Consider the following 46,779-nt stretch of genomic DNA (forward strand, 5'->3'; position numbering starts at 1 on the left):
GGAGCGGAATGCCGCGCAGAATGCCAACCTCGCCCGGAAGCGGGCATCGAGCCAGAACTACAACCGCAGCCGCAGCAAGGACTGGGACCCCAGGGGCTGAAGAGGGGCCACCGCGTCACCCGTTGACGCGGTGGCCTCCGGTCCGGTCTGTCAGGTGGTGACTCCTCGCCGGGTCACCCTGGAATCAGGAGGTCACCCATGCACGAGCTGGTCATCAGTGCCCATGCCGCCCAGCGCTACCGGGAACGCTTTGCGGGAAATCTGAGCTGGTCCGCCACTCAGCAGCGCCTGCGCCGATTGCTGCGCCGGGCCCGGTTTCACGGCGTGAGACCCGGCCAGGCGAGGCTCTACGCCCTGGGCGACATGCGCTTCGTCGTGGAAGACGGCGTGCTGGTGACGGTCTACCGCCTGCACTACCGCGACGTGCCTCCCGTGGAGGACCTGTGGTGCCTGGCGAGCTGAGTGCGGGGCCGCAAATGTGCGGGCGCGGTCAGAGTGCAGCCTCTAGGGTAGGGGCGTGACCCGCCTGCTCCTGCATCATCCGGCGTCCAGCGTGCTGCTGACGGGCCTGGGGGAACGGTTTCACCCTGGGCTGCTGCCCGTCGTGCCCAACGTGCAGGCGGGCCGGGACGTTCGCGGGAGCCTGCGGGGCGCGGGCCGGGCCATCACCCTGACGCAGTGGGCACGCGAGGCCCTGCAGGAAGCCGGGTGGAGGCCCCTGCGCCCCGGTGAACGGGAGGCGTTTTTCCGGAATGCCCTGTCGGGTCTTTCCCTCGACTACCTGGGGCCTCTGATGGACCGGCCTGGGACCCTCACGCGCCTGAGCAAGCTCGTCGGAGAGTTGCTGCGCGACCACCTCGACCCGGCGGCGGTGCAGGCGGTGGCGGCAGACGCGCGGCAGCGGGACGTGGCCACCGTGTACGCCGCCTACGTCCGGCGGGCGCAGGCCGAGCGGCGCTTCGACCTGCCGGGCACGGAATTCTTCGCGAGCCGCCTGCCGTCGCTGCGCCCACGCGCGGCGGCCGTCCACGGCTTCGTGTACTTCGATGCGTCCCAGGTCGCGTTCCTGGGCCGCGCCCTGGCGGGCGGTTCGCTGGTGACCCTGCCCCTGGAGCGCGGTGTGCCTGCCCTGCGCCGCACCGAGGAGACCTTCCAGGCCCTGCAGGGGGCGGGCTTCCAGCCCCAGGCCATCACTGGCCTCCCGAGCCGCAACGGGGACCGTCTGGTGCAGGCCTACTTGACCCGTGCGCCTGTCCCCGGTGGTGTGACCAAGGCCGAGTTCGCGGAGATCGAGGCGGAGGTCCGCGCCTGCCTGGGGCAGGTCCGGGCCTGGCTGGCCCAGGGCAGCCGACCCGAGCAGGTGGCGATCGTGGTCCGGCACGAAGCGACGTACCTGCCCACCCTGGCGGACGTCGCGCGGGAGTACGCGCTGCCGCTGGTCAGTGGGTTGCAGGTGCCGTTGCTGGAGACGCCCCTAGGCGGGGCGGTGCAGGCGTGGGTCGACGCCCACACGCGGAGCTGGATCTATGGGGCCGTGCAGCGACTGCTGACCCTGCCGCTGCTACGGCTCCCCTTCGACGCCCTGCGGCAGGCCAGACGCCTGCGGCCCGCCTGTCCCCCCGGTCTGGAGGCCTGGGGCGACCTCGGCTGGCTGGCTCTGCCCCCAGAGACCAGCTGGCGGGCGGGCATAGGGGTCTTGCAGCGGCTGATCACCGAGTTCGGGGTCGGTGACCGGTGCAAGCAGGACCCGGCACTCAACGTGGCACTGCGCATCCTGGTGGACCGCCTGGCGGCCGAGGCCCGCCGTGACGAGGGCTGCTCGCGTGAGGAACTGCTTGGGCTGGTGACGCACGTGCTGCGAACGGCCACGGTTCCCACCCTGCTGGGGCGCAGCGGCGTGCGGGTGGCCACCCCCCTCGCGGCGCTGGGGCGGCGCTTTGACCACGTCTGGGTGCTGGGCCTCTCGGACGGCCTGTTCCCGGTGCGCCCCGGTGACGACCCCCTGCTCGACAGCGCGGTGAGGGCCGCGTGGCGGGACGCGGGCGTCCAGGTGCCCGACGTGACCAGCCTCGCCACCGTGCAGGAGGCGCAGTTCCTGGGATCGGTGGCCGGGGCCGGCCTCGACATCGTCCTGAGCCGTCCCCGGCGGGACGCGGGCGGGCGGGAGTTGCGCGCGAGTCCGTACTGGCTGCGGCTGGGCGTCGCCCCGGAGCCCGCCGCCCTGCCCCTGCCCTATGGCTCCGAGGCGGAACGTGCCCTCGCGGCGGCCCTGGGGGGAGAGTTGAGCCGGGCCGTCCGTGAGCGACAGGCCACCGAGCTGGCGCGGGCAGGTGGCCTCGTCGGGGCCTATCAGGGCCAACTCACTGAAGGCATCGACGTGAACGCGCGGCGCTGGAGTCCCTCGCAACTGCACGCGGTCGGGGCCTGCCGATTCCGCTGGTTCACGCAGAAGCTGCTGGGCCTGGAGGAGGGTGTGGACCCGGAGGCCGATGAGGACCGCCGCGTCACCGGCACCCTGCTGCACGCGGCGCTGGAGGGGGCCCTGCAGGGCTGGCAACCGGGAGACGCCCCCGAGGTGCTCGCGGAGCGTGCCGAGGCGGCCCTGCACCGCTCGGAGCGCGAGCTGCGCCGCCTTGGCACCCTGCGCCCCGGTCCCCTCTGGCCCACCCAGTTCGAGGAGGTGCGCCGCACCGCGTTGAAAGCCCTTCGGAGTGACGCTTTTCTGCCCCCGGGCTGGCAGCCCCTTTTCCGAGAAGAACTGCGGGAATTCACGCTGGAGGTCGGCTCCCACGTCTTTCAGTTCCGCGGCATCGTGGACCGGGTGGACGAGACCCCGGACGGGCTGACCGTCACGGACTACAAGACGGGGTCGTACATCAGCCAGGTGGTGCAGGGCGGCGTGATGAACCTGGAAGTGCAGCTCCCGCTGTACCTGCACGCCACGGGCGCGGTGAGCGGGCGGTACCTCAGCGTGGAGGGGGGCAAGGTGCTCAAGCAGGCGGGCCGCGCGGCGGAGGGCGGCCGGAGCAAATACGACTGGAATGAGCATCAGGCCCAGGTGCAGGCGTTCCTGGGGGAACTGGGAGACGCGTTGGCAGCCGGGAACGTCGCCCCCAGTCCGGACACCCGGCGGGAGGCGTGCACCTACTGCGGCGTGCGGGCGGTGTGCCGTGTCGCAGGCGGGGCCGTGGAGGTGAGCGCGTGACCACCCTCCAGGCGAACACGTTCACGGACGCCCAGGCCCGGGCCATTTTCAGCGGGGGCAGCGTCGCGATCTCGGCGGGGGCGGGCAGTGGCAAGACGCGCGTGCTCGCCGAGCGCATCCTGCACTTCCTCGCCCGCGGCGTGCGGCCCGCGCAGATCGTGGCGGTCACCTTCACGGAGGCCGCCGCCGCCGAGCTGCGCGAGCGCGTGACGGCGGTGGTCGAGCGCCGCGCCGAGGCCGAAGGTGGGCCGTGGCCGGACCTGGTCACCGAACTCGCCCTGATGCCGGTGGGCACCATCCACAGCCTGTGTGGGCGCGTCGCGCGCGAGCATCCGGTGGAAAGCGGGGCGGGGCTGGGCTTTACCGTCCTTGACGAACTCGAGGCCCGGGCCTGGCTCGATGAGCACCTGAGCCCGGTGCTCGCCGAGTTGCAGGAGGATGAACGGGAAACGCTGCTGGCCGTCCCGGGGAAGGTCCGCCGCACGGTGTTGGAGGCACTTCTCGATGACCCGTCCTCTGCGCGGGAGGCGCTGCGGGTGGCGGCGGCGGCCCGGAGGCTGGACCCCCTGGAGCGGGCGCGGCGGGCCTGGGAGGCCGCGTTGCCGCAGTGGCAGATGGCGGTGATGGCCCTGGAAGGGGTCTCTGGGCCTCACGGAGACGTGCTGGAGGAGATGCGGACCCAGACCGTGACGCTGGGCCGTGACGCGCCTCTCCTGGGGCAGGACCTGCTCGCCGTGCGGGCGGTGCTGCGGGAGCACTCCGGACGCATCGGAAAGGGCTGGACGGCAGGCGCGAAGAAGGAGGTGAACGCGGCGCTCGGCGTGATCAAGGGACTGGCGACGCGGGACGACCTCGCGGGCATCCCCGGCGAGGCCACCGCCGCACACGACCGGGCGGTTCTCGCGCTGGAGCGGATTTTTAACCACGTGTCCCAGCGCTTCGCGGCCCTCAAGGCGGAGGCCGAGGTCGCCACCTTCGCGGACCTGGAAACCTTCGCGGACGCGGCCCTCGGGCACTCGCACGTGCGGGCCTACTACGCCCGGCGCTGGACGCACCTCCTGATCGACGAGGCGCAGGACACCAATCCGGTGCAGTGGCGCATCCTCTCGGCCCTGGCGGGGGAGGGCGTGAACCTCACGGTGGTGGGCGACGAGAAGCAGTCCATCTACGCCTTTCGCCGGGCAGACGTGCAGGTGTTCCGCGCGGCGCAGGATGAAGTGCAGGCCCGCGCGGGCGAGGTCATTCCGATGGGGACGTCCTTCCGCACGCACGCGGCGCTGGTGGAGACCCTCAACGCCTTCTTCTCCTCGCTGATGGCCGGACCGGACGGGGCGCGGCCCACCGCCGCGCGGTTCGAGCCGCTGTCCGCGCACCGGACCCCCTCCCCCCTGGGGCAAGACCTGCCCTGCGTGGAGGTGTACGACATCCAGGCGGAGGACATCGGAACGGCGCGGGCGGCGGAAGCCCGGCTCCTCGCCGCGCGGATTCAGGACCTGCTGTACGCGGGAACGCCCGTGTACGACCGCGCCCTGGGGGGAACGCGCCCCCTGAAGCTTGGCGACGTGGCTGTGCTGTTCCGGGCGCGCACCCACCTGGGGACCTACGAGCAGGCCCTGGCGGCCGCGGGGATTCCCTACGTGGTCCACGGTGGGCGCGGCCTGTATGACCGCCCCGAGGTGCAGGACGCCGCCGGGCTGCTGCGGGTGGTGGCCGACCCCACGGCGGACATTCCGCTGGCGGCCTTCCTGCGCGGGCCCCACGTGTGCCTGACCGACCAGGCACTGCTCGACCTCGCCCGGCTGCGCGAACCCGGCGAGAGCCTCTGGGACGCCGCGAGGAGATCGCCAGACCCGGACGCTGGGCAGGCCGTGACCTGGATCCAGGGCTGGCGCGAGGCGAGCGTGACCCTCAGCGCCTCGCAACTCCTGATGGAGGCTGACCGGGTCACCGGCGCGGCGCTGGTGCACGCGGCGATGCCGGACGGGGCGCGGCGCACGGCGAACCTGCGGCGTTTCCACGCCCTGCTGCGGTCCTGGGCGCAATCGGGCGTGCGGGACGTGGTGCGGGTCGCCGGGCACCTCGCGGAGCTGGAGCGCCTCGGCGCGCAGGAGGCCGAGGCCGTGAGTCCCTCGCCCGACGCGGTCCAGCTCATGACCATTCACGGGTCCAAGGGCCTGGAATTTCCGGTGGTGATCGTGGCCGACGTGCTCAACCAGGGAGGCGGCCCGCCGCCCCGGGTGCGCTTCGACGCGGCGGCGGGTGTGGCCCTGAAGTTGCCCGGTGTGGAGGAGGACCTCCCGGACTGGGAGGCGCTGGAAGCGCTCGCCGAAGAACGTGAACTCAGCGAGAACGAGCGGGTGGCCTACGTCGCGTTCACCCGCGCCGCCGACCTGCTGATCCTGCTGGCCCCCGGGAACCTCGGCGCAGCAGCCCGGCGGCGCCTTGAGGCCTTCGTGGCCCACCTTCCGGCGCAGGGCGTGGCCCTGAGCTACGCGGAAGCTTCGGACGTCCGTGCTCCGCGTCCGCTGCCTTTGCTGGCGGTGTCCGGCCCCCTGAGGCTGGACGTCGCGACGGGGCCGGGCGTGATCCTGCCGGGCACCCTCCCTGTGACCAGCCTGGGCACCTACCTGCATTGCCCGCGCCTGTTCGCCTACCGCCACCTTGAGGGGCGTGAACCGTTGGTGGCTCTGTGGAGCGAGCGGGAAGCCGCCGAGCGCAGCAACCCGGAAGGCCGCCTGGCCGGACGCCAGATCGGCGACGCGGTGCACCGGGCCCTGGAACACGGCTGGGACCGTCAAGTGATGCGAGAGCGCTTTCCCTATTTCGCCCCGGCTGACTTCCAGACGGTTGTGACCCTGGCGGAGGCCATGGCAGGCGAGGCGTTCTCTAGTCTGCGCGGCCGTCCTTTCGAACGCGAGAAGGCCATCCAGGTGCCGCTCGGTGGCCTGACGTTCGAGGGGATCGTCGACGCCTTCGACCCAGAGGGCGCCCTGGTGCTGGACTACAAGACCGACCGCCGGATGCTGCCCGAACATCACCTGCCGCAGCTGGCCCTCTACGCGCACCATCTGGGGGCGCGGGAGGCGGCCCTGGCCTACCTGCGCCACGGGACCCTGCACACCTTCACGGCGGATGACCTGGAGCGCGGCCTCGCCGTCGTCCGAGATACCGCCCGGCGGCTCACGGCTCTGGACTTCGCCCCGACCCCCTCCGCGTCCGCCTGCGGCTTCTGCGCCTTCCGGGGCGTGTGCGACGCCGCCTTCAAGGAGACACCATGACCGACCTGAACAGCAATGAGCCCAGCGCCCAGCCCGAAGTCGTCCCGACGCCCTACGCCGCGGCGGTGCTGGACTTCCTGACCGAAGAGGGCTTCCGGCCCCACCTCGACGAGGACAGCGACGTCTTTTTCAAGTACGAGGGGATGACGTACATGGTGCTGACGGCCAGCAACGAGCCCACCGTGTTGACCCTGGTGCTGCCGTATTTCTGGCCTTTGGAGGACGCCGCCGAGCGGACCCGCGCCCTGGAAGCGGCGATGTTCGCCCACCGTCACGTCCGCATCGGGCGCGTGACCGTGCTGGAGGGCAACGTGTCGGCCAGCGTGAACGCCTACCTGCCGGACGAGGACAGCTTCCGCGCCGTCCTGCTCAGCAGCCTCGACGGGCTGAAGTACCTCTTCCTGAAGTTCCGCGAGCACATGCACGCCCAGCTGGAGAACTGACCCATGACCGCGACCACCAAGACCGAGCGCATCCTCGACCTGCTCGATTGCCTGGGCGAGGGCGAGTGCAGCGCCCGTGACCTGGTGCGCCGACTGGGCCTGCCGGAGAACCAGCTGCGCAGCGTGCAGCGCGACCTGCGAACGCTGATCGACCGGGGATTGCTGGAGGTGTCGCCCGCGGGCCGCTACCGCCGTCCGGTCCGCGTGACCAGCCTCAACCCGGTGGAGGCCCTGGCGGTCTATTCGGCGACGCGGATGCTCTACCACCACGCCGCCGAGTACAACGAGCACTACCTCAGGGCGATGGAGAAACTCTCGCGGCAGCTCCCCGAACGCGCCCGCCGGGTGGCCACCCTCGCCAGTGAGGCATACCGCGGCAAGCCCAACGGCGGGGCCTCCCGCACCTTCGAGCTCGTCGCGCAGGCCTGGCTGGAGGGCCGGGTGCTGCGCTTCGCGTATCACTCGCCACAGCGGGTGACCCCGGTCGAGCTCGCGATCTACTTCATCGAGCTCAGTCCGCAGAACCGTCAGGCCTACGCGATCGGGGTCAACCGCCTCAGGGAAGGCGGGCGGCCCTTCGTGTACCGGCTCTCCCGGATGCGGGACGCCACCCTGCTGGCGGATGAATGCGAGATTCCGGAGGACTTCCATCCGCTGAAGTTTCTGTCGAATGCCTGGGGGATCATGACCGGAGAGCCGGTGCGGGTCGAACTCTTCTTCTCCCCGCAGGTGCGCGAGCGGATAGGGGAGACCCACCTCGGGGAGAACGCGGAGGTCCGGGTGCTGGCCAGCGGTCACACCCGCGTGGTCCTGACAGTGGGCGGCTGGAAGGAACTGATTCCCTGGGTGCTGGGCTGGGGCGGCGAGGTGGAGGTGCTGGAGCCGCCGGAGTTGCGGGGGGCGGTGGCGCGGGCACACGGGGCGGGAGCGGCGGTGTATGGCTAAGGCTGACCGTGTCAGCGATTGACGTGAACCTGGCGCACGCTGAGCGTATGGCGTCTTGCAGGATGCATAGGCCAGTGATGACTGCATGGAACGGTGATTCAGCCCCTTCAGGGTCTGGCTCCCTATTCTGCGGACGCATGCGCATGACTCCTCCCCCGTACACCGCCCTGACCAATGCCCAGTTCCTGCTTGCGGAAAGCTCCCTCGTGGCCCAGGCACTGATAGAGGGCACAGGTTGGTCCGACCTGCGCCTCGCCGCCCAGGAAGGCCGGCTGTTCGGGCCGGGCAAGGCCAGCAGTCAACTCACGGTGCTGACCACCTTAAGAGGCCGCTTCCAGGATATTCCCGGCGAGGTGCTGCCAGAACTGGCTGCTGGCACCCTCGAGACGAGGCGTCTGCTCATGCTCGGGCTGATCACGCGGCAAAAACCGTTGCTGCGTGATTTTGTCGAACAGGTGCTGCTTCACCAGTGGCGGCGTCTGGACCCCAGGGTGACCGATGCGGATGCCCGCGCCTTCCTGACCCACCAGGCGGAGCAGCGACCGGAAGTGGCCGCGTGGTCACCCGCGACTGTGCAAAAGACGCGGGGGAACCTGACGCGCTTCTTGGTCGACGCGGGCCTTCTGAAAGAGCGCGGTCAAGGTGAGTTTGAGATCCTGCCGCAGTACCTCTCCCCCCAGGTCAGGGCCGCCGTGCGTGACCTTGACCCCCAACTCTCTGCGCTGCTGGAGAACCTGAAATGAGCCTGGAAGCCCGTCTGAATGCCCTGAGTGCCGCGCTGCTCGACCCCAAGTTGCTGCGGGGCCGCGGGCTGGGCAACGAGATCGGGTTTTACATCTTCGATTACCCACCGGAGCGTGACCCCGATGTGGCGCGGGCCTTGCCCCAGGTGGTGAGGACTGTGGAATCCGAGGGCGTGCAGGTGGCTGTCGTGAACCTCTACCGCACGGTGCTGGGGCTCCTGGAGGCGCGCGGATACCTGGATAAGGCCCTGGCCCTGGAAGAGGCGCGCGGCCCGGCGGCCCTCCACAGCGCCCTGAAGCCGTTGCTCACCCCGGAGAAGGTCGCCGACGCCGTGGCGCAGGAGGCCCAGGGGGCGGGGCTGGTGCTGCTCACCCAGGTGGGGGCGGCCTACCCACTGTTGCGGTCCCACAGCATCCTCAACAACCTGCACGAGCGGCTCGACCAGGTGCCGGTCGTGATGTTCTTCCCCGGCACCTACGACGGCCAGCAGCTTCGGCTGTTCGGGCTGTTCAAGGACGACAACTACTACCGTGCCTTCCGGCTGCTGCCGGAGGCCAAGCAAGGAGCCAGCGCATGAGCAGCCCGACCCCCGGCACGGCCCATCTCCGCATCGCGGACCTCTTCGACCGGCCTATTGGGCGCGGCATCAACGGCGTCATCAAGGCCGGGCAGCAGGACGACCGCAACGTCGAGCAGGAACTCGACGAGTATGTCGTCACCCGCGAACTCGACGGGCAGTTCCGGCGCTTTTTCGAGCATTACGCGGATTCGCTGGAAAAACCCACCGACCGGGTCGGCGTGTGGATCAGCGGGTTTTTCGGTAGCGGCAAATCCCACTTCCTGAAGATCCTGTCGTACCTGCTCGCCAACCGGGAGGTGATGGGTCGCCGTGCCCTGAGCTTCTTTGACGAATCCAAGCTGCCTGACGCGGTGCTGCGTGCCTGGGTCGACAAGGCCGCCCGCGCTGCCGAGCACACCGACGTGATCCTCTTCAACATCGACGCCAAGGCGGATGCGAGCAGCAAGGCGAACAAGGAAGCGGTCGCCCGGGTCATGCAAAAGGCCTTTGACGAGCACCTGGGCTACCTCGCCAGCAGCCCGGAGATGGCCGCTCTGGAACGGATGCTCGACAAGCGCGGCAAGTACGGCGAGTTCAAGGTGGCTTTCGAGGGGGCTGCCGGGGCGCCGTGGACCGAGGTCCGTGACGGCTGGGCCTTTCACCAGCCAGACATCATTCAGGCCCTGACCCAGGCGGCCGGGATGACCCCGGACGAGGGCCAGCGCTGGCTGGAGAGCCTGAGCGTACAGCGTGACCCCAGCGCCGAGGAGTTCGCCCGCGAGGTCCGCGATTATCTTGACCGCCGCGGCAAGGGGCACCGGGTGCTGTTCCTGGTCGACGAGGTGGGACAGTACGTGGGCGACAACAGCAGCCTGATGCTCAACCTGCAGTCGGTGGCCGAGGAACTGGGAACCCGGGCGCCGGGCCGCGCGTGGATCCTGGTGACCTCGCAAGAAGACATCGACCGCGTCCTCCAGGGCAAGGGGAAGAGCAACGACTTCTCCAAGATCCAGGGCCGCTTCACCACCCGCATCAGCCTCTCGAGCGCGAACACCGATGAGGTGATTCGCCTGAGGTTGCTCAAGAAGACGGCTGATGGTGCGCGTGCCCTGGAAGCCCTCTACGACACGTCCCAGGCCGCTCTGAAGAACCTGATCACCTTCAACAACGACGCGACCCTGCTGGGGTACAAGGACGCCGAGAGCTTCGTGGCGAACTACCCCTTTATTCCCTACCAGTTCAAACTGCTGCAAGAAGCCTTCACGGCCATCCGCCAGACCGGGCATTCTGGCAAGCATCTCTCGGAGGGCGAGCGCAGCATGCTCAACGCCTTTCAGGACGCGGCGCAGACCTACGGCGGGCAGCCCCTGGGATCGCTGGTGCCCTTCTGGGCGTTTTACAGCGCGGTCGAAGGGTTTCTCGACTCCAACGTGCGGCGGGTGATCGACCAGGCCAAGGACAACCCGGCGCTGGAAGCTCAGGACACCGAGGTGCTCAAGACGCTGTTCATGCTCAAGCATGTCAAGGAGATCAAGACCAACCTCGACAACCTGACCACGCTGAGCCTGCGCCAGGTCGACGAGGACCGCCTGGCCCTGCGGGGCCGCATTCAGGCGTCCCTGGCCCGGCTGGAAAAACAGACCCTGATTGCCCGCAGCGGCGACCTGTGGACCTTCCTGACCAACGAGGAGCAGGACGTGGGCCGCGAGATCAAGAGCATCGACGTGGCCGAGGGGGAACTGAACGCCGAGCTGCAAAAGCGGGTGTGGCAGTCGGTGTTCACGGCCACGTCCCTGAAGTACGACACCTACCACCAGTACCCGTTCAACCGCAAGCTCGACGACCGGCCCTTCGGAGCCGCGGCGCATGACATCGGCGTGCAGATCGTCACGCCCTTTGCCGAGCGCTTCGAGGCCCTGGCCGAGGAGCATGTGGCGGCCGTGCAGTCCGGCACGGTACTGCCCGGAGGGAGCATCGAGGCGCTGGTGATTCTCCCCGACGACCGCCTGCTGTTCGAGGAACTCACCGAGATGGTCCGGACTGACCGGTACGTGGCCCGCAAGTCCGGGCAAGACAGCACGCCCTCGATGCGGCAGATCGTCAGCGCCCGTGCGGAAGAGAACAACGCCCGCAAGGCCCGCATCGAGACCAACCTGCGTCAGGCCATCGCGGGGGCGCGTGTGTATGTGCTGGGCAGCCGCCTGGAGAGCCCCGGTGGGAGTGCAGCCGAGGTCTTGCAAGGAGCGCTGCGCGCCCTGGTGAACAACGGCTACCCCAAGCGTTCCTTCCTGCAAAAGCCGCACCTGACCGAAGGCGACGTGGCCCGTGCTTTCATCACGCCGGACGACAGCCAGAACCTCGACGGGCAGGATCCCAATCACCTCGCGCTGGGCGAGATGGAGCGGTGGTTGAGCGAACAGGGCCTGCGAAACGTCCGCGTGACCGTGCGGACCCTCCTCGACCAGTTCACCCGCCGCCCCTACGGCTGGACGGACGCCGAGGTGCTGGGCATCCTCGCCACGCTGGTCGCCCGTGGCCAGGTGGACCTGCACCGCGCCCAGAAGCTCGTTGATCCCGGCGAGCCGGGTCTGGCCGGGCGGTTGCTGAAAAAGGCCGGACAGGAAGACACGGTGGTGCGCCTGAGTGACGCCATCGACCCGAAGGCCCTGGGCATCGCCCGCAGGCTCGCGCGGGACTACCTGACCCAGGTGGACCGGCCCAGCACGGCCGACGCGCCCAAGCTCGCGGCCGCCTACCGGGAGCAACTGGCACAGGACCGCGAGGCCCTCCTGCGCTACCAGGACCGGGCCGGGCAGGGGTACCCCTTTGGCCCCGCGCTGACCGCCCCGCTTGCCGCCGTGGACGCCCTTCTGGCGACCTCCGGCACGGCGGCCCTGTTCGCGGAGATCGGGACGTGGGAGGAAGCGCTGGAGGACTGGACCGACCTCCGGGCGAAGCTCCAGAGCTTCTACGGCGGAGCGCAGGTCAAGATTTTTGATGAGGTCCGGCGCGACCTGGCCGATCTGGAATCCGACCTGCCCCGCGTGACCGTGCCCGAGCTGCAAGACCGGATCGGGAAGGCCCGCGACATGCTCGCCCTGCCTGACCCCGTGAAGGTCATTCCGCAACTCTCTGGCCTGCTGAAACCCGTCAAGGCCCACGTCGAAGAGTTGCTGGCCGAGTCCAAGATCAGGGTGCAGGCCGTGCTGGAAGACGAGGTGGCCCGGCTGCAGGCCATCGCCGGGGAACTGGGCCCTGAGGCCACCCGCAAGCTCACCGGGCCGATTCTGGAGGTGCGCGGTCGCCTGGAGGCCGCCCGGACCATCGACGCCGTCGAATCGACCCAGATCGCGGTGCAGAACGCGGCCACGCGGACCGAACAGGACATTCTGCGGGCCATCAACGAGCGTGCCCGGCAGGTGACGCCGCAACCGGCTGGAGATCAACCCGGTGGGGGCGAGACGGCACAGCCGACCCTCAAGCCCATCCGCACCCTGAAGGTCCGCAGCATCACCGCCGCGCCCTACCTGGAATCCACCCAGGACATCGACGCCTTCCTGGAGGTCCTGAGAACCCAGCTTGAACAGGCGCTCCAGAACGGCGAAAGGATTCGAATCGAATGAACAGGACTTCCGTCAAGAACTTCGCCCAGTGGGGCCGCCGCCACCTGCACGACCTCGTCCGCGCCCGCCTCGCCCTGTTCGGCGTGACCGACAAGGGCATCGAGACCCCGGCCCGGATTCAAGGTGGCCTGATCATCGGCGGGCAGACGCTGACGCTGAGCGCCACAGACATCGGCCAGTACGACGCCCTGATCCGGCACTATCAGGACCTCTCCGGCACGCCGAAGGACCGGTTCCTGGGGCTGGTGGACGAGATCGCGTACACGTGGTTCAACCGTCTCGCTGCGCTGCGGTACATGGAGGTTCACGGGTACGCCGAGCGTGCCCTGTCCAGCGATACGCCGGGGCAGACCGACCCCAACCTGCTGCGCGACGCCGTGACCCTGGCCGATGGGGGAGACCTGGGCGAGCACGTCACGCCCGACGTGGTGGCCGAGTGGCAGCGCCTGTACGAACCCCGCGAGGTCTACCGCCGCCTGCTCGTGGCCTATGCGGGCACTTTCGCCCACACGCTGCCCTTCCTGTTTGGGCGCGACCGGGCGTGGCTGGACCTGTTCCTGCCCGACACGCTGCTGAATCAGGATTCCATCGTGCGGCGCATGGTGGCCGATATCCCCGAAGAGGACTGGGGCGACATCGAGATCGTGGGCTGGCTGTACCAGTTCTACATTTCCGAGCGTAAGGACGAGGTGTTCGCGCAGAAAGGGAAGTACACGCCCCGCGACATCCCCGCCGCCACGCAGCTGTTTACGCCCCACTGGATCGTGCGCTACATGGTCGAGAACAGCCTGGGCCGCGTGTGGCTGGAGGCACACCCTGACAGCACCCTGCGCGAGCACATGCCGTACTACCTGGAGAGCGAGAACCCGGCCCCGCCGCCCAACCCTGACCTGACGCCCGAGAGCCTCAGCGTGATGGACCCGGCGTGCGGCAGCGGGCACATCCTGGTGTACGCCTTCGACCTGCTGGCGCACATCTACCGCGAGCAGGGCCACAGCGACCGCGAGATTCCCGCGCTGATTCTGGAACACAACCTGCACGGCCTGGACATTGACGAGCGGGCCGCGCAACTGGCGAGCTTCGCGGTGGTGATGAAGGCCCGCGAGCTGAACAGCCGCCTGTTCCGCCGGGACATGCCTACCCTGAACATCCTGCAAGTCAAGGCCACGCGGGGGCTGCGGCTGCCGAACGCGGGCAGCCGGGACATGCTGGGCAACTACAGCGCCCTGAGCGGCGGCCTGACCGAGCAAGGCGCCTTTAACCCCAACGACTGGCAGCCGCTGGTGGACGCTTTTGCCGATGCCGACCACCTGGGCAGCCTGATTACCCCGCCCGAGTTCGACGCCGGGCGGCTCCGGGCGCAACTGCACTGGCTGGAGGAACGCGGTGGGCTGGACGCCGGGGCGCTGGACGACCTGCGCCACCTGCTGAGGCAGGCCGAGTTGCTGGGCTGGAAGTACGACGCGGTGGTGGCGAACCCGCCGTACGTTGCCAATACTGCCTTGTCTAATACGCCCAAGAGCTTTATTGAAAATGTTTATATAGAAGTAAAACAGGACATCTTTGCGGTGTTTATTTACCGTGCCCTTGAGATGACTAAAATAACCGGTCACACGGGCTTTATGACGCCCTTCGTGTGGATGTTTATTTCTAGCTACGAAAACCTACGCCTAAAACTAATTAGTGCCCATACCTTAACATCTTTGATCCAGTTAGAATATTCAGGCTTCGAAGGTGCCACCGTGCCAGTATGTACTTTTACGATCCGAAAGCTGCATATCCGCGAGAGCACAGGAGAATTTGTGCGCCTATCCTCGTTTAAGGGACCAAATCAACAGGAGCCAAAAGCACTAGAGGCTATACAAAATCCTAAATGCCCTTGGAGGTATAGACCACAAATACAGAACTTCAAGCTTATCCCTGGATATCCTATTGCTTATTGGGCAAATAAAGGGATTATAAATCTATTTAGACTGTCAAGGGTTAGTGATCATGCTGAACTTAGCGTAGGAATGCAAACAAGCAATAATGATAAATACCTTAGACTTTGGCATGAAGTGAAGAAGGATAGCATTTTATGGAATAGATATAATAAAGGGGGAGATTACAGAAGATGGTATGGCAATCTTGAATGGTTAGTCAGGAGTGAAATGATACCGAGAGGAGGACGCTTACATTTTGCCTTGGAAAATCCAACCATAAGCTGGAGCAGAATATCATCTTCCAGACCTAGCTTTAGATACTACAACAAAGGTGTATTATTCGACAGCGCCTCTCCTGTGGCAATGACTAAAAATGAAAATACAATGAAGGCATTGCTAAGTCTTTTAAATTCTAGGTTTTCCGAGACGGCTCTGGAATTTATTAGCCCAACTTTAAATTTCCAAACCGGTGATATGGGAAAAATTCCCGCAGACCTGGATGCCGAAAGAAGCTTACAGGACATAGACAGGCTTATCCAAATCTCCAAAACCGACTGGGACAACTTTGAAACCTCTTGGGATTTCCAAACCCACCCACTCCTGCGCCACTCCACCGCATCCTTACCCGAGGCGTTCTCCCACTGGGAGGCCCAGAGCGAGGCGGCCTTCCGCGAACTGCAACGGCTGGAAGAGGAGAACAACCGCTACTGGATCGACGCCTACGGGCTGGGGGACGAGCTGACGCCCGAGGTGCCCGACGACCAGATCACCATTCGCCGCGCCGACCTGGGCCGCGACGTGAGAAGCCTGCTGTCCTACGCGGTGGGCTGCATGATGGGCCGCTACTCGCTGGACGAGCCGGGCCTGATCCACGCGGGGCAACCCTTCGACCCGTCACGCCACACCCGCTTCCCCGCCGACCGCGACGGCATCCTGCCCGTGCCCCTGGGCGGCCACTTCGAGGACGACGTGACGGCCCGCTTTGCCGAGTTCCTGCGGGTGGCCTTTGCGCCCGAGCGGGTGGCCGAGAACATGGAGTGGGTGGCGGCGTCCCTGGGCGGCCAGAGGGCCGGGGAGACGGCAGAGGCCCGCATCCGCCGCTACTTCGCCACCGAGTTCATGTCCGACCACATCCAGACCTACAAGAAACGGCCCATCTACTGGCTGTTCACGTCGGGCAAGAAACGCGGCTTCGGGGCGCTGGTGTACCTGCACCGCTACGGCCCGGACACGCTGGCGCGGCTGCGAACCGACTACCTGATGCCCCTGCAACGCAAGCTGGACGCCGACCTGGAACGGGTGGGGAGTGAGCGCGACGCGGCGGGCAGCACAGCCGCGAAGAAGGCCGCCGAGAAGCGCCTGAAGGAGATCAGCGAGCAGATCGCGGAAGTCCACAAGTACGACGAGTCCCTGCGCCACGCCGCCGACCTGAAGATCCCCCTCGACCTCGACGACGGCGTGGCCTACAACTACTGGCTGATGAGCGCGGCGGGCCTGGAGTACCTGACCGGGAAACCCCTCAAGGGCCTGCAGGACCTCGTGTACACGGGCACCGACCTGAAGCTGGCCGACCTGGAACGCAAGAGCCAGTGGAAGCGCGACCTGCTGGCGCAGGAGCGGGGGGAGGAGATCGGAGCATGAGCGAGAGCACAGGTCTGCTGAATGGACGGTGGCGGGGCAAGAAGCTCCGGCAGTACGGTTTTCTGGGCCTCACGAATCTGCACGAGTTCTGCCAGCAGTACGGGATCGACCTGAGCGAGGTGGACATCTACGAGGAAGAGCCGAAGCCTCCCCGCGCTCCCGCCGTGGAAAAGGCTCAGGAGGACGCACCGCCGCTGGGTGATCCCCCCTACGGCGTCTGGCTGAACTGGCCGGGCATATTTTCCACGGGTGGAACGGGCACGGCCCTGTCCTTCCCGTCTCTGGAGGCGGCGCAGGCGTGGATAGAGCAGGAGGATCTGAATCCGGAGGCGGTGCAGGTGCGCTCGCTCGGGGAAGGGTGAGGCGGAGAGATGACTGGACGCCTTCAGAGACTCCCCAACCCAGTTCATGCAGCCGCACACCAGGCAGACCTGGGGCCATCCGGCCCGACAGAGACAATGTTCTTGTTAACGACCAATGGCATCAATCAGGGCAACGGCTCAACCCTTGACGCCGAGGAAGGACACTTATGACCAGTTTGAAATTTAGTGACGTGATCGATGTTCCCGACGGACCTGATTTTGATGTCCTGAGAGATCAACAGGTAGGTTTCAACTTTCAAGAACGCAGCCGGATTCTTAAACGCAGCTCTTTTCTTCGGTGGCAACCACGGCCTCTGGAGAAAAGGTCTCTCGGTCTCCGCTCAATGTGGGTGAGAAACACTCCAGAGGAGGTACTGGCAGCCTTTCTACAACTCGCCCCGCGTGCAGGTGATCTCAGGCTCTGGGCGTATGACCACCACGAATTTACCTATGAACCCCTCAAGTCCTTTGACGAGGTCATCAAGCAGCCTGACTTCAGGACTCCCTTCATTCCGCTGGAAGAGGCTGAAAAGCTGCGGGCGCATTTCAAGGTCACGCGGGATCAGGCCCTGGAGGTCATAGGGGCCGCCGTTCAGGGAAGGTACCCCAGTTACCGCATTCCCGACGTTCACCGCATCGATCTTTTCAAGGACCTGCTGCCGGAGGACTTCTTCGCCACTGGGCAGGTTCGTGAAAACCGTCTGCGTCTACTGCTAGCGAGAGCCAGAGCCACCCCTGCCGAACTCCTCCAGGAACTCCTCGAGGACGAGGATCAGGAAGTGGAGCTCGCGGCGGTCATCAACCCGAACAGCCGACCCAGTGCCCAGCAGATGCTGGAGGCTTATCACAGGACCTCGACTGAGGACAGCGGCCTCCCCGACTCCCCGCTGGGAATGCTCAGCGGGGAAAACTCGCAGTTCTTCGGGCTCTTGAGCCGTCCGGACTTCCCTTTCGAACAGCTCCTTGGCGCTCCTGTACCAGAAGGCGGCAAGTTGCGTGTCCTGGCAGACTCTGACCTCCCGCCAGTGCGTATGTACGTGGCAAGCATGAAAACTGCCCCGCTGGAGGTCAAGCTGTCCCTTGCGCGGCGTGAGGGCGACACGCCGGAACAGAGCGACATCAAAACAGCTCTGGCCTACGCGTCCGTTGGTCAACCGGAAGTTCTACGGGTCCTGATGCAGGATCAGGATGAGTCTGTCAGAAGAGTCAGTACGGGTGCCTTTATCCACCACACGTTGACCCACATCGATACCCTGTCGTCTTACGGAGCAACGATGAGCTGGCAGCAAGACTTGGCCGACCCCATTTTCATGCTGTACAGAGAAATCCCTGATATCGACAGTGTTTCGACTCGAGGGTACACCTTGAATTTTCAGGCCACACCCTATGGTTTTCACGTGCTTCCAGATGGACAGGCCAAGGTCTACCTGAACAACAGCTACAAAGGCCACGAGACGGAAGACGAGGATGAGGATCTGCTCTGGACCGTCTCCCAATCGTACGACAGCGATGAATGGGACAGCATGATGGTTCGTGCCCTGGAAAAGAATGACTCGCACACCGTGGTGACCACCTTCCCATTGACTGAAGCGTTGACGCAAGGAGACCTGAACTCGAGTGGGACGCAGTTCGACGAGCGAATCATCACTGCTCTGATCACGCACGGCCTGCTGGACGAAGCCGTCACCGAATGGCTGGATCACGTGTTCAATTTTGACGTCTGGTCATTGGTCCTTCGTCCGTTCCGTGTGATGGGCACGTACCAACCTCAAACACGAGAACGGTTCGAAACTGCGCTGGCCGTCCCGGCCTACTTCAAGGCGGTGGAATGCGGACTTAAATACGGCTTCGGGCGTGGTGACTGGGACAAGCTGGACACCGAGGCCGGGGAACTGTTGGCCGCGAGTGATTTTGCCAGGCGGCATGGACAGGCCACGCTGGCGGATGCGGTGGCGGACCTTGCTCGACGATGACCGGACACAACTGGGGCGCGAAGCTCCGGGACACCGGGGGTTCACCTCCAGGCGGAACGCTGCCCCTGCGCTCTGGAATTCTCCTGGTCCCCATGCGCCTGGAGTGCCCCTTTGAAGCCTGACCGCGTTCGCCTCTCCCTGCAGACGCTGTTCGCAGACGACCGCCGCTGGGCGCACCATGGCCGCCGCCTGGTCTTCTGGTACGACCCGGAAGGGGAGTTCCGCGAGGAGATTTCCTCGCTTCACTTGGACGGCGTGGACGTGCTCACCCTGGGTGAGACCCCCTTTGCCCTCAAGCGCCGGTTGATCGTGCAGGACCCGGACACGCCCTTCTTGCTGTACGCCCCATTTCCCGAACCGCCTGCCGCCGAGAACTGGTTGCTCGACCTGCAATGCACGGGCGTCCTCTTCCGCGCGGACCGGGCTGCGATGGTCTTCGCCGATCTGGGATACCGTGACCGGTCGCTGGAAGCCGTGGTGAGGGCTTACCCCCGTTTATTCGGGAGCAAGAAACGCATCGCGGACCTTCAGGGCCTGATGCTGCCCCCCGACGTGGACGAGCGCAGCTTGCTGACCGGGATGCTGGCGGCGGCGGTAGGGGAGAAGGTCGCAGACGGCTCGCTGATCCTGCGCCGGGTACTGCTGGGCGGCCTGGACGAGGACACCAACCCCGCGTGGTCCGAACTCGCAAAACTGGGATTGACCGACGCCTTCTGGACTCTGGCCGCGCAGGTCACACTCTTCCGTGCCGAGGCCCCCACCCTGCGTCGCCTGTTTCTGGCCCTGCTCGTCTCGCACCTCACGCAGCAACTGGGGGGCACGGTCCCGCCCGCACTGGCCAGCATGGTCCTCCCAAACACGGCCCGCGCCTACGCCCTGGTGTCGGCGTGGCAGCGCGACGTCCGGGACGCGCCGCGTCTGATCGACCTCACCGTGGAGGTCGAGGCCGATCTCGGCATCGAGGCCTGGGCCGAGGGACAGGAGCCGGAAGCCTACGTGCAGGTGGACACCTTCCCCGTGCTCGACCGGGTGGCGTTGCGGGCGCTGGTGCGTGCCCTGCAGTCCCCCGGCACCAACCTCGGGACGGTGCTGACGGTCGCCCGGACCCGCCTGACGCTGCCCCACGCCACGAGGTACAGCGCTGAATACGGGGCCGTGATCGCGGCTGCGGGCCTGTTCGAGCAGCGCCGAGCCTTCAGTGGGGCTTTCCCCACCGATGCGGCCACCCTGCTGGAGCGCTATACGTCCGGCTTGCACGTCTTCGACCGGCTGTACCGCCACTACGTCACGGCCCTGGACGCCGCGTCGGGCGACCTGCTGCGTGACCTGACTGGGGCGGTCGAGGACGTCTACGTCCACTGGTTCCTGGAAGGACTCGGGAGCGCCTGGACCGACGCCTTCGACGTGGGCCTGCCGGGGCGCATGGGCGGAACCCGCGGTCAGTGGCTGTTCTTTGGGCGGCATGTCCTGCCCCTGCTGCAGAAGAACGAGCGCGACCGGGTGGTGGTGATCATCAGTGACGCGCTGCGCTACGAGGTCGCGACCGAGTTGCGTGAGCGCATCACCACGGACCTGCGCGGCGAACCCGAACTGGGCAGCCTGCTCGCGGCCCTGCCCAGCCAGACCCGCTGGGGCATGGCGGCCCTGCTGCCCGGGCAGACCCTGACCTGGGACGCCGCGGGCGAGCGGGTTCTGCGCGACGGTCAGCCCACCCGCGCCGAGGACCGCGCCGCGCACCTGGCCCGCACGGGGTATCCCAGCGCGGCGCTCAAGCTCGACCACCTGATGTCCCTGAGCGTGGAAGAAGGCCGCACCCTGTTCGAGGGCAAGCGCCTGATCTACCTCTACCACGACGCCATTGACGCCGTGGGAGACAAGCCCGCCAGCGAGCGGGACGTCTTCGCGGCCTGCGAGGTGGCCCTGGATGAACTCACACGCGCGGTCAAGCGGCTCGCCAACAGCCTGAACACCTCCACCGTCATCGTCACGGCGGACCACGGCTTCCTGTATCAGCGTCAGGCGATTGCGGAGGCCGATAAGCTCGCGCTCCCGCCAAAGGGAGCTGGCATCAGTGCGGACCGCCGCAGCGTGGTAGGCCCGGACCTGCCCCCCGCCGACGGCACGCTACGGGTGTCGCTGGAGGCCTACCAGCCCATGACCGCTCCGGTCACGGCGCTGTTCCCGCGCGGCACCCTGCGTTACCGGATCGCCGGGGGCGGGGCGCAGTACGTGCACGGCGGCGCGAGCTTGCAGGAGATGGTCGTTCCCGTCCTGACCTACCGGCACAAGCGTGCCTCGGCCGGACAACCCCAGGCCAGCCGCAAGGTGGGCGTGGCGGTGGTCGCCCGCTCCCAGCGGGTCACCAATACCCTCTTCAGCGTGCCCCTGGTGCAGACCGACGCGGTGGCCGAGCGGGTGCGCTCCCGGACCGTCACCGTCCGGCTGGTCGACGACCAGGGCCGGGACGTCACCGACGTGCGGCGCCTGACTTTCGAGAGTCCCAGCCCCCACCCGTCCGAGCGCGAGCAGGTCGCCCGGCTCTCGGTGACCCTGCCCAATCCCGACGCGGCGGCCACCTACTTCCTGCTGGTCACGGACGGGGAAGATGGCCTGGAGCTGGTGCGCGAGCCGTGGACCATCTCCATCGCCTTTCAGAACGACTTCGGAGAGTTCTAGTGAACGACCTCACGACGCAGGATCTCAACGCCAAACTCAATGCCACCTACCCCGGCAAGGTGGTGCGCAAGGACCTCACCGCCCGGATCAAGGAGGGCGCGAACGTCCCCATCTACGTGCTGGAGTACCTGCTGGGCATGTACTGCGCGACCGATGATGAGGCGACCATCGAGGAGGGCGTCTCGCGGGTCAAGAAGATTCTCGCGGAGAACTATGTCCGGCCCGACGAGGCCGAGAAGGTCAAGAGCCGGGTGCGGGAGCTGGGCCGCTACACCGTGATCGACCGTGTCACGGCCAAGCTCAACGAGAAAGCGGACCGCTACGAACTCGAACTGATGAACCTGGGTGTCACGGGTGTGGAGGTCGACGCCGGGATCATCCGGCAGAACGAGAAACTCCTCGCGGGCGGCATCTGGTGCATTCTCGGCCTCGAGTACGATGCCAGCCACAAGCCCACGCCCTTTTTGCTGGGCAGCCTCAAGCCGATTCAGATGCCGGCCACCGACATGGACGAGCTGCGCGCGGGACGTGCGGCCTTCACGCGCGCCGAGTGGCTCGACGCCCTGCTGCGCTCGGTGGGGATGGAACCGACCGTCTTTGCTGAGAGCGTCAAGTGGCACCTGCTCGCCCGGATGGTGCCGCTCGTCGAGAACAACTACAACGCGGTCGAACTTGGCCCGCGCTCCACCGGCAAGAGCCACGTCTACAAGGAAATCAGCCCCAACAGCATCCTGATCAGCGGCGGGCAGACGACCGTGGCCAACCTCTTCTACAACATGGCCCGGCGGCAGGTGGGGCTGGTGGGTCTGTGGGATGTCGTCGCCTTCGACGAGGTGGCAGGCATTCACTTCAAGGACAACGACGGCGTCCAGATCATGAAGGACTACATGAACTCCGGGTCCTTCGCGCGGGGCAAGGCCGAGATCTCGGCCACCGCCAGCATGGTCTTTGTCGGGAACATCAACCAGAGCGTCGAGAGCCTCGTGAAGACCTCCCATCTGCTCGCGCCGTTTCCCCCGGCGATGATCGACACGGCCTTTTTCGACCGCGTTCACGCCTATATCCCCGGCTGGGAAATCCCCAAGTTCCGCCCCGAGAGCTTCACCACCCAGTACGGTTTCATCGTGGACTACCTCGCGGAGTGGGTGCGGGAGCTGCGCAAGGTGTCCTTTGCAGACGCCATTGATCAGCACTTCCGGTTGGGCAACAACCTCAACCAGCGCGACGTGCGGGCGGTTCGCAAGACCACCTCGGGCCTGCTCAAGCTCCTGCATCCGGACGGTCTGTACGGCAAGGAGGACGTCCGCGACGCCCTGGTCTACGCGCTGGGGGTCCGGCGCCGGGTCAAGGAGCAGCTCAAGAAGATCGGTGGGATGGAGTTTTACGACGTGCACTTCAGCTACCTCGATCTCGAGACCCTGGAAGAGCACTTCGTCACCCTGCCCGAGCAGTCGAGCGGGGCGTTGATTCCGGAAGGCCCCCTGGTCGCCGGACATGCCCACGCCGTCAGCCCGGCCGAGGGGGGCATGCTGGGGCTCTACCGGGTCGAGCTTCAGACCACGCCGGGGGGCGGACGCCTGGTGCGGACCGGCACGGCGAGTGCTTCTGCTGTGCGCGACGCCGTGAACATTGCCTTCAACTACTTCAAGGCGAATTCCAGCCGGGTCAGTGGCAGTATCCACCCCGACGGCTCGGACTACCTGCTGCACCTCGTGGACGTGCAGGGCAACGGGGCACCGGAACACATCAGCCTGGCCCTCCTGATCTCATTGTGCTCCGCCGCGCTGGGAAAGCCTCTCCAGCCGCAGCTCGTCCTGCTGGGGCAGATGACCCTGGGGGGCACCATCAGCCCGGTGGAGAACCTCGCCGCGAGCCTTCAGTTGGCCTTGGACGCGGGGGGAAAGCGGGTGCTGCTTCCCATGAGCTCCGCGGCCGACCTGGCGACGGTGCCCCCGGAACTCTTCTCCAAGTTTCAGGTGACCTTTTACAGCGACCCGGTCGACGCGGTGTTCAAGGCGCTGGGCGTGCAGTGAACCCAAGCGGTCCGCGAGCTGGCAGCGTTGCCTGAAGGCAGCAGCAGAACTCCAGACCGCAAATGTGATGGCAGAGTCAGAACATGAGCGATAGCTTAAGCGCACGTGCTCTGCTCACCCATTTCGGTCTCTCAGAGAGGCGTTTGACCTTGCGAACCTATCCGCTGTTTCTGCTTTCCTGCGCGCTGCTGAGCGGCGCCGCGGCTCAATCAACATCTGACACGGCGACCGCTGTCAGGGTCGACAAAACCTTCCTGGCCGCCGAGGCCGAGCGGCTGTCGTCGGCCATCGCCGAGGCGGTCACCGCGGCGGGGGGCGACCTGGACCGCCAGCATGTTCACCTCGTCTTCGCCTTCAGCACGGGCCACTTTGCCAAGGACCCCCGGATGGCTGAGGCCGCGCGGGTCGTGGCCTCGGACGTCGCCGAACAGACCGTGGTCAACGGAGATCGGTTGAGCGCCTATGCCTGGGAGATCTGAAAGATGTCAGAATCTGCAAGCTTTCCAGGGCGCCTTCGCGTAAGAACCAGGGTCCGGCGGATAGCACTCCTCTCCTTCCCTCGATTAGGCTGCCGCCCGTCCGCGTGGGGGAAGCATCCGGCCCCGCAGCAGCACGTTATGGGCAGCGTTGGCGTGCGCATCCAGGTTCACCCCGCACGCCGGGCAGCGGAAGCGGTCGCCCGCCCTCAACCCATACACGACCCGGCCCTGGTGCTCGAAGCAGGGAGCGCACAGGGTGCTGGTGTGATGCGGCGCCACACGCCGGAAATCGACGCCAGAAGCGAACAGATACTGGCTGAGCGCCGAAAAGTGATGGTCATGAATCGCCCGGTCGCGCCCGCTGTGAATCCAGTGGGTGGACATCCCCATGTGGTTGATGCGCTCGGCATAGACGGTGTGGGCGTGAAAGTTAAGCCACGCCACGATCCCCTCCCCGTCGAGTCGCCCTGAGGCATAGATCAGGTCGCGCAGCAGCGAGTGGGTGTCCGCACTCAGCCGCGGCAGCTGACCCACATGGCGCAGCGACGTCGGTCGGAAGTACCGGGTCGCGCCGGTGTCGGTGTGGGCCACGGTGAGCGGATCAATCCCCAGGTCCAGCCCCACCGCAGAGCGCCTGGCCAGCCCTGGCGGCGGAACGTACCGGACGGTGTAGCTCAACCCCAGCATGTAATGCCCGTTGGACAGCCGCGACACAAAACTGCGGTCTGCCAGCCAGTGCGTGAGGTAGGTCGTCGGGGGAACGGCCAGGACAGGACGCGGCAAAGGGACGCGGCCCTGACGCACCGTCGCCTCCAGCGCGTGGGCGAATCCCCCTGGATCCCAGTCGTCATGGGAACGGAGGAGCCGGGACAGCTCACCCGTGCCAGCGTACTGGGTGAAGTGGGGCGAGGCAGCGACCATGGCGCAGTACGCGTGGCTGGGCTGGTGATGCAGCGCCGCCTGCAGCGGCACGCCAGCGATGGAGCACTGGTGATCAGACTGTACGGTCAGCGGGGAATCCACCCGCCAGACCTGGGCCCCTGGGAAACCGGAAAGTCGGCCCAGGTACGGCTGGAGGGCCCCAGCCTGAACCAGCGGGCCGATTCTTGAGTAACTGGAGTGCCGGATCTGGACCCAGTGGAGATCGGGGTCGTTGCGTGCCATAGGAATCACCTGTGTGGAAAAGCCCCCACCGCAGGGCGATGGGGGAGCGTGAAGCGGAGAGAAGTTGAGAACGTGCCTTAAGGCGCGTCAGTTGCGGTCACAGTGTGGGGAACGGCACCTCCTGTACCTGTGGTGCACCGCCCCACCGGGGCGGTGATGGTCCTGTTAGCCCACCGGAGGTCAGGCGCTGCCACGTACGGGGCAACAAAAAACCGCGTCCGGCGTGGACGCGGCCTGTCGACAACAAGCGCTGGTGATGCACCCTGTGTGGGCAAGGCTCCTGGCCCCTTTGGTCAATGCCAATCGTTGCCCTCGTCATATCCGCTCTCCAGACGCAGCAACCGCTCACGCCGCGCGAGGTCCACCACGTCCTCCTCCGACAGCGGCGGCTCCTCCTCCACCCCCCCCTCCTCCACAGGCGGGAAGTGCAGCAGGGCGTACTCCTGCATCGCCTCCCGGTCCTCGAACTCGCGCACCTCATGGGTATCCATCACGGTCTGCCCCCGCAGGGCACGGGCGCGGTCCAGTCGCTCCTCCCGCGAGAGGTCCCGCAGGTTCTCTACAGGCGGCAACCCCAGCGCGAAGAGGAAGTCCGCTTCCGGCGCGGAGAAGGGAATGTTCTCGGGCGCAGGCTCCTCCAGCTCGTCCGCCATGCTGTAGTGCCGCTGCAAATCACGCGCCGCGTTCGTCAGGTGCTGCCGGGTGAGGACCTCGAGTTCCGGAGCGCTGGCGTCCACGTGGATGGCGCCCGGCTCAGCCGTCGTGACGCGCACGTGCTCGCCGCTCCACAGGTGCGCGATGGTCCCGATTTCCCTAGCGGCCCGCGCGAAGTGGGGCGTGTCGATCAGGCGGTCGAGCGAGAGGACGCCCTGGACGTCGAGGAGGGGGTAGTTCCCGTGAAGAGTGTGCGTGCGGTAGACCCCGGTGAGCCCGTACTCCTCCATGATTTGCGTGATGACCTGGCGCTCGTTCATATTTTGACCTCATCACCACCGGGCTCGGGCTGTCAAGGAGGGGAGAGGCAAACGAACCTGTGCAAGAACAAGGTCTGCAGCGCAGGTCGTCGGCGATAAGGGTGACCCTCACGCGTACGGCCGACTGCTGGCCTTTCTGGAGCAGGATCACGGTGAAAACGCCCGCCTCGTGCCGGTCACACACAAGCGCTGCCCAGCCTTCCGGAAGCGCCCGCCGCGCCCCTCCAGGGGGGCGCCGTGCCCGTCAGGGCACGCACCACGAGGCCCCATGAAAAAAGGCCCCACGAGGGGGCCGGTCGGGTGGGAGCGGCGTTCAGTGCCGCAGCCGCCGGGCGGAGCGGTCGGCCTGGAGGAGAAGCCGTGTCCGGTGCGGGAGGGTCACCTGACCGAGGCCACCGCACGTGCCACACGGCACCTCGTCCTGCGCCACTTCGAGATCCCACTCCTCCGGGCCGGGACCGCACTTCACCCAGGTGGAAGCGTCCACGAGCTGCGACCCCTCGTGGCAATGCGGGCACTTCGGAGAGCTGGTGGAGGCAAGGTCAGCCATGCCCTTCCTCCGCCCGCTTCCGGGCGAGGGTCCTTCCCCGCCCCATGAACAAAGGCCCCACGAGGGGGCCATTTCCTTACAGGGCGGCGAGTTCCTGGCGCAGGCGGGGCAGCCCTGCTTGCGCTTCGGCGAACATCGGGGGCGTGAGACCCGCCGCGAGCGCCGCTTCGTACAACGCGATCTCGCCGCGGATCTGCTGCGCTTCCTCCGCCCGGGCACCGTAGCACTCCCCGCACAGGTCCCCGCCTTCCGGCAGCGCCTCCCGGCAGTCCTGGCAGCGGGCCGTCACCACCGGGGAGCGCAGGAGCGCCGCCGTCGCGAGCTGCCTCACGCGTACACCCAGCGGCGGAAGCGGCGCAGCGGGGGAGCAAGCAGGAAGGGCGCGACGAACAAGCCCGCGAGCAGGGCTTCGCGGTGGGCGATGATGTCCTGGTTCAGCGCTTGCACGAGTTCGGTCATGCCCTCTCTTCGCCCGAAGGGCGAGGGTCTGTCCGCACCCGGCGCGTCGACGGCGAAGCCCCATGAAAAAAGGCCCCGCGAGGGGGCCAGGTGGGGAGGCAGCTTAGCCCGGGAGGGTCTGCCCTGCCGGAACGACCGGGTACCCGAACCAGTTGCTCCCCCACCGACCCGTGCCCCAGCGCGACACCGGGCCGATCAGGAAGGTCGCGCCGGGAATGGGCCGATCCGCGAGGGCCGCCGTGACGATGCGCTCCTTCGCCTGGCGGTACAGCTCCTCGTGCGAGGTGCCCACCACCGCGCGGGGGTCCCACGCCTCCTCCCGGCCATCCACGTAGAAGCGTTCATGCCCGCTCGCGTACAGGACGTACACGTAGCAGCCGTCCATGTCGTCGCAGCGCAGGGGGCGCACCCGGCCCTGGTGGTGCGGGGCACGGTCAGGCTGATCGAGGGTCGCGGCGGGCCACAGGTGCACCTGAGAGGGTTCGCCGTACACGGTCCCGGATTCGGTGGGAAGCATGCCCTGACCCCCGCCCAGCGCAGCGTCCGGGCGAGGGTCCAGAGCATGCCACCACGCTCAGCCGCCCGGCAGCAGCCGCTGCACTTTCCCGATGCAGGACCCGCCCCACGGCCGCGCTTCCAGGGCGCTCTGCCACGCCACCTCCCGCCCATTCTCCCGCCCGATCAGGCACGTCAGCGCGTCATGCTGGTACGCCCGAATGGTGGGCGCGATCGTGCTCAGGAACTCATCGGCGTCCCTCGGGGTCATCAGCGAGAAGGTGTACACCCCGTCGTACGTGTGCAACTCCAGCAGGACCGGGGGCGGCAGGGGAAGGTCCAGCGAGAGGTTGCGCTCGAACGCCCACAGCATTTCCTTCCGCGCTCCGGACTGCACGAGGTACTCGTACGCTTCCCGGCGCGTGAGGCCCGACTCGTAGGTGTCCGGCAGGATGCTCTCCTCCCCCCCGCGGGTCCGGGTCTCGTACGCCACGTACCCCCGCCCCCGGTCGTGATGCACGCACAGGGTGGTGAACTCGTCCAGCAGAAGCAGGGGGTTCGGCTGGGTCAGCGTGAAGCTCGGCGTCAGCAGGCTGTGCAGGAGGTGGACCAGATTCTTGAGCATGAGGGTGTTCCGTCCTTCAGGGCGAGGGTCTACGCAGGTCCTTCACGCCAAGCGTAAGAGCAGGCCGGGTTGGCACGAGGAAAGGGGGAGAGGCCGGACGTGCGGCCCCTCCCCCTGGAGAGTGAATCAGAACGGCAGGTCGGCCTCCTCCGCCGGGAAGTCGTCGACACCCTGGTCAATGTCGAGACCACCGGAGCGGGCGGCAGGTGCGGCCGTCGCGGCAGCGCGTTCCCGTTGGGGCTGAGCGGCGCGGGCGGGTGTGCGGGCGTTGCCTTCACCGCTGGTCGCGCTGCGGGCGAGCGCCACCACCAGGCTGGCCTCCACCTTCTTCTGACGCCGCTTGTTCCCGTCACGGTCACTCCACGACTCGTCGATGAGTGCGCCCTGCACGAACACCGCGTCCCCCTTCCTCAGGTTCGCCACGGCCTCGGCCTGCTCGCGCCACACCGTCACGGTCACCCAGTGGGTCTTCTCCTGCGGTTGGTTCTGGCGGTCGCGGTAGCGCTCGTTGACCGCCATGCGCAGGTCGGCCACCGCGTCCCCGGCGGGCGTGTACCGCACTTCCACGTCCGCGCTGAGGTTCCCGGTGAACTCCACCTGGCTCATCCCGCCCGCCAGCCGCACGTTCCCGCCCGCGTCCGTCACGAGGCTGGGTTCGCCCGCGATCTGGCGCACGCTGCCCGTGACCTTGGTGCGGAGCATGCTGCGCTTCTCGCCTTCCGGGGTCGACCACGTGGAGTAATCCAGTTGGCCTTCCACCATCAGCGCGGTGCCCTGCTCGTACCCACGGGCGACGATGGCTTCCGCGACCTTGCCGAGCGCCTGCACGTTCTCGTAGAAGGGGATGGTGTGGCTCTTGCCGTCCGCGCCGATGACGCTGCGCTCTCCGGCGATGGTCATGTCGAGCACGGCGGTCCCAGAGGGCGTGTAGCGAAGTTCGGGGGTACGGGCGAGGGCACCAATCAGCAGGACGAGGTTCCGGTTCATGTTTACGCTCCTTCGGGGTTCTTGCGTCCCCGTGTTGAGATGTTTCTGTTTCGCCCGGCGCTCTTCCGGGCGAGGGATGCTCGGTGACTCGGACGCAGAGAGAAGGTCAGGCGCGGTGAGCCGTGATGCGGGGCGGAGTCGGGCGGGGCTGGGTGCGGAGCAGGCCCTGAATCAACCCGATCAGTTGGTGAACCTGGGGGTCGCGGGCGGTGGGTGCGGCGTCCTGAAGGACCTGCAGGGCGAGTTCGGTGGTCTGGCTGGGCGTGAGGTTTCCGCAGGAGAGCAGTAGGTCGATGGCGAGCTGGCGTTCGAGGTTGGGTGCGTGAAGGTCCAGCAGTTCCACGAGCGCGAGGGTGTGGGTGAGCAGGGGTTGCAGGTCAGGTCTGCCGAGGATGGGGGGGACGGTGTGGAGGGTCACGGGCGTCTCCAGGTCTGGTACTTGGTGTCGCGTTTGTCTTCGCGGGTGGGGGTTTTGGGGGATCGCTTCCTGGCCTTGTGGCTGATGTGCTTGGTGGGCTTCATGCGGCCCGCTCCACCCGCACGCGAGCGGGTGAGGGACCCCGCCGTGACGTGGGCGGGCTGGTGATGCCGCCCCTGGCGTGCGGCCAGGAAGCGGAAGCGAGCGCCGGGCGAACAGCGGTCACGGGCCGCATGAAAAAAGGCCCACCCGAGAGGGCAGGCCAGTGGGGAGAGAAAGGGGAGGAAGACCCTGGGGGTTGGGCAGAAGACGCGGGTTCAGTAGGGGCGAGCGGGGTCGGTGAAGCGCAACTCGTGGAACTCCGGCAGGCCGTTCGCGGGGTTCGGGCGAATCATCAGGACCTCGCGCAGAAGCTGGAAGGGCGCGGTGTCGGCGGGGGTCGCGTGGGCGGGCAGGGCGCGGTGAGTGAGCACCTTCTGCCGGGCGTACGCCGCGATCCGTCGCAGCGGGGCGATGTGCGGGTGGGGCGTGAGGGTCCCGGTGTGGAGTCCGTCCTTGCCGATCCAGTCCATCTCCCGGAGGAGGGCGTAGGCGGCGTGGTTGAAGGTGAGGTGGCCTTCGAGCAGCCACCAGGCGGGGCACGCTTCTTGCAGGGCCCAGGCTTGCAGGGCGGCGTCGAGGGTGGGGCGGTGCCCGGTGCGCTGGGCGTGTTCGGCTCGGGTGCGGGGCATGGTCCGGTGGGCGAGGGGGTCGCCGGGGAGCTGGCGCAGGAGGGTGCGGACGCGGCGGAGGTCGGCGGTGGCGCGGGTCTCTTCGGCGAGGGAGAGGGGCGTGCCGTCCGGGTGCTTCAGGGTGCGCAGGAGCTGACGGAGGGTGTGGTGTTCGTGGTGCAGGTCGGTGGTGTGGGGGGCCATCGGGGTCTCTCCTTCGGGGGCCTGGCTGGGGGCCGGGTGGCGTGAGAAGCGGCGGAGGGTGAGGCGCGGTCAGTCCCTTCTTCAGGGGCCTCGTTCTCTCCGCCGCGGCGCGGCCAGGGTCCAGAGTCGTGGGGGGCCTTAGAAGAGGAGGCCGATCAGGAAGGCCCACAGCGCGAGGGTGTAGGCCAGGGCGGCGGCGACCAGGAAGGGGGAGAGGTGGAGGCGGAGTTTGGGGTCGAGGCGGGGGGCGAAGCGGTGAAGCGCGAGGGTGATCGCGGTCGCCAGCGCCACGTGGACGAACGCTCCGAAGGGGGGAAAGCTGCCGTCCGGAGTGAGGAAGCCGAGGAAGAAGGCGGGGGGGACGAGCGGGAGGCTGANGGCGAGGGTGAGCGCGGTCGCGAGCGCCACGTGGACGAACGCTCCGAAGGGGGGAAAGCTGCCGTCCGGAGTGAGGAAGCCGAGGAAGAAGGCGGGGGGGACGAGCGGGAGGCTGACGAGGTGGAGGATGAGGCGGGCGGCGGTCGGGAGGGGGCGGTAGGTGGGGTGGGGGGAGGTGGTCATGGGGCGCTCCTTACCAGTGGCGGATGGCGTTGCCGACGTTCTTGCGGGCGTCGTCTTCGAGCGCCTGGAGGAAGCCGTCGGGGGGTCTGATGCCGTGTTCGGTGAGTTTGGCCGCGAGTTCTTCGGTGGTGAGTCCGGCCATGAGGCGGCCACGTTCAGGGGAGAAGAGGGTGCGGTCGTAGAGGCTGGAGTAGAGGAGCGCGTCTTCTTCTTCGGGGGCGTTTTCGCGTTCGATGTTGAGGTAGTGGTGGCCCAGGGGGCGGTCCCATCCGGCGTCGACGAGCAGCTGCTGGCCGTTCACGTGGGTGCGGAAGAAGTGCTTGCTCATGCGGCTGGGTCTGCCGCTTGCGGCCAGGGGCATTCCGGGTTGGGTGGATGAGAGCGGATGAGTGCGTCTGGTTTATCTTTTGAAGCAGTTTGGATTCCAGAACTGAATTTTGGGGCGATGTAAGGGGTTGGCGGGCGCTGGGCAGGGGCGNNNGGCTGGGTCTGCCGCTTGCGGCCAGGGGCATTCCGGGTTGGGTGGATGAGAGCGGATGAGTGCGTCTGGTTTATCTTTTGAAGCAGTTTGGATTCCAGAACTGAATTTTGGGGCGATGTAAGGGGTTGGCGGGCGCTGGGCAGGGGCGGAGGGTGGGTTGGGGGGCGAGTTACATTGGTATGAACGTTTTGTTTCTGAAATTTATGTAACGCCGTTTTCGGGGGTCGAGCCGCCCGACCTCCCGGTGCATGAGACGCCCAGTGAGACAGCGGTGAGGGAAGCACGGCCAGATGAGAGGCGTGGGGCAAGATCGAATAACTGACGAAGTCGGCTTTCGACATGACGAAGTAAGATCGTAACAAGATCATTTAATGCCCACGAACAGACAAAAGTACGCAGTATGCTGAAGGTCGTNAGGCGATGTAAGGGGTTGGCGGGCGCTGGGCGGGGGCTGAGGGTGGGTTGGGGGGCGGGTTACATTGGTATGAACGTTTTGTTTCTGAAATTTATGTAACGCCGTTTTCGGGGGTCGAGCCGCCCGACCTCCCGGTGCATGAGACGCCCAGTGAGACAGCGGTGAGGGAAGCACGGCCAGATGAGAGGCGTGGGGCAAGATCGAATAACTGACGAAGTCGGCTTTCGACATGACGAAGTAAGATCGTAACAAGATCATTTAATGCCCACGAACAGACAAAAGTACGCAGTATGCTGAAGGTCGTTGATCTCCCTTCAAGAGAGAAACTGCAACCACCCCGCATCTGAACGTTCCCACCTCTGCCCATTCAAGCCGCCACCGAAGCCCATCACTCAACGCGACCTTCCTGCCCAACTCGCTTGTCAAAGGAGCCCCACCATGACCCAGGATTTACCGCCACTGACCCTCGACGTGCTGATGGAAGTGACGGGTAAGAGCCGCCGCAACATGCAGGAAATCGTGCGGCAGTACCTCCTCATCACGGGCGATCAGGCCCAGTACTACAAGCGCCGCAACTTCCTGGAGATGCGTCTCACGGAGCGGCAGCGCGACCTGATTCTCGAGGGAATGCAACTCGCCGACGAACTCCGGATCAGTTACGCGGATGCCTTTCGTCAACTTGCAAGCAACCAGGAGAGCCCTTCCGGTTGGACGATCACGCGAGCGGATTGGACGGCGATGACTGAGGGACTGACCGATCTGCGGACGTATGTGGGCACCCTGGAATCCCGGTTGGACGAGCTGACGAAGCGGGTGGAAGCGCTCGCAACCTCCAACGTTGAGCTGCACTCCAAGCTGGATCGGTTGCAGGAAACGCTGGACAAAGCCCTCAGTCCGATGGAGTAAGGAGGGGTACAGGTGCGGGTGTATCGGGTCGCGCCGGGCACCCGCCTTCGCTTGTGTTGCTCCTGGGTTCAGGGGCTTGACGTGACCTCGGGAGGGTCCAGATAGGGGGTACGGTCGAGGCGTCTGCGCGACCACTGAAGGCGAGATCGGTGGCCGCTTCTCTGGTGCGGTGGTGCCCGGTCGAGCGGCACGAGAACTGTCCATGAAGGGCTTAACCTAGCGAAGGGCGAGATTTTGTCCAACTCGCCTGTGCCAGTTAGACCTTGAGCGGCAACCGCTCGTGCATGTTCAGCGTGAAGGTGCCGTAGGGATTGATGTGCTGCCACTTCAGCGGCGTCAAGGCCCGCAGATCCACCGGGGTCAACCGGCCCTGCCACTCCGGCTCCGCCAGCACCTGCTGCATCATCAGCGTGTTGACATAGACCAGGCTGACCTGGAGCAGATGCAGGCCCAGCATCTGGATTTCCTGCTCCTCGATGCGGTTGCTGGTGAACTCGCCGCCCTTGCCATAAAGGATGAAGTCATTGGCGCTGTTCCACGACTCGATCACCTGCAAGCCCTCATGGATTTCGCGGCGCAGGCTCTCCTGGCGCAGATAGTCGCACAGGAAAGCGGTTTTCACCGCTTTCCCCAACTCAGCCAGCGCCCGGTAGGTCGGGTGCTGCACGTTCTGGCGGGTAAAGCGCCGCAGGATGCTCTCGGCGTCCGCCGTCCCCAGCCGCAGGGCGGTGGCGAGCTTGATCATCTCGTCGTACTGCTGCTCGATCAATTCCCACTGGATAGGCCGGGTCAGGATCGCTTGCAGGTGGGCGTACTGCTCCGGCTGCCCCTTGTTGGGGCGGTACAGCTTCTGGTGCTTGATGTTCTTCAGGCGGGGCAGAAGCTGAAAGCCGAGGAGGTGGCAGAACGCGAAGCCCACCTCGCTCTGGCCGTGGGTGTCCACGTAATTTTTGTCCACCTCCATTTCGGTGTCGTGCCGCAGGACGCCCTCGATCATGGCGGCCACCTCGCTGCTCGAACAGCTCTTGAGCTGGCTGTAAATGCACACCGAATGCTGCTCGACGTGCCAGTACACCATCACGCCGGGACCGCCGTAGCGGGCGTGCCACTCGGTCATCAGGTTCTGGTCCCAGGCCCCGAACTTCTTGCTGTCCGAGGCACAGGCGGTGGTGGCCTCGCCCCACAGCGTGGCGTCCCTGGCCTGAAAGATGGCGTTGCACACGCGGCTGATCGCCTCACGAAGCAGGTCTTTGTGAACGTAGCGACGACGGATGTACTGGAGGTCAGCGAAGCTGTCCTCCCCGCCCCCGCTGCACATCCGCTTCAGGCCCGCATTGGTGCCGATGCCGTGCAGGCACAGCAGCAACCGGCGCTGGACCACCTCGCGGCTCAGCACCTCACGGGCGGCCACCGAATGGAAGGCGTTGGTGAACCCGGTCCGCAGTTCCGTTTCTTTCAGGACATCCAGCAGGTTGGTCATCGGCCAGCGCTGCACCAGCGCCGCGGCCAGCCGGGTGATGTTGTGCGGTTCGGGCAGCGCGGAGAGCGGCGAGATCGACAGGCGTCCCTTGCCCTTCCTGGACGTGATCAGCTTGACCCTGGCGTTGGTGGGAAGATCCGTATTCAGCGCGTCCAGCGCGGCTTCCATGCGGGTGCGAAGCTGAGCGGTGAAGGTCTGGGCCTCACCCGGCTGGGCCAGGGCCGAGTAGTACTCGGCCCGTTTCTGCTCGAAGTCGCCGGGAAGGTCCTCATCGGGATTGCGGAAACGCCCGGCTCCCTCGACCCAGACCTCCTTGCATCGAATCTTGTCACGCAGCGTGGTCAGGACGCACATCTCGTAGGTGACGCGGTTGATTTTGCGCCCCTCGACGTCATCGAGGACCAGGGCCTGCCAGTCGTCCTTCACGACACCGCCCAATGGCACGTCTTCGCTCAGCGGAAAGGTCAAGGTTCGGCGGTCCCGGTATTTCGCCAGCAGCTCCAGCGCCCGCATGATGGGCCGGTGGCGGTCGTTGTTGCAGCGGAAGGTCAGGGTGCCCAGCAGCAATGAGATCGCCCGGCGGTAGTGGTGACCGTAGGAGTTTCGGGTGACCAGGCGCACCTGGCGGTCATAGCTGCCTTCGGCTTCCATCTCGCGGATCAGGTCATCGAGAACCGGCTCCGGCACCACCGGATAGATCACCTCCCGTACGGCTCCTTCCGGCTGAGCGCGGGCGGCCTTCGCCAGCTTGAACAGCAGCGCGCTCTTGCCCCTGACCCGCCGCAGTTGCCGCAGCAACTCCGCCTCCACCTTGCTCTCGGCGTGGGTGCCGATGTGGTGGGCCACCCGGATGAGCAGCTCCACCAGGTCATCGGTCACCTCGGTCTGCCGTTGCCAGCACAGCGCGGCCAGCAGGACATGGCGCAAGGGGGCGGAATGGCGGCGCAATTCGCGGGGCGGTTCGCTGGCCGCCCGGCGACGGTACTGCCCGACGACTCTGGGCGGAACGCCAGTGAAAACCTCGGAAGTCAGCCCCAGGGCGCGCAATTCGTCGAGCTTGGCGAGTTCTTCGAGGACGGTGTCCACCTTGACTCGCCCGGCGGTGTCCTTGAGCGCGGCCAGCGTGGAGCGGATGACCAGGAGGGGTTGCAGGTCATCCGCCGCCGCGTCGGTGCTGATCAAAGCGTCCAGGGCCTGGCAGGATTGGGGATTGAGGTGAGCCTGAACGCCTTGCAACCAGCGGGTCTCCTGGTCGTTTACAGCGGCGCGCAGGCACCGTCGCAGGCGGTCCGCCGTGGGCGGAACGAGACGTTGCCCCCGCAAGAAATCCCGCCCCTGCTGTTTCAAGACCTCCGAGTCGGGATTGAGATCGGCGACCAGAGGCATGAGATGAGCGATCAATGCGGCTTCATCCAGCGCCCGAAAGGCCCGGAAGCCACAGAAGTGCGCCACCTGATCGCGGTAACGCCGAGCGGTTCGGGTGGACCAGTCCACCTCGGCCCAGCATGCCGGGGAGACTGCAAGCTGCTGGGCCAGGAAATCGACGACCACACCAGGCACCCCCTGGGGATGGTCCAGAAACTCGCCCTGGACCTGAAAGGTCTTGAGCAGCGCGGCCAGGCTCAGGGAGGCCGCCTCGCCCTTGAAGCCCAGGAACGCCCGTTCTGGAGGGGTCAGGGTGAACTGACCGGCCAGCTCTTCAGGGGACCAGTCGTGTTTCACGCGCCAGCTAACGCTGAAGCAGCCGGGTGATGGTGCTGGGATGCACGCCGAACAGCCGGGCGCACTGCGCCGCTGTCCGCCGCCCAGACTGTACCGACTCGCGGATGTCCTGCTCCTGATGGGGCAAGAGCTTGCGTTTGCGGCCTCCGACACGCCCTTCCAGCCGTGCCTGCTCCAGGCCCGCTTTGGTTCGCTCCCGGATCATGGCGCGCTCGAACTCTGCAAAAGCTCCCACCATCTGCATCATCATTCGCCCCGCTGGGGTGGTGGTGTCGATGGCTTCGGTCAGACTGCGAAAGCCCACCCCGCGCTCCCCCAGCAACTCCATCAGGTGCAGCAGGTCCTTGAGGCTGCGGCTGAGCCGGTCCAGTTTCCAGACGATGACCACATCCCCTTCCCGGAGCTGGTCAAGCATCTTGTGGAGTTCGGGCCGGTCCCAGCGGCCCCCCGAAGCGTGTTCGGTGAACACGCGCTCTACCCCGGCGTCTTTGAGGGCGCGGAGTTGAGCGGCGGTGTCTTGATCCTGAGCTTTACTGACGCGGGCGTAGCCGATCTGCATGGGGCCTCCTGGCTTGCGAAAACAGGTTGCCAATTTGGATCATTGTGCAACACGGTTTCGCAAGGTGGGAAGTGGCTTCCCATCGGGTGGTTCAAACCATTGCACCAACGACCGTTTCCGCAAGCTTAGCGTACAGCCGGGGCGGAGCCGTGTCGTGGCCCCTGTCAAGACGAGCGAATGCACCGCGTTGCGGTACGGTGGTGGTCCGTTCAATCACCGGGTGACCTCAACATGTCGTTGCACACGCCTGGGAGGGTTGCAGGCGTGGTCTTGTTTGATCGGGGGGAGAGCACCATGAGGCAACGAATCCTGACCGGCGACCGCCCCACGGGACCACTGCATATCGGCCACCTTGTGGGGTCGCTGCGCAACCGTGTGGCGCTTCAACACGAGTACGACACCTTCGTGCTTCTTGCGGACGTGCAAGCCCTCACCGACAACTTCGAGCACCCGCGCAAGGTCCGGGAGAACGTCCTCGAAGTTGCTCTGGACTACCTCGCCGTGGGCCTTGACCCGAACGTCACCACCTTCGTCATTCAATCGCAGATTCCGGAAATCGCCGAGCTGACCATGTTCTACCTGAACCTCGTGACCGTGTCGCACCTGCGGCAGAATCCGACGGTCAAGGCCGAGATCGCGCAGAAGGGATACGGGGAGTCCGTTCCGGCGGGCTTCTTCGTGTACCCGGTGTCGCAGGCGGCGGACATCACGGCCTTCGGTGCCCACCTCGTGCCCGTGGGCGACGATCAGTTGCCGATGATTGAACAGACTGTGGAGATCGTCCGGCGGTTCAACCGCCTGTACGCGCCCGTGCTGGTCGAGCCGAGGGCGTTGCTCGGCGAGGTGGCGCGCCTGCCCGGGCTGGACGGCAAGGCGAAGATGAGCAAGTCGCTGGGCAACGCCGTCTTCCTGTCCGACTCGCCCGACGAGGTCGCACGCAAGGTTCGCGGCATGTACACCGATCCCCAGCATCTGCGGGTGGAGGACGCAGGCCGCGTGGAGGGGAACCCGGTCTTCGCGTACCTCGACGCCTTCGACCCCGACAGGGAACGGGTAGCGGCGTTGAAGGCGCAATACCAACGGGGCGGCCTGGGTGACGTAAAGGTGAAGCGGCATCTGCTTGAGGTGCTCGAGGCTGTCCTGGCACCCATCCGGGCGCGGCGCAGTGAGGCCGCACAATCGATGGATCAGGTGGAGCGCGTCCTGTACGAGGGAACCACACGGGGACGCGAGGTGGCCGTGCAAACCATGACGGCGGCCCGGCGGGCCATGCACCTGGACTACTTCGGGACCCAGCCCACGGACCCCACGACGACACGGCGCGACGCCTCCGGGTCATCGGGTTGACAACGCCTTATATTGCATGTTGCCCCAGGCCCGAGTTCACCGTGCCCGACGCCGTTCCCCAGACCGAGGAGGCCTCCGTGACACAGCACGACGCTGACGACATTCCCACCACCCCTGACCCGACCATGCAGCCCAGCGACGAGTGGCAGGTGCCCGACAGTGCCACGGTGGCCCATGACAAGGCCACTGCGATCAGGCAGCACAAGCACGACAACGAGCTGGAAGAGGCCCGCAACACCCGCAGGGAACCCAACCCGCTCGACATTTAGGCGGACTCATACCGGGTGTGCCGCGAAAACAGACGCTCCAGCGGGCGACTTTACTTCCTGAACAGCATCTTGAGACCGACCACTGGTGTAAGGAATGCAGGCCCTGAAGGGCGTGCTGAAGATGGCAGAACCGTGGACTGGCGTTGATGTTCTGAACTCTGACCGCCTTGCCGCATCACCACCACGGGTTGAGCGGACGCACCATATACTCGTAGGTCCCCTCATGCCCACCTTCGCCCGTGCCGCGCTCCGCCAGGTACTGGAGGCCCGTTTCATCATCGACGATCTGATACTGGGCCTGCTGATCAGATGAGCTGCCGTGAGGGGCAATTCTGACGCTGGCCCCCACCACAAGCGTCGGGCATTCGGAGGCCAGGACCGTCCCTTGCCCTACCTCCCCACCGTCTTGAATCCTGACAAGTACAAAATTCATAGAACACGATACTGCTCTCCCGCCGCAACTTCAGGTCAGCACTACTCAACCAGATCAGCGCGACGATCAGCGCCCTGGACCAGATGGACGCTCTGGCTCAGAACCTGGCTTCCCTCGTCACCCGGCACTCGCATATCTAAGACGTACACTGCCCGACATGCGCGTTCTCGTCGGTCCAGTGACGGAGTTCCCCGAAGGGAGCCAGACAGCGGTCGAGGTGGACGGCAAGAGCGTCGTAGTGGTGAACGACCAGGGGCAGTTCTACGCCCTGCGCAACAACTGCACCCACCAGGATTACCCGTTGCTGGGTGGGGCGGTGAGCCTGGGACGCATCAAGTGCGAGAAACACGGCTCGCAGTTCGAGCTGACCACCGGCAAGGCGAGGGTGCTGCCCGCCGTGAAGCCCGTCGCGGTGTACCGCACCAGCATAGACGCGGGCGTTCTGTACGTCTTACCGCTCTGAAGTGGCCTGCCCCGTGGGGGCAAAAGCCTCGTGGTCAGGCCACCCGTTCAGGGGTCCGGTCCTCGGGTCGCTTCCCCTTCACTGCGGGCGGCGGCGCTCGGCCCACTCGCGTTCGGCCTGCTCCTCCATCTTCTCCAGCCGCTCGTAGTAGTCGGGAAACTCCTTCATGTGGGCCAGCGCGATCTTGCCGGTCAGGACCGGATCGTCGTGGGTCACGTCCGTCTGGGGATCATGCCCGCCATGTTCAAATTCCACGTCCATGCCCAGCCGGAACTGCTCCAGATCGAACTGCGTCCAGTCCACGCCGATCTGATCACCGACCCGCCTGGCTTCTTCCGAGGTCGTGCGTTGCTTTTCGCTCATCGCGGTCCTCCTGCTATCAAGGGGGTGATGTCCGCTCCGCTGCTGAGGCGTCCGTTGCCGGGGGCGCAGGACATCCAGGAAGTCATTCCGCCGTTAACCCTGGCTGGAGGACTGCTGAGCGTCCACCCGACGCTCACTCTGGAGGCCGAGAGGATCGGTGTGGGTGACGGGCACGGCGATGGTGATCAGAATGGCGCTGTCCTCAAGTGCCATCACCTCGTGGGGGACGCGGGCGGGCAGCGTGACCAGTTCGTGCGGGCCAAGTTCGAGCCGTTCGCCCTGGGAGGTGAAGGCGACGCGGCCATCCAGGGCCAGGACGCTGATGGGGCCAGGAGCCGTGTGGTCCGGCAAGCCCGATCCCGCCTTCAGGGCCACCAGCAGGAGCGTGAAGCCTGGGTCGCGCACCAACGTGAGCGCGTCACGTCCGTGCTCACGCAGGGGCGCTTCGCTGCGGAGGCGGGCGAGTTGACCCGCGAGGTCATAGCGGTTGAGGGCGATGGGCTGCGGTCGATCCGGGCGTCCTTCAGACATAACGGCCTCCCCGGCTTCACCGTACCTGATGGCGGGCGGTTTCCCCTTGGCCGGGCCTCTACCAAGTCCTCAATCCGTCTCCTGAACCCCAACCTACCCGCTGCACCCCCGTTCATCCCTGGTGAGGCAAGTCGTCGTGAGAGGCAGCGACTCAGGGAGAGCCTTTACCCGCGCCACTCCTGGCGACCCCTGATTCGGGGCGAAATCGACCCTTCCCCAGGGTAGAGTTCGGCGCTCGCGGCCTGACGACTCACCTGGTTCCACCACCTGCGCAAAGTGCCCATCACCGAACCCCAGTGCCAGCCGTTCGCTGATGGCCGGATCATCCTCCATGCTCATCACGGTTGAGGAGGGCAGCGGGGATGATTCGGCTATGTCCACGCAAAGCGTCCTGAATGACACGTCCACCCTTCACCCGGACACCATGAATCCCACTTCACGCTTTCCACGCCACGTCACTTAGCCGTGGGAGGAAACTAAGTGAGCGTACCGGAAGTTTAGACCCCGCTTTCTTTTTTGGCGTGCGGCCAACTGGTAACAAAGGAATATGAGATGACCCAGATTGCCCCCAGCAAGACCACCGCTTACCCCGCTCCCACCGCCTTGAAGACGCCCACGGACCTGGAGGCGAATAGCGCGCAGAAGATCGTGGAGGCCATCAACCCGATCATCGCCGACGCCTACGCCGTACACCTGAAGTCCAAGAACTTCCACTGGCACCTGTCCGGCAGTCATTTCCGCGATTACCATCTGCTGCTCGATGAACACGCCGGGCAACTGCTGGGCAGCACCGATCCGCTGGCCGAGCGTGTCCGCAAGGTGGGCGGTACCACGCTGCGTTCCATCTCGCACATCTCGGGCCTCCAGACCGTGCAGGACAACAACGCCGACTTCGTGACCCCGCTGGAGATGCTGCGCGAGCTGATGGCCGACAACCAGAGCATCGCCGCCAGCATGCGCAAGGCCCATGAAACCTGCGACGACGCCCGCGACTACGCCACCTCCAGCTTGCTGGAAACGCTGATCGACGAGACCGAGCAGCGCATCTGGTTTCTGTTCGAGGCCGCGCAGGGCGAAGAGAACACGCGCTGAGGCAGCGAGGGGACGAATGGTCTCCCGTCGCCGTCTTCTGCTGAGGATCATGAGTCGTTAAGTCCATTGAAGTTGGAAAAGCGGGGCGAACTGCGATGTCTGAGCGCAGTGTACTGGGCAGGTTCGCGAGACGGTCTGCGTGAACCGGTCCAGCATCCTCCCGTTGTCACCGACGCTGAGCACCCCGGCCCAGACCGTCTCAGGCGCGCCCTACCCAGAGGGCTGGACGACCACGCCGCCGCCTCTGGGCCACCTGTGTACCGGCCCACGTCGAGGTGGACTTTGCTGGCGCGCTTCACACAGCGCCTCCCCCAGCGCAGATGAAGGCCCTGCAAGCCTCACTGAAGACCTGTACACGAACCCGGAGCTGCGCTCCGGGAAAGGTTGTATTTCATGAAGCCTACAGATCACGTCGGGCGCGGCCTGCCCGGGCACGACGGAGACGGAAAAGTCACTGCGAATCTCGGGTGGGATACGAGACCGACAACGCGCTTTGTCAAGCTGCGCCGCGACGCTCTGGAGGATAGTCGTGGACGGTCAGGTACATCTGTCCAAAACGCTGTCCACCGTCAGAACAGGCTGGCTGTCCAGGGCAGAGTTGAAGACCTGGCCGGAGGGCAGATGAATCGTCCTGCAAGCGCGGGAGTGACTGGATGTGGCGCGCTCGCTTCCAAGCTGAACCGGAGCGGTTGGCGTCAGCCACCCGCGTCAACTGCGGTGGTCCTCCCCCCCTTGATCATCGCCCTGGAGCGCTGGACGAACGAGGGGGGCCGTGGAGACGATCCCGACGCTGGACCCAGACCCCGCACCAGCCTGACCGCCGATATTTCCAACGGAGGCCCACGATGAGCGAATCCGTACCCACCGCGACGGCCCCATACTGGATCAATCACCTTCAGCCTGCCCAACTGGCGCTGGCCCGCACCATCCAGCAAAACGGTCTGGTGGGCCAGCCGGTGGACCTGGCCGGGTTCGCCTGGCTGCTGGACGGTGAGGTGCTGGTGACCTCGGGACAGCGCGCCAGCCTGTCGGACGCCTTCGATGTGGCCGTGGAGCAACTTCCTCCCCAATACATCCAGCCCCCGTTCTGACGCCCAGGCAGGCCCCGTTCCGGCATCCTGCGGGCGGCTCCCGGGTCAGACCAGGTCTTCATTCTTACAGGTGCCCAACGGACGCGTGGGCTTCGAAGCATCTCCGGGAGCCCCCATGCCCCCTCCAGTCACCCAAGCGCTTCATCGCAGCCTGCTGGCCCACGACACCATCACCGTTCTGGCGCGATCTGCCGCCAGAGGCGGTCCCGTCGCTGGTGTTGAACGCCAAGCCAGCCAGTGCCGTCAACCAGAGGGCGGTCTGCGGCTGCGGGCGCAGCAATTGCTGGCCGCGTCAGGCGTGCCGGAAGGGCTGGCCCGCAACGTCCTGAACGATCTGGAGTTGGCCCAGTGCTCCACGCGTCCCCACCTGTCCCGCCTGTGGGACGAGCGACTGGCGAGCTGATGGGATGGCCTGGCAGGGGGACCACTCTCCTGAGACGGCGCTAGGTGACCAGCACCGCTCAACCCACCCCCTTCCAAGGAGATTCCCATGTTTGACCCCATTCTCATTCCCATTAACGGCAACCCGGTCGGTCTGCTCGCCCCACCGGTGGCCGCCGAACTGGCCCGTTGTCACCAGGGTACGTTGACTGTGCTGCTGCGGGCCCCGAAGACCACCGCGTTCACGCCGGGCAGGACAGACGAGGCACATTGGGCCTTGGCACACGGGACCTTCACGCCGGAGGTCCGCGCGTGACCACGCGGCCTCTCCAACCCTCCAACCCCGGCCTGATGCATGAGCCCAGATTGTCCAGGCTGCTGTTCGCCGATCCGCGTCTGGCCCCCGTCTGGGCACTGCTGCGCGTCTACGTCGGCTACGAGTGGCTGGTGGCGGGCTGGGGCAAGGTCACCAACCCGGCTGGGGTGTGGGTCGGCGAGCAAGCCGGGACGGCGGTGAGCGGGTTCCTGACCGGCGCGCTGGCCAAGACGGGCGGCGATCACCCCGACGTGGCGGGCTGGTACGCCTGGTTCCTGCAACACGTGGCGCTGCCCAACGCGGCGGTCTTCTCGTACCTGGTGGCCTACGGCGAGGTGCTGGTGGGCGTCGCCCTGATCCTGGGACTGTTCACCGGCATCGCCGCCTTCTTCGGCGGCGTGATGAACGCTTCTTATCTGCTGGCGGGCACCGTGAGCACCAATCCGCTGCTGTTCATCCTGGCGACCTGGCTGGTGCTGGGCTGGCGCGTCGCGGGCTGGTGGGGCCTGGACCGCTTCGTGCTCGCCCGCTTCGGGGTGACGCCCCGGCCCGCCCTACCGAGCGCCACGGGGCCAGGCACAGTTCCAGGGCCGCACAGGTGACGGCGGTGCAGCGCAGTCGGCCACGACGACCCATTGGGCCTCCAGTGCCTGAGGCTGGACAGGGCGAGACCTCGCGCGGGGCGGATCAGCCGGTGACGATCACGACCACCCCTCAGGCTGATGGAGCAGGCCCCCACCGCAGAGGGTGGGGGCACTCCTCTGGCTGCGTTCAGGCCGCAGTGACCGCCGGGCGGTCGAAGCGCAGCCGGTTGAGTGACAGGGCGTTCAGCGTCACGATCACTGTGCTGGCGCTCATCAGCAGGGCGGCCCACTCCGGGCGCAGCAGGATGCCGTAGGCCGGGTACAGCACGCCCGCCGCGAAGGGGATAGCGAGCAGATTGTAGATGGCCGCCCAGAAGAGGTTCTGCTTGATCTTGCCCCGGACGTGGCGGGCCAGGGCGATGCCGACGGCCACACTCGCCGGGTCGCTCTTGACCAGCACCACGTCCGCCGTTTCCACGGCCACGTCGGTTCCAGCCCCGATGGCGATGCCCACCTCGGCCTGTGCGAGCGCGGGCGCGTCATTCACGCCGTCGCCGACCATCGCCACCTTGCGGCCCTGGCTCTGTAACTCCTGGACCTTCGCGGCCTTTTGCTCGGGCAGCACGTCCGCGATCACCGTGTCCATCCCCAGTTGCCGGGCGACCGCCTCCGCTGTCCGGTGATTGTCCCCCGTGAGCATGACCGTCTGCACGCCCAGGCGGTGCAGTTCCGTGACCGCCACCCTCGCCGACGCCCTGATCCGGTCGGCCACCGCCACCACGCCCAGCAGTTGCCCATCCGCCGCGACGTACATGGCGGTCTTGCCGTCCCCGGCCAGGCGCTCGACCTGCGCTTCACTGCTCCCCAATCCCACGCCTTCCTGGTCCATCAGCCTGCGGTTGCCGATCAATACCCGCCGCCCGTCCACCCGTGCCTGCACGCCACGACCGGGAATGGAGTCGAAGCCCTCTGCCTGGCTCAGGGTCACGTTCCGTTCCTGAGCGCCGCGCACGATGGCCTCGGCCAGGGGATGCTGCGAGGGTTGATCGGCAGAGGCGGCCAGGGACAGCAGCTCGGTTTCACTCACGCCCTCTACGGCCACCAGGTCGGTCAGCGCGGGCTTACCTTCCGTCAGCGTCCCGGTCTTGTCGAAAATCACGGTGTCCACCCCCGCCGTGGCTTCCAGGGCCGTCGCATTCTTGAACAGCACACCCTCCCGCGCACCCTTCCCCACGCCCACCGTGATGGCCGTGGGCGTGGCGAGGGCCAGCGCGTCCGGGCAGGCGATGACGATGGTCGAAACAGCAGCCGTCAACGCGAATACGACCCCGGCCCCCAGGAAAGACCAGACCAGAAAGGCGATCAGACCGCTGCCCAGGGCGACGAACACCAGGTACTTGCCTGCCGTGTCCGCCAGGCGCTGCGCCGGGGCCTTGCTCGCCTGCGCGTTCTGCACCATCTGCACGATGCGCGAGAGGGCCGTGTCCGCCCCCACCGCTGTGGCCCGGAAGGTGAAGGCCCCGTTCTGGTTGACGGTGCCACCCGTCACCCGGGCGCCCGCTGCCTTCTGAACGGGAATCGGCTCACCGGTGATCATGGCCTCGTCCACGTAACTGCTGCCACTGACCACCTCACCGTCCACGGGCACCCGGTCCCCAGGGCGCACCGCGATCTCGTCGCCTACCACGACCTGTTCCAGCGGAATCTCCTGCTCCTCCCCATCCCGCACCACCCGGGCCGTGGAGGGGGCCAGCTTCAGCAGAGCTTGCACTGCCCGCCCTGTGGCGAAGCGCGAGCGCATCTCCAGCCAGTGCCCGGCCAGCGAGAAGGTGGTGAGCATCGCGGCGGCCTCGAAGAACACCTCATCCGTCCGCAGGAAGAGGGTGGCCCCGACCGAATACAGGTACGACACCAGGATGCCCGTGGCGATCAGGGTCATCATGTTCGCCTCGCCGCGCCGCAGGGCACGCCAGGCGGCGGAGATGAACGGCCAGCCCCCCCACCACACGACGGGCGTGGACAGAATCAGGCCGAACCAGGCCATCGAGAGGCCGAAGGGCGGCGCTGCCGTGAACCCCAGCAGCTCGCCAATCGGGGAGTACAGCACGATGGGGAGGGTCAGCAGCAGCGACACCACGAAGCGGCGCAGCATGTCACCCACCATCTCCGCGCCGTGTCCCGCATGCTCGTCCTGCCCCATGTTCGCGTGCGCGTCATGCCCNAATCGGGGAGTACAGCACGATGGGGAGGGTCAGCAGCAGCGACACCACGAAGCGGCGCAGCATGTCACCCACCATCTCCGCGCCGTGTCCCGCATGCTCGTCCTGCCCCATGTTCGCGTGCGCGTCATGCCCGGCAGGAGTCGTGTCCTGATGGCCGTGACCCTTCGCTGTGTGCGCGTTCTGCACGCCTGCCTCGTCTACAGGCCCCCTTGCTGCGTGGGGATGCTCAGGGTGCTCGTGACCGATGCTCGGATGGCCCGGCTGCACCGACGACGGCGCGCAGTCCTGGCAGACGCAGGCGTATCCAGCTCCGTGCAGGTGCTGACGAAGCTCTGCCCCGGTCACGTTGTCCGGGTCATACCCCAGATGTGCGACCCCGCGCGTGCGGTCAAGATGTACCGAGGTCACGCCCGGAACCCGCGCCAGGCTCTGTTCCAGGTCGGCGAACTCCGAGCCGTCGTGGCAATTCCGGAAGGCCACCTCCAGGACTGCTGCCGGATGGTGGACTGGCTGCCCACCGTGGTCATGCGTCGTCATGGGCGTTCCCTGGACATCCCGTTACTGTAGGCGCGAGGTGTTCAGCCCACGTCTTGTTCAGTCCACATAAAGCTTCAGGGTCGTGAGGTCGTCTCCACTTCTCGCGGAGACAAAGAGGGAGTCGCCGTGGTGGTAGGCCGACGCCACCTGCCAGAGCAGGACGGCATCCACGCCGAGGTCGAGATACCGCTTGAACAGGGCCGTGTACGAGACCAGGGAGCGGTCGTACAGGCTCATGTGCAGTTCCGAGTGTAGCCGCTCAGGAGACCGGGGAAGGCGAAGCCCCACAGGTCGTCCAGGGACATCAACAACTCGGCGACGGCCAGGTCACACAGCGCCTCTGGCAGTACAGGTGGGCCCAGAGACACAGGTCCCCCATAGCCCGCTTAGGCAAGGACGCCTGATTCACCTCCGCGAACACCGCGAGGAAATCGCCCACGATGCTAGCCCACGCTCGACTCATAAATTGCTCATTCAGGTTGGACAAAATTTGGGCCTTCGCTAGATTAAGGCCATGAACTCGCTCGGTCGTGCGAAAAGCCGTAGGCCGGAGCAGG

General features: G+C 66.3%; 40 protein-coding genes. 23 read left to right on the forward strand and 17 right to left on the reverse strand.

All coding sequences use genetic code 11. From position 1 onward, the window contains the following. The first annotated feature begins 198 nt into the window (after window positions 1-198). From QOL99_RS01610 to QOL99_RS01675, 14 genes are all read left to right on the forward strand, one after another. Window positions 199-462 (forward strand): hypothetical protein, encoded by a 264-nt coding sequence (locus QOL99_RS01610; RefSeq protein WP_285520867.1) that lies wholly within the window; start codon window positions 199-201, stop codon window positions 460-462. A gap of 55 nt (window positions 463-517) precedes the next feature. After that, on the forward strand, window positions 518-3,205 hold the full coding sequence (locus QOL99_RS01615) for a PD-(D/E)XK nuclease family protein (protein WP_285520868.1): 2,688 nt from the start codon (window positions 518-520) through the stop codon (window positions 3,203-3,205). After that, window positions 3,202-6,483, forward strand: a complete 3,282-nt coding sequence (locus QOL99_RS01620) for a UvrD-helicase domain-containing protein (RefSeq protein WP_285520869.1) — start codon at window positions 3,202-3,204, stop codon at window positions 6,481-6,483. Before QOL99_RS01615 ends, QOL99_RS01620 begins: the two co-directional genes overlap by 4 nt. After that, entirely contained in the window at window positions 6,480-6,926 is a 447-nt protein-coding gene (locus QOL99_RS01625) for a hypothetical protein (RefSeq protein ID WP_285520870.1), read from the forward strand. Before QOL99_RS01620 ends, QOL99_RS01625 begins: the two co-directional genes overlap by 4 nt. Window positions 6,927-6,929: 3 nt before the next feature. Beyond that, on the forward strand, window positions 6,930-7,871 hold the full coding sequence (locus QOL99_RS01630; RefSeq protein ID WP_285520871.1) for a helix-turn-helix transcriptional regulator: 942 nt from the start codon (window positions 6,930-6,932) through the stop codon (window positions 7,869-7,871). 137 nt (window positions 7,872-8,008) lie between these two features. Next, a complete protein-coding gene (locus tag QOL99_RS01635) occupies window positions 8,009-8,614 on the forward strand; it encodes a BrxA family protein (RefSeq protein WP_285520872.1) in 606 nt (201 codons plus the stop codon). Continuing rightward, window positions 8,611-9,192 (forward strand): DUF1788 domain-containing protein, encoded by a 582-nt coding sequence (locus QOL99_RS01640; protein ID WP_285520873.1) that lies wholly within the window; start codon window positions 8,611-8,613, stop codon window positions 9,190-9,192. The genes QOL99_RS01635 and QOL99_RS01640 overlap by 4 nt, the downstream gene beginning before the upstream one ends. Further along, window positions 9,189-12,797 (forward strand): BREX system P-loop protein BrxC, encoded by a 3,609-nt coding sequence (brxC, locus tag QOL99_RS01645; RefSeq protein WP_285520874.1) that lies wholly within the window; start codon window positions 9,189-9,191, stop codon window positions 12,795-12,797. Before QOL99_RS01640 ends, brxC begins: the two co-directional genes overlap by 4 nt. After that, window positions 12,794-16,360 carry a BREX-1 system adenine-specific DNA-methyltransferase PglX gene (gene pglX, locus QOL99_RS01650; protein ID WP_285520875.1) on the forward strand — a complete coding sequence of 1,189 codons (3,567 nt, stop codon included), beginning with the start codon at window positions 12,794-12,796 and terminating at the stop codon, window positions 16,358-16,360. Before brxC ends, pglX begins: the two co-directional genes overlap by 4 nt. Continuing rightward, window positions 16,357-16,722, forward strand: coding sequence for a hypothetical protein (locus QOL99_RS01655; protein ID WP_285520876.1), 366 nt, complete (start codon window positions 16,357-16,359; stop codon window positions 16,720-16,722). Before pglX ends, QOL99_RS01655 begins: the two co-directional genes overlap by 4 nt. A gap of 167 nt (window positions 16,723-16,889) precedes the next feature. Beyond that, window positions 16,890-18,695, forward strand: a complete 1,806-nt coding sequence (locus QOL99_RS01660; protein ID WP_285520877.1) for a hypothetical protein — start codon at window positions 16,890-16,892, stop codon at window positions 18,693-18,695. Between the two features lie 111 nt (window positions 18,696-18,806). After that, on the forward strand, window positions 18,807-21,371 hold the full coding sequence (gene pglZ, locus QOL99_RS01665) for a BREX-1 system phosphatase PglZ type A (RefSeq protein WP_285520878.1): 2,565 nt from the start codon (window positions 18,807-18,809) through the stop codon (window positions 21,369-21,371). Further along, entirely contained in the window at window positions 21,371-23,404 is a 2,034-nt protein-coding gene (gene brxL, locus QOL99_RS01670) for a protease Lon-related BREX system protein BrxL (RefSeq protein WP_285520879.1), read from the forward strand. Before pglZ ends, brxL begins: the two co-directional genes overlap by 1 nt. An 83-nt stretch (window positions 23,405-23,487) precedes the next feature. After that, window positions 23,488-23,883: a hypothetical protein gene (locus QOL99_RS01675; RefSeq protein ID WP_285520880.1), complete on the forward strand. Its 396-nt coding sequence runs from the start codon at window positions 23,488-23,490 to the stop codon at window positions 23,881-23,883. Between the two features lie 84 nt (window positions 23,884-23,967). Here the strand turns inward: QOL99_RS01675 and QOL99_RS01680 are convergent, their stop codons facing one another. The 11 genes from QOL99_RS01680 to QOL99_RS01730 all read right to left on the reverse strand — a co-directional run bounded on the left by QOL99_RS01680 (window position 23,968) and on the right by QOL99_RS01730 (window position 31,358). Further along, window positions 23,968-25,047, reverse strand: coding sequence for a zinc ribbon domain-containing protein (locus QOL99_RS01680; RefSeq protein WP_285520881.1), 1,080 nt, complete (start codon window positions 25,045-25,047; stop codon window positions 23,968-23,970). Window positions 25,048-25,340: 293 nt separating this feature from the next. Beyond that, entirely contained in the window at window positions 25,341-26,021 is a 681-nt protein-coding gene (locus QOL99_RS01685; RefSeq protein ID WP_285520882.1) for a hypothetical protein, read from the reverse strand. Window positions 26,022-26,334: 313 nt separating this feature from the next. Further along, window positions 26,335-26,571: a hypothetical protein gene (locus tag QOL99_RS01690; RefSeq protein WP_285520883.1), complete on the reverse strand. Its 237-nt coding sequence runs from the start codon at window positions 26,569-26,571 to the stop codon at window positions 26,335-26,337. Window positions 26,572-26,647: 76 nt separating this feature from the next. Further along, complete coding sequence (locus tag QOL99_RS01695) at window positions 26,648-26,902, reverse strand: hypothetical protein (RefSeq protein WP_285520884.1); 255 nt, start codon at window positions 26,900-26,902, stop codon at window positions 26,648-26,650. Continuing rightward, window positions 26,899-27,030 (reverse strand): hypothetical protein, encoded by a 132-nt coding sequence (locus tag QOL99_RS01700; protein WP_285520885.1) that lies wholly within the window; start codon window positions 27,028-27,030, stop codon window positions 26,899-26,901. The genes QOL99_RS01695 and QOL99_RS01700 overlap by 4 nt, the downstream gene beginning before the upstream one ends. 103 nt (window positions 27,031-27,133) lie before the next feature. After that, on the reverse strand, window positions 27,134-27,547 hold the full coding sequence (locus QOL99_RS01705) for a hypothetical protein (protein WP_285520886.1): 414 nt from the start codon (window positions 27,545-27,547) through the stop codon (window positions 27,134-27,136). 57 nt (window positions 27,548-27,604) lie between these two features. Continuing rightward, window positions 27,605-28,150 carry a hypothetical protein gene (locus tag QOL99_RS01710; protein WP_285520887.1) on the reverse strand — a complete coding sequence of 182 codons (546 nt, stop codon included), beginning with the start codon at window positions 28,148-28,150 and terminating at the stop codon, window positions 27,605-27,607. A gap of 126 nt (window positions 28,151-28,276) precedes the next feature. Then, window positions 28,277-29,137 (reverse strand): single-stranded DNA-binding protein, encoded by an 861-nt coding sequence (locus QOL99_RS01715; protein WP_285520888.1) that lies wholly within the window; start codon window positions 29,135-29,137, stop codon window positions 28,277-28,279. A 106-nt stretch (window positions 29,138-29,243) separates the two neighbouring features. After that, window positions 29,244-29,555, reverse strand: coding sequence for a hypothetical protein (locus tag QOL99_RS01720; RefSeq protein ID WP_285520889.1), 312 nt, complete (start codon window positions 29,553-29,555; stop codon window positions 29,244-29,246). A gap of 317 nt (window positions 29,556-29,872) precedes the next feature. Further along, the gene (locus QOL99_RS01725; protein WP_285520890.1) at window positions 29,873-30,469 is read right to left on the reverse strand and encodes a hypothetical protein; all 597 of its coding nucleotides are present in this window, start codon (window positions 30,467-30,469) and stop codon (window positions 29,873-29,875) included. A 571-nt stretch (window positions 30,470-31,040) separates the two neighbouring features. Then, window positions 31,041-31,358, reverse strand: a complete 318-nt coding sequence (locus tag QOL99_RS01730; RefSeq protein ID WP_285520891.1) for a hypothetical protein — start codon at window positions 31,356-31,358, stop codon at window positions 31,041-31,043. Between the two features lie 1,006 nt (window positions 31,359-32,364). On the opposite strand from QOL99_RS01730, the gene QOL99_RS01735 reads away from it, so the two are divergent. Beyond that, complete coding sequence (locus QOL99_RS01735) at window positions 32,365-32,832, forward strand: hypothetical protein (protein WP_285520892.1); 468 nt, start codon at window positions 32,365-32,367, stop codon at window positions 32,830-32,832. Between the two features lie 256 nt (window positions 32,833-33,088). On the opposite strand, the gene QOL99_RS01740 is transcribed toward QOL99_RS01735, so the two are convergent. Both QOL99_RS01740 and QOL99_RS01745 read right to left on the reverse strand, forming a co-directional pair. Then, entirely contained in the window at window positions 33,089-36,034 is a 2,946-nt protein-coding gene (locus tag QOL99_RS01740; RefSeq protein WP_285520893.1) for a Tn3 family transposase, read from the reverse strand. 7 nt (window positions 36,035-36,041) lie between these two features. After that, window positions 36,042-36,593 (reverse strand): recombinase family protein, encoded by a 552-nt coding sequence (locus tag QOL99_RS01745; RefSeq protein ID WP_285520894.1) that lies wholly within the window; start codon window positions 36,591-36,593, stop codon window positions 36,042-36,044. 294 nt (window positions 36,594-36,887) lie between these two features. Between QOL99_RS01745 and trpS the strand changes: the two genes are divergently transcribed. The 3 genes from trpS to QOL99_RS01760 all read left to right on the forward strand — a co-directional run bounded on the left by trpS (window position 36,888) and on the right by QOL99_RS01760 (window position 39,105). Continuing rightward, window positions 36,888-37,940 (forward strand): tryptophan--tRNA ligase, encoded by a 1,053-nt coding sequence (gene trpS / locus QOL99_RS01750; protein ID WP_285520895.1) that lies wholly within the window; start codon window positions 36,888-36,890, stop codon window positions 37,938-37,940. A 77-nt stretch (window positions 37,941-38,017) separates the two neighbouring features. Beyond that, window positions 38,018-38,209 carry a hypothetical protein gene (locus QOL99_RS01755; protein WP_285520896.1) on the forward strand — a complete coding sequence of 64 codons (192 nt, stop codon included), beginning with the start codon at window positions 38,018-38,020 and terminating at the stop codon, window positions 38,207-38,209. A gap of 590 nt (window positions 38,210-38,799) precedes the next feature. Continuing rightward, entirely contained in the window at window positions 38,800-39,105 is a 306-nt protein-coding gene (locus tag QOL99_RS01760) for a non-heme iron oxygenase ferredoxin subunit (RefSeq protein ID WP_285520897.1), read from the forward strand. 78 nt (window positions 39,106-39,183) lie between these two features. On the opposite strand, the gene QOL99_RS01765 is transcribed toward QOL99_RS01760, so the two are convergent. Together QOL99_RS01765 and QOL99_RS01770 are read right to left on the reverse strand one after the other, a co-directional pair. Then, window positions 39,184-39,468, reverse strand: a complete 285-nt coding sequence (locus QOL99_RS01765) for a DUF5661 family protein (RefSeq protein WP_285520898.1) — start codon at window positions 39,466-39,468, stop codon at window positions 39,184-39,186. Between the two features lie 93 nt (window positions 39,469-39,561). Continuing rightward, window positions 39,562-39,999, reverse strand: a complete 438-nt coding sequence (locus QOL99_RS01770) for a cupin domain-containing protein (RefSeq protein ID WP_285520899.1) — start codon at window positions 39,997-39,999, stop codon at window positions 39,562-39,564. A 552-nt stretch (window positions 40,000-40,551) separates the two neighbouring features. Here QOL99_RS01770 and QOL99_RS01775 point away from each other — a divergent pair. The 5 genes from QOL99_RS01775 to QOL99_RS01795 all read left to right on the forward strand — a co-directional run bounded on the left by QOL99_RS01775 (window position 40,552) and on the right by QOL99_RS01795 (window position 43,481). Next, complete coding sequence (locus QOL99_RS01775) at window positions 40,552-41,091, forward strand: Dps family protein (RefSeq protein WP_285520900.1); 540 nt, start codon at window positions 40,552-40,554, stop codon at window positions 41,089-41,091. 845 nt (window positions 41,092-41,936) lie between these two features. Then, window positions 41,937-42,182, forward strand: a complete 246-nt coding sequence (locus QOL99_RS01780; protein ID WP_285520901.1) for a hypothetical protein — start codon at window positions 41,937-41,939, stop codon at window positions 42,180-42,182. Between the two features lie 115 nt (window positions 42,183-42,297). Beyond that, window positions 42,298-42,585, forward strand: a complete 288-nt coding sequence (locus QOL99_RS01785; protein ID WP_285520902.1) for a hypothetical protein — start codon at window positions 42,298-42,300, stop codon at window positions 42,583-42,585. A gap of 87 nt (window positions 42,586-42,672) precedes the next feature. Beyond that, complete coding sequence (locus QOL99_RS01790; RefSeq protein WP_285520903.1) at window positions 42,673-42,879, forward strand: hypothetical protein; 207 nt, start codon at window positions 42,673-42,675, stop codon at window positions 42,877-42,879. Continuing rightward, window positions 42,876-43,481, forward strand: coding sequence for a DoxX family protein (locus QOL99_RS01795; protein WP_285520904.1), 606 nt, complete (start codon window positions 42,876-42,878; stop codon window positions 43,479-43,481). Before QOL99_RS01790 ends, QOL99_RS01795 begins: the two co-directional genes overlap by 4 nt. Before the next feature lie 169 nt (window positions 43,482-43,650). Here QOL99_RS01795 and QOL99_RS01800 read toward each other — a convergent pair whose 3' ends face one another. Together QOL99_RS01800 and QOL99_RS01805 are read right to left on the reverse strand one after the other, a co-directional pair. After that, window positions 43,651-45,615, reverse strand: coding sequence for a copper-translocating P-type ATPase (locus QOL99_RS01800; RefSeq protein ID WP_285520905.1), 1,965 nt, complete (start codon window positions 45,613-45,615; stop codon window positions 43,651-43,653). 664 nt (window positions 45,616-46,279) lie between these two features. Then, window positions 46,280-46,459, reverse strand: coding sequence for a hypothetical protein (locus QOL99_RS01805; protein ID WP_285520906.1), 180 nt, complete (start codon window positions 46,457-46,459; stop codon window positions 46,280-46,282). Window positions 46,460-46,779: the final 320 nt, after the last annotated feature.

This window comes from Deinococcus rhizophilus, from assembly GCF_030271215.1.
Taxonomy (GTDB): Bacteria; Deinococcota; Deinococci; order Deinococcales; family Deinococcaceae; genus Deinococcus; species Deinococcus rhizophilus.

Coding starts and splice junctions, on each gene's coding strand:
- QOL99_RS01610 (WP_285520867.1), top strand. CDS start 199: ATGCACGAGCTGGTCATCAGTGCCCATGCCGCCCAGCGCTACCGGGAA.
- QOL99_RS01625 (WP_285520870.1), top strand. CDS start 6,480: ATGACCGACCTGAACAGCAATGAGCCCAGCGCCCAGCCCGAAGTCGTC.
- QOL99_RS01630 (WP_285520871.1), top strand. CDS start 6,930: ATGACCGCGACCACCAAGACCGAGCGCATCCTCGACCTGCTCGATTGC.
- QOL99_RS01635 (WP_285520872.1), top strand. CDS start 8,009: ATGCGCATGACTCCTCCCCCGTACACCGCCCTGACCAATGCCCAGTTC.
- QOL99_RS01640 (WP_285520873.1), top strand. CDS start 8,611: ATGAGCCTGGAAGCCCGTCTGAATGCCCTGAGTGCCGCGCTGCTCGAC.
- brxC (WP_285520874.1), top strand. CDS start 9,189: ATGAGCAGCCCGACCCCCGGCACGGCCCATCTCCGCATCGCGGACCTC.
- pglX (WP_285520875.1), top strand. CDS start 12,794: ATGAACAGGACTTCCGTCAAGAACTTCGCCCAGTGGGGCCGCCGCCAC.
- QOL99_RS01655 (WP_285520876.1), top strand. CDS start 16,357: ATGAGCGAGAGCACAGGTCTGCTGAATGGACGGTGGCGGGGCAAGAAG.
- QOL99_RS01660 (WP_285520877.1), top strand. CDS start 16,890: ATGACCAGTTTGAAATTTAGTGACGTGATCGATGTTCCCGACGGACCT.
- QOL99_RS01675 (WP_285520880.1), top strand. CDS start 23,488: ATGAGCGATAGCTTAAGCGCACGTGCTCTGCTCACCCATTTCGGTCTC.
- QOL99_RS01680 (WP_285520881.1), bottom strand. CDS start 25,047: ATGGCACGCAACGACCCCGATCTCCACTGGGTCCAGATCCGGCACTCC.
- QOL99_RS01685 (WP_285520882.1), bottom strand. CDS start 26,021: ATGAACGAGCGCCAGGTCATCACGCAAATCATGGAGGAGTACGGGCTC.
- QOL99_RS01690 (WP_285520883.1), bottom strand. CDS start 26,571: ATGGCTGACCTTGCCTCCACCAGCTCTCCGAAGTGCCCGCATTGCCAC.
- QOL99_RS01700 (WP_285520885.1), bottom strand. CDS start 27,030: ATGACCGAACTCGTGCAAGCGCTGAACCAGGACATCATCGCCCACCGC.
- QOL99_RS01705 (WP_285520886.1), bottom strand. CDS start 27,547: ATGCTTCCCACCGAATCCGGGACCGTGTACGGCGAACCCTCTCAGGTG.
- QOL99_RS01710 (WP_285520887.1), bottom strand. CDS start 28,150: ATGCTCAAGAATCTGGTCCACCTCCTGCACAGCCTGCTGACGCCGAGC.
- QOL99_RS01715 (WP_285520888.1), bottom strand. CDS start 29,137: ATGAACCGGAACCTCGTCCTGCTGATTGGTGCCCTCGCCCGTACCCCC.
- QOL99_RS01725 (WP_285520890.1), bottom strand. CDS start 30,469: ATGGCCCCCCACACCACCGACCTGCACCACGAACACCACACCCTCCGT.
- QOL99_RS01730 (WP_285520891.1), bottom strand. CDS start 31,358: ATGAGCAAGCACTTCTTCCGCACCCACGTGAACGGCCAGCAGCTGCTC.
- QOL99_RS01735 (WP_285520892.1), top strand. CDS start 32,365: ATGACCCAGGATTTACCGCCACTGACCCTCGACGTGCTGATGGAAGTG.
- QOL99_RS01745 (WP_285520894.1), bottom strand. CDS start 36,593: ATGCAGATCGGCTACGCCCGCGTCAGTAAAGCTCAGGATCAAGACACC.
- trpS (WP_285520895.1), top strand. CDS start 36,888: ATGAGGCAACGAATCCTGACCGGCGACCGCCCCACGGGACCACTGCAT.
- QOL99_RS01760 (WP_285520897.1), top strand. CDS start 38,800: ATGCGCGTTCTCGTCGGTCCAGTGACGGAGTTCCCCGAAGGGAGCCAG.
- QOL99_RS01765 (WP_285520898.1), bottom strand. CDS start 39,468: ATGAGCGAAAAGCAACGCACGACCTCGGAAGAAGCCAGGCGGGTCGGT.
- QOL99_RS01770 (WP_285520899.1), bottom strand. CDS start 39,999: ATGTCTGAAGGACGCCCGGATCGACCGCAGCCCATCGCCCTCAACCGC.
- QOL99_RS01775 (WP_285520900.1), top strand. CDS start 40,552: ATGACCCAGATTGCCCCCAGCAAGACCACCGCTTACCCCGCTCCCACC.
- QOL99_RS01780 (WP_285520901.1), top strand. CDS start 41,937: ATGAGCGAATCCGTACCCACCGCGACGGCCCCATACTGGATCAATCAC.
- QOL99_RS01785 (WP_285520902.1), top strand. CDS start 42,298: ATGCCCCCTCCAGTCACCCAAGCGCTTCATCGCAGCCTGCTGGCCCAC.
- QOL99_RS01790 (WP_285520903.1), top strand. CDS start 42,673: ATGTTTGACCCCATTCTCATTCCCATTAACGGCAACCCGGTCGGTCTG.
- QOL99_RS01800 (WP_285520905.1), bottom strand. CDS start 45,615: ATGCTGCGCCGCTTCGTGGTGTCGCTGCTGCTGACCCTCCCCATCGTG.
- QOL99_RS01805 (WP_285520906.1), bottom strand. CDS start 46,459: ATGAGCCTGTACGACCGCTCCCTGGTCTCGTACACGGCCCTGTTCAAG.